Below are 55,526 nucleotides of genomic sequence, written 5' to 3' on the forward strand. Positions count from 1 at the left end.
GAGACAAAAGAAAAAATAGATTTTATCGAAAAGTGGTGCTGGAGTTCTTCTCCAGCACCAACTTTGTCTACAGTCTGACAGAAATACAAATATTAAATTTGTATTTCTGTTTAGAGAATAGAATAGTAAAAGTCAGCAATCAAATAGTTAAGTTGACGGCAAAAGAATTTGATATCCTTGCGCTCCTGATCATGCATCCGAAACGTGTCTTTACCTATGAAATGATCATGGATTTGGTCTGGCATGAAGATTATACATTTTATTCCCGTAAGGCTGTTAACAACCATGTGAGTAATTTGCGGAAAAAATTAAAGATTGCCCCGGATATACCCGATTATATAAAAAGTGTCTATGGTGTCGGTTATAAATTCGAGGTGTGAAGAAGCGCGGCAATATCAGTCCGCGCTTCTTTTGCAAAATACAGCAGAGTTTCAGTGTACTTTGGAAGAATATGGACACTTCGGGAAAAAGAATAGAAGATTTCCACGTATGCTCTCCCCATACAGAAGGAGGTTGACAATAAAACGTCCATAGGTTCTCCTTCGTGGAGGGAGACCATAGTGGATGGAGAGAAAGCCGGAAGTTCGGCCCCGGAAACACCGGGTATATTCTTATAGCGGCCCTGTAATTCAGCTGAGGATTACAGGGCTTTTCCATTCGACAAAAAATGACATAAGTTTTTCGTTTTCTGCAAATTGCAGAAGTGGTCAGTATGAGTGTGCGTCTGTCTGTTGGCAGGCGCCTCTTTTTATATTCAGGGAAGAAGATCCTCTTCCCAGTTGGCGTATACGCTGCCGGTCCCCGCCTTCAATTTTGATTTTCGGTTCAATCAAAAAATCAAGATCGGAGGATTATCATGAGAGAAATCAATCTGCGGGAATTTTACCCGGAAATATATAAAGAAGACTATGTTGTTTCACTGCCGGACGAGATTGTGGAAGTCCTGATGGAATTCAGACGGGGAGATACTGCTTACCGGATCCGTACATACCGGTACAAAGCATATTTTTCTCTGGATTGCGGCGACAACATTGAAAGGGAGATGCGTCACCATGTTCCTTCTGTCCAGGAGATCATAGAGAAGAATATAGAAGAAGAAAAGCTCTATGCCGCGCTTGATCAGCTTACTGAAAAACAGAGGAAGAGAGTGTATGCACATTACATTCTTGGCATAAAGCAGTCAGACATTGCAAAAATGGAGGGGACTTCGGTAAGTACAGTCCATGAAAGTATCAAGAGAGGACTTCGGAGGCTGGAAAAAATTATGAAAAAAAGTTTGTAAAAAACCCGAAAACGAACCCCGTATTTGTACTGAATAATAGGAGGACAGCCTATATGGAAATGCCTGACAGTGGATGGATCGTTCAAAGGAAAATCTTCTGACCATAAGGGTGGTATTCCCGGCTTCCCCGGCGCACCTTGACAACTTCATATACGATACCACAGGTACGTTACCTGTGCTCTGAGCGAAGACAGAGCGTCGCGAAGAAAGACAGTCCACCGGGAGGTGATGGCAGCAGGACTGTCTGAGCGGGCAGCGTGATCTGTCGATCCGGCTGCGGCACGCCGGACGCGGTGACAGGCACAGGGGATAATGATACTTTCTCACGATCCCTCACAGACTGGAAGGGAAGTTCCTGCAGTGTGCGCAAGCTCCGGCAAAGCGGCGGCACAGGTGGGGCTATGATGCGGCGGGCCGGCCGCAGCCTGTGGTATCCCTGCTGTCAGGGGGCGTGGCAAAAGTGACAGAGTTTTTGGAGAAGAATATAAGACAGCTGTGCAGCAGGAAATGGATCACAATAACCAGACAACACTGTGCAGCTGTTTTTTTCTTATATATGGAAGGAGGAGTTAATGGCAGGAGACAATAAGAACGGTGAGATTTCCGGGTTCCAGTTAAGGATCAATGATTCTGCGGTGCTGGTAAGATTCAGCAGAAATGCAGACCAGGATGTCAGGACAAAGGTACGGGATATCCTGACAGAAGCATATGAGGAACGCTTTCAGCAGGGGATCTCCGCTTATGCACAGTCGCTATGAAACTTACAGAATTGCGCTTGCTTTGTTGGAACCGCGCATTGAAGCGGCGTGCTTTTCGCGGTATAATGAATGTGTCGGGAGAGATATATTCCACGGCAGGAACCTTGAAAACCGAAAAGAGATCAGGCAACGCAATTCCGTACAAATGAAGTGATGTACGGAGGAAGCGTTATGAAATTACAACGGGTTATTTGTCTTTACAGAGTATCTACAAAGAAACAGGTAGACAAGAATGAGAATGATATTCCAATGCAGAAAACAGCGTGCTGGGATTTTGCCAGCAGCAAGCCGGACTGGACGATCGTAAAAGAGTATTCGGAGAAAGGTATTTCCGGATATAAGGTGTCAGCTGATGACAGGGATGCAATCCAGGAATTAAAGGAGGCAGCCCTGAAGGACGAGTTTGATATCCTTCTGGTGTTCATGTTTGACCGGATCGGCAGGATCGATGACGAGACGCCTTTCGTGGTGGAGTGGTTCGCTAAGCACGGGATACAGGTCTGGAGCGTCATGGAAGGACAGCAGAGGTTTGACAGCCATGTGGACAAGCTGATGAATTACCTGCGGTTTTGGCAGGCGTCAGGAGAAAGCGAAAAGACTTCCATGAGGATCAAGAGCAAGATGCAGCAGATGATAGAAGATGGATTGTACACAGGTGGTCCTGTAAAGTACGGCTACCATCTCATAGACAGCGGACTGGTGAACCGAAAGGGAATTCCCATCAAAAAATATGCGGTCGATGCTGTGGAGAGCGAAGTCTTACATATGATAGATGATATGACGATCCATAAAGGGTATGGTTCTCACAGACTTTCAAGATATCTTAATGAGAATGGATATAAGACGCATACAGGCGGTAAATTTACGAGCACCATTGTCAACCGCATCTTAAAGGACCGTTTCTACTGCGGATATCTGGATGACGGAACATCCACAGAGGCATTGCAGGCGCTGCGGATCCGCAGTGATGAAACTTATGTACAGATCCTGGAGATCCTGGAACAGCGGAACAACGCGAATGAGGAGAAACGCCACATCGCCTTACAGACGAAAGGGCAAGCAATGCTCTCCGGGAATATTTTCTGCGCACACTGCGGCGGACGTCTGACGACGATCCGGTATCGGGATCATTATACAAGAGTGGACGGCTCTGAGTATTCCGTGGATCAGATTAAATATTCCTGTTACCACAAAAGCCGTAAGCTCTGCAAGTGTGACGGTCAGACTACATATCAGGCGGACCGGGTGGATGAAATCATATGCCAGATCATCCGTCAGATATTCAGCTGTATGAGCGGCGCGCCGGAAGAGGAAACGTTACAGGCTTTACTGAAACGGCAGATAGCAGGAAATAAGGCGAGACAGACACAGCTTGAACATGACCTTGGAAAGAGCCGGGAGCAGCTGACAAAACTGCAGCTCGAGATTGCAAAAACACTGACTGGCGAAAGCGTGTACTCACCGGAAGATCTGACGCAGGTTCTTCGGACAGTGAAAGAGAATATTGCAAATGGTGAGCGGGAGCTTGCAAAGCTTAAAGAGGAAGAGGCGCAGAAGAAACAGGGCATCGATCTGATCACACCTGCATATAATCAGTTTAAGTCATGGGCAGAGGAATTTGACACCGCAACACTGGAGCAGAAGAAGATGATCGCGTGCTACCTGTTCAAGCGGATCGAAGTAGGCAGGGATTACCAGATCTCCGTGGAGCTGAATATGACATATCAGCAGTTCTGCACAGAATGGAATAACGGAGATTTCTGGAAAAACACAGTTGCGGTCTGAAGGGTGGAACTCCAAAGATACTATTAGCCGACATAACCCGGTATGTAATCGTAATAATGTCCCCCACAGGATCATTCGAGGCGAAAAATGCCGGATACATTTTTCGGTATGTAACCGCCTCGCGTGGTAGAGCACTCGGCTGTTAACCGAGTTGTCGTTGGTTCGAGTCCAACAGGGGGAGTTTGAAAAGTCCTGTAAACATCAGCGTTTGCAGGACTTTTTCATACCTTAGATGGGAGAGAAGGATTCTGGAAAGCAATGTGCTGTTAACCGAGAAAGGTAATCCTTGATTGCTCAATGAAATAGTTACATTTGTTAGAAATGGCAGATTTACATTCTAGCCTATATAAAGCAGGAATGGTAACATAGAATATTTATAAAAGAAAAAATATATACGGGATGCACAAAAGCCAAGGTAGAGCCGTAGCTTTCCACTTAAAGAAATCTTGTACTAAATTTATACGGGGTTTCTTTTTTTCATTAATTAATTGAAGATAGGATGAGAATAGACTATAATATAAAAATAATCATATGAGTGAAAGCAGGAAAGAAAAATGTCAGAGCATCAAGGCGTTGAATGGAAGGAAATTTGGAAAGATGAATATTTGAAATGGATATGTGGATATGCCAATGCACAGGGCGGAATACTTATTGTTGATAGTTATCCGTTTCCGGTTAATTATAGAGGGAAATATTACTATCGCAGCGGTAGTACCATGCAGGAAATAAAGGGAATAGAATTATTAAAATTCCTTTACGAAAGGCAAGGGAAAACATGGGATAATGTGCCAATACCAGGAGAAACAGCAGATGCTCTAAGTAAGGAAGCGTTGCAGGAATTCAGAAAAAAATCTGTTTATAAAAAGCGGTTAAGTAAAATTGCAGCAGAGGTCAATGACAAATTATTGTTAGAGAATTTAAAATTATTTGAGGGAGAAAATTTGATACGGGCGGCAATTTTAATGTTTCATCCTGATCCGGAAAAATGGGTAACAGGCGCGTATATAAAAATTGGATATTTTGGAGATTCTGATTCTGATTTAAGGTATCAAGATGAAATTCATGGACCTTTAATTTTACAAGCGGATAAAGCGATGGAGTTAATTTATACCAAGTATATGAAGGCTTTAATTGATTACGAGGGTTTACAGAGAATAGAAACATATCTGTTTCCAATGGAGGGATTTCGTGAGATCTTGCTGAATGCCATTAATCATAAAGATTATAGTACAGGAATTCCCATTCAGATTAGCGTTTATGAAGATAAAATATATGTTTGGAATGATGGAAAATGGCCTGAAAATTTGCCTGTGGATGAAATATATAAGAAGCATTCTTCAATACCGTACAATCCTAAAATGGCAGATGTTTTCTATAAAGCTGGGGAGATTGAATCTTGGGGAAGAGGATTTGATAAGATTATGGAGGTATGTGAAAAGGAAAAGGCTCCTTATCCGGATATTGATGCTAACTCTAGGGGAGTTATGGTATTGTGTAAACCTTGTGAGCAATATAGTAAATTATTAAAAGAAAAATACGGAAAAGAAACGCTGTCTAATATGCCACTAGAAAAGTTGTCACAAGAAGAACAAGTTCGCATGGCTGCGATATTGAAATATCTGGAAGATAATTCTATAATCACCAACGCAATAGGTCGTGATTTATTAGGAAAATCAGTGGCAACGACGAAACGTTATATCAAAAGATTATGTGAAGTGGGAATTTTGGAGCAAAAGGGTGCTGGCAGGAGTTCATATTATGAACGAAAAAGAATCGATTAATGAGCCGATAATGAGCTGATTGATGAGCCGAATAATGAGCGAAAATAAACCGTAGCAATAGTAAATTTGTAGTGCATTTAGAAGAGGAGTGAGGAATGAAGTATGGATATAAAGCCAAGTACAATGACGATAACTCAATTATTATCATCACGATGCCAATTTTCAATTCCAAGATTCCAGAGGGAATACTCATGGGAAAGAAGAAATTATCAAGAATTTTTTGATGATATGCTTGACTGCTTAAATATAGATGCAAATGGCAAAATCTTTGATAGACCGTATTTTTTGGGGACTATGCTTTTTATCGGAAACTTAGAGATGGCTGGTCAGACTTTAGATGTTGTGGATGGTCAACAGAGGTTAACAATTATAACAATATTGTTTTCCGCTATTTCAGATCATTTTCGTGAAATAGGGAATGATAAGTTGAGCAAACGTATTTTTCAATATATTATGACGGAAGATGACAATGGTGACTTAGTTAGAATTTTACAAAGTAAGACACATTATCCTTTTTTCTCATACTATATTCAAGATATAAAAAAGGAGATAAAAGAGGAAGCAAATTCAGAAGAAGAAATTTGTATACAAGAAACTTTTGAATATTTATATCAAAGAACATCTGAAAATAGTTTAAGGAGTAGTCTATGTAAATTACATGGGAAAAGCTATGTAGATAATATTACTTATGAAGATATTTTAAAAGCACTTAGAGATCAAGTACTTAAAAGTCTTGTTGTTATAATTTCAACAGCAGAACGGAAAGACGCAAATTCTATTTTTGAGATATTAAATGCGAAGGGGAAGCGATTGGCGAGTGTTGACTTAATTAAGAATCAGATATTTTCAATAGCAATAACTACGGAGCCAGCAGATTTTGCAGATGTTACTTGGAATAAAATAAAAGATATTTTGTATAGCGGAAACGAGACCGTTGGAATGGCTACATTTTTTAGACATTATTGGGTTTCAAAATATTCGCAAAGTTCAGAAAAAAAGTTATATGAAAAATTTATGAATGAAATTAAACCTGCCAATGATGAGACATATAAAGAGTTTCTAAAAGGCGTAGAAAAGAACGCAAAATATTATATGCAAATTGTTAATTCTTCCAGAGGAGATTATCAAAATAAAAAGCAGTACTTTTGGTTAGTTCAAAGTCTCGATTATTTATCAGATAAATTTAATATTGTACAGATTAGGATTATATTAATGGCTGTTTTTGAGATTAAAGATCGCGGACTTATTTCAATGAATAAATTTAAAAACTTAGTTCAGTATTTAGAAGGATTTCACTTTATTTATAATGCTGTACTTTCAAGAAGAGCTAATGTGGTAGATTCTCCTTATGCAAGCTCTGCTAGAAAATTAAGAAAATGCCAGACAAAAGAGCAGGTGGATAAATGCATAGAAGAATTAAAGAATAAATTAGATAAACAATATCCATCATATAATGATTTTAAAAATAAATTTATCCACTTTAAGTATTCAAAGCAAGATACACCAGATAATATGAAAGTCAAATATATTATTAATAAGATGTATTGTTATTTTTCAAAGGGAAAGGAAGATATTTTTCCAGATAACGGTAGCATTGAACATATACTTCCTGAAAGTTCTGGAGAAAGGGCGTTGAATATTGGAAATTTAATTTTGTTGGAAATTAAATTGAATAATAATGCAAGTCAAGCTAATTATACTGATAAGAAACAAAAATATTATTCTGAATCTAATTATGATTGGGTTAAGTATTTTATTGATGAGCATATATCTTGGACAGAAGAGGATGTTCTTGTGAGGGCGGAAAACATGGCAGATATATATTATCACAAAATTCTTGAAAGGGAGTAGAGAGTGGTTAAAAGAAGAGAATAAATGTTAGAGGAAAAGAAAGACGGTATAGGACTTTGAATTTTACAGAAATAAAAAGTATTCGTTACAAATATTTCGGTGTGCGAGCGCACCCGTCGGTAGAGCACTCGGCTGTTAACCGAGTTGTCGTTGGTTCGAGTCCAACAGGGGGAGTTTGAAGATCTGTAAACATTTTGTTTGCAGGTCTTTTTTTAGGATAGCGCGATAAAGTTTTGTATCTACTTTTGGTGTCTGCTATATAAGCCGCTATATCGAATCATATTAAAATACTTTAGCGATATTGATTTCTTCATAGCAACAGGAATGACGAAAATTCAGGTAGATATTGTAAACAACATTGCAGGGAAGCACTACAGTACACAAATCAGCTTCAGACATAATGGAGGGTTGGTTTTACGGTGGTTTAGAGTATCAATTTAGACAGAAAGAATGCAGAATTGACGTTCACATATACATTAGAGTAATTGGTTGAGATAGATAAAGAGCCGGCTGGAGATATAAGGTCTTGACTATATGGTAAATCTAAAAGACAGGGGCGTTAAAATAGAGTTTCAAAAATATCCATTCAGAAATATCCAAAAAAGGATATGCAAATAAAAGAAAATATAGTATACTTGTAAAGTACAAATAAGGAAACCAGTGAAAATCTGGTACAGGCTTACCCCTACTGTAAGCAGGGACGAAGAACAACAACCATTGTCCGTCAGGATGAGAAGGTGTTCGGAGGCTGAACTGCAAGTCAGGATACTTTAACAATGGAACGATTCTATTTTGGGTGAGAAATAGGATAGGCATCAAAGATAAAGTGAAATGGGGAAGACTCTGTATTAACAGTGTCTTCTTTTTACATTTGTACGATACTGAACATATGAAAAGGAGAAAACAAAGCTATGAAAAACAAAAAAACATTCATTGCAGTCATTGTATTTGTAGTAGTAGTTGCAGCACTCGGAGGGGTGTATTATTTTACAAGACCAGGTACGGAAGAAGGTAAGAAACAAGTGAATATCACTGTTGTCAACAAGGCAGGAGAAGAAACTACTTATGAAGTAAGTACGGAAGCAGAATATCTGTTGGGTGTGATGGAAGACGCAGAGGAACAGGGACTTTCTTTTGAAGGCGATGACGGAGATTTTGGAATGATGATCAATACAGTAAACGGGGAAAAAGCCGTGTATGCAGACGATGGAGCATACTGGGGATTTTCTGTAAACGGCGAGTACTGTGAGTTTGGTGTGTCCGAGCAGCCGGCAGTGGATGGTGATGAATTTGAAATCAAATACACAATTGATAAATAAAAAGACAGAAAGTACATTTACAATCAGAGATATCGTAATCTGCGGAATGTTTTCAGCGCTTTTACTTGTCTTACAGGTGGCGCTTGCTATATTGCCGAATATTGAACTGGTATCATTGTTTGTGATTGTCTATACGCTTGTATTTAAAAGAAAAACACTTGTGATTATTTATACGTTTGCATTGTTGGAAGGATTGATTTACGGGTTTGGTATCTGGTGGTTTATGTACTTATATGTATGGACCATATTATACATAATCGTATGTGCTTTCCGAAAAAATGACAGCTCAGTTTTTTGGGCGGTAACAGGAGGCTTCTTTGGATTGATTTATGGGGCACTCTGCTCTATACCTTATCTCATAGCAGGCGGGATTGGTGCAGGGATCACATGGTGGATTCGTGGAATACCTTATGATATTTTGCATGGGGTGGGAAATTTTATTATTATTTTAATTCTGTTCAGACCAATATATTCAGTACTTTATAAAATGTACTATGGAATGGAAAAACAAATGGAAAAGCACCATATACACCTGTAAAAAACGTTTTGTTGTAAATAAGTTTACCAATCCGTTTTTGTAGATTTGTGTATGGCTGAATAGTTACAAAAATAATTGAAAAATTGATAATTGAAAAATTATGAAAAATGCTTGCCAAATGGAGAAATGTATGATATGATTTAAATCGCTGTTAAGATAATAGCAATTTGAATCATATTTATACGGCTCCATGGTCAAGCGGTTAAGACATCGCCCTTTCACGGCGGTAACACGGGTTCGATTCCCGTTGGAGTCATTAGAGTTTACTGATGTGGATCAATTCGTTAAGATTGACCACGTCAATCGCAGGCAGAGTGGTGATTACAAATCAGAGGCTCTGCAAGGTAGTTTAAATATGCCGATGTGGCTCAATTGGCAGAGCAGCTGATTTGTAATCAGCAGGTTATCGGTTCGAGTCCGATCATCGGCTTTGTTCCTAAAAGGGACAGAGATTATATGGACCTTTAGCTCAGTTGGTTAGAGCAATCGGCTCATAACCGATCGGTCCTGGGTTCGAGTCCCCGAAGGTCCATTTTTCTAAGATATTTCCAAGCGCTTATATTTACGAATTGGAAGCGCATATAAATTTATTTGGCCCAGTGGCTCAGTTGGTTAGAGCGCCGCCCTGTCACGGCGGAGGTCGAGAGTTCGAGTCTCTTCTGGGTCGTTGCATTTTCACTTTATGAGAGTGCATTTTATTATGGGGTCTTAGCTCAGCTGGGAGAGCATCTGCCTTACAAGCAGAGGGTCACAGGTTCGAGCCCTGTAGGCCCCATAACAATTTCATATGCCGCAGTGGCGGAATAGGCAGACGCAAAGGACTTAAAATCCTTCGGGAGCAATCCCGTACCGGTTCAAGTCCGGTCTGCGGCAGTAAGTCAAAGTGCTTCAAATCCTTGAAATAAAGGGCTTGAGGCATTTTTTGCTATTAAAATGGCAGCATTACGAAAAAGGCACAGGGTAAGACTCATGTCAATCCCTATGGGACACCTGGCATGAGTCTGAATGGCGCAGGTGATTATGGAAAATCTGTGTGAAAAAAGTGCCAATAATTACTTGATAGTAACTGCCTTTTCTTTCTTGCTTACATTAAATGTAAAATTGTGAGTATTACTTGAAAGTTTGTAAATGATATACTATAGTTTGAATGGAATTATGTTAACAGTTCAGCGTAGGACTTTGCACTTGCTTGAGTTATTATAAAATGAAGGAGGCATAAAATGGAACAGGAATATTGTTATATAGCCATAGATTTAAAATCTTTCTATGCCTCTGTAGAGTGCCGGGAACGGGGATTAGATCCGATGACAACGAACCTTGTTGTTGCAGATAGAAGCCGGACGGAGAAGACCATATGCCTTGCAATTTCTCCAGCTTTGAAGCAATATCAGATTCCAGGAAGACCAAGGCTGTTTGAGGTTGTGCAAAAAGTACGAATGGCAAATGCGTCCCGTATAAAGTCCGCACCAGGAAGGGAGTTTCTTGGGAAGTCCTGTGACTCTGTTGAATTACAGGAGCATCCGGAGTATGCAGTTGATTTTATCACAGCGCCTCCGCGGATGGCAAAATATATGGAAATCAGTACGCAGATATATCATATTTACCTGAAATATATTGCACCGGAGGATATACATGTCTATTCGATAGATGAGGTTCTGATTGATGCCGGCGCATATTTAAAAACTTATCGGATGACAGCAGAAGAGCTGGCAAAAAAGATGATTCAGGATGTCTATGAGACAACCGGAATCACTGCAACAGCGGGAATTGGAACGAATCTGTATCTGTGTAAGATTGCGATGGACATTGTAGCGAAGCATATGGAGGCAGATGTGAATGGCGCCCGCCTTGCCAGATTAAATGAAATGACATATCGTAAGCTGTTGTGGAATCACAGACCATTGACTGATTTTTGGAGAGTCGGAAAGGGCTATGCAAAGAAGCTGGAAGCGGCTGGACTTTACACAATGGGGGATATTGCAAGGTGCTCCATTGGAAAAGAAGGAGAGTATTACAGCGAAGATCTGCTCTATCAATTATTCGGAATCAATGCAGAGCTTCTTATCGACCATGCCTGGGGATGGGAACCTTGCAGAATGGCTGATATTAAGGCATATAAGCCAAGTACAAACAGCGTTGGCGCAGGGCAGGTGCTGCAGTATCCATATTCTTTTGAAAAAGCCAGAATCGTAGTGCGTGAGATGATGGACAGTCTTTCTCTTGACCTGGTGGATAAAGGGCTTGTGACAGACCAGATTGTGCTGACTGTGGGATATGATATTGAGAATCTGACAGATCCGAACCGGCGGGCTCTGTATCAGGGAGAAATTACAGTGGACCGGTACGGAAGGGGCATTCCAAAACATGCCCGCGGAACGGAAAATCTGGTGACACAGACTTCCTCATCTAGGCTGCTGTTAGAGGCGGTTTCTTGTCTTTATGACAGGATTGTGAATAGGAAACTATTGATACGGAGAATTTCTATATTTGCTAACAGGGTAGTAAGTGAATCAGAAGTTGTCAGGACACCGGAATATGAGCAGATGGATTTATTTACGGACTATGAAGAGGCATCCAGACAGAAGGCTGAAAAAGAGGCGGCTTTAGAACGGGAAAAAAATATCCAGAAGGCATTGCTCAGTATCAAGAAAAAGCATGGGAAAAATGCGATTTTAAAAGGGATGAGTTATCAGGAAGGGGCAACAGCCATGGACCGGAATAAACAGATTGGAGGACACAAGGCATAGAATATGAAGATTCAAGTGACACATCAGTATGACGATATTATTAATCTGCCCTATCATCAATCCAAAACAAGACCCCATATGTCACTATCAGACCGTGCTGCTCAATTTTCACCGTTTGCCGCATTGACCGGATATGATGATGAAGTGAAAGAGGCGGCCAGAGTGACAGATAAGAAGATTGATTTATCAGAAGAAATGAGACGGGAGCTGGATGAGAAGCTGCAGATTCTGCGGGAACATATGGGAGAATATCCACAGGTGTCTTTTACGTATTTTCTTCAGGATACGAAGAAAACCGGAGGGAGTTATGTTACGGTTACGGGAAACGTGAAACGGATCGATGAGTACGGACAGCGGATTGTACTGTTAGATGGTTCACAGATACCAATCAAAGATATTCTAAAGATGACAGGAGAGGTTACTGTTCACAGTCGAAATGCGCATAAACTGCGCATTTACGGCCCAATACAGTGAAGTTTACAAGCATTTGTGCCTCGCCGCAGGCGATTTTATCCTCTGATATGATTGAATTTTCAAGTAATTCAAGGTATAATCAGTTTAGTTGATTTTATAAAAAAGTTAAGGAGAGGGTCAAAAATGATTGAATGGAAGAATTTTGATAGTCTTGCTTCTTATGGAGAACTTGCAGAAGTTGAGCATGTAAATCTTGCAGAGGAGATGTCCGGCGAGGACGGAGCAGCACGTGTCAAAGCGTACAGTGTTCCGATGGCAGCAGGTCTTGTATACAACTATGCTGCAAAACAGGTAGATGAGAAAGTACTCTCAGTGCTTGGGAAACTGGCGGACGAAGCACAACTGCTTGAGAAGTATAAAGCATTGTATAACGGTGAAATGATCAATACAGGTGAAAAGCGCCTTGTACTTCATCAGCTGACACGCGGACAGCTCGGAGATACTGTTATGGCAGACGGTGTGGACAAGCGTGCATTTTATGTAGAACAGCAGGAGAAGATTGCTGCTTTTTCTAAGAAGGTACATACGGGTGAAATTACCAATGCAGCAGGAGAGAAGTTCACAACCGTTGTCCAGATCGGCATCGGCGGAAGCGACCTTGGTCCTCGCGCAATGTATCTGGCTCTTGAGAATTGGGCAAAGAAAAACGATACATTCAAAATGGAAGCCAAGTTCATCAGCAATGTAGATCCAGATGATGCGGCAGCAGTACTTGCGTCTATTGATGTTGCACATTCTATTTTCGTATTGGTATCTAAGTCAGGTACCACACTGGAGACACTCACAAACGAGTCTTTCGTAAAAGATGCTTTAAAGAACGCGGGGCTGGATGCATCTAAGCATATGATCGCAGTAACGAGCGAGACATCTCCTCTGGCTAAGAGTGATGATTACTTAGCGGCATTCTTTATGGATGACTATATCGGAGGACGTTTCTCCTCCACTTCCGCAGTCGGCGGAGCAGTTCTGTCACTGGCATTCGGACCTGAAGTATTTGCACAGTTCCTGGAAGGAGCGGCAGAGGAAGATAAGCTGGCAGCGAATGAAGACCTGCTCCAGAATCCCTCCATGCTGGATGCGCTGATCGGCGTGTATGAGAGAAATGTACTTGGTTATCCGGCAACTGCCGTACTGCCGTATTCGCAGGCATTAAGCCGTTTTCCGGCACATTTGCAGCAGGCAGATATGGAGTCCAACGGAAAGTCTGTCAACCGCTTTGGCGAACCAGTGAATTATGTGACAGGTCCTGTTCTTTTTGGTGAGCCGGGAACAAACGGACAGCACTCCTTCTATCAGCTTTTACATCAGGGAACAGACATCGTGCCGATTCAGTTCGTTGGATTTAAGAACAGCCAGATCGGTACAGATGTTGTCATTGAGGATAGTACAAGTCAGCAGAAGCTCTGTGCAAATGTCGTGGCTCAGATTGTTGCATTTGCATGTGGTAAGGATGATGAGAATCTGAATAAGAAGTTTGAAGGCGGACGTCCGTCCAGCATCATTATCGGTGAGCAGCTAAATCCGAAAGCACTGGGTGCACTTCTGGCACACTTTGAGAATAAGATTATGTTCCAGGGATTTGTATGGAATGTAAACAGCTTTGACCAGGAAGGCGTACAGCTTGGCAAGGTACTTGCAAAACGTGTACTGGCACATGAAACAGACGGAGCGCTGAAAGTATACAGCGATTTGCTGAATATCTAACGATATAAGGCAGCAGTTCAGCATAGAACTTTGCATTTACTGCAAAGTCTGTAAGAATGTGTGATGAATATAAGTATATACAAGCCCTCTGCTCACTGCGTGAGACCGTAGTGGGCAGAGGTTTTTTTATTGCTGGGCATACCCAAAACAGTCCTGCGGACTGTTTTGGGTATGGTTCATATTACTATAGGCGGGAGGAGTGCAATGGGTGTAATCAGTATACAAAATCTGACACGGGACTATGGCTTGGGAAAAGGAATTTTCGATGTATCTTTTGAAGTGGAAAGAGGAGAAATTTTCGGATTCTTGGGACCGAACGGAGCAGGAAAAACAACAACCATCCGTCATCTGATGGGATTTATCAGACCAAGATCTGGAGAATGCCGGATAAACGAGATGGATTGCTGGAAAAAACATGATGAGATTCAGAAGCAGCTGGGCTATATACCGGGGGAGATCAGTTTTTTTGAGGATATGAGCGGCAGAGAATTTTTAAAATTCGCGGCAGACTACCGGAAACTGGACAGAGATAATAGGATGCAGGAAATGCTGGATCGGTTTGAGCTTGATCCGAAAGGGAAAATTAAGAAGATGAGTAAGGGTATGAAACAGAAGTTGGGAATTGCCGCCGCGTTTATGCATGATCCTGATATTCTGATTTTGGACGAGCCTACCAGTGGACTGGATCCATTGATGCAGAATCGCTTTATTGAGCTGATCGCCGAAGAAAAGAAACGGGGCAAGACGGTTCTGCTATCCAGTCATATGTTTGAGGAAGTGGAGCGTACCTGTGACCGGATCGGAATTATCCGTAACGGTAAACTTGTGAACGTTGACTTTGTAGAGAAACTTAGGGAGAGACATATGCATACTTATACGGTAATGCTGGACACAGAGGAGAAAGCAAAGGCATTTGCAAAAGACTTTGAAGGTTCCCGTGACGGGGTAAAGGTTACAGTTTCTGCGAAGCAGAGTCTGGAAACTATTTTTATGGATTACTATGGAGGCGGACAAAATGATTAATCTGGCTTTATATAAACGAGAAATGAAAGGCAGTGTAAAAGTATTGCTGATTTTTGCTGCTATTGTCACCCTCTATGTAACTATTATTATTAGTATGTACGACCCGGAAATGGTGGAGACACTGGACAGCTTTTATGATATCATGCCGGAAGTGATGGCTGCGGTCGGGATGAGCGCCGGTTCTACAAGCTTGATAGGATTTATGATTTCTTACCTTTATGGATTTATTTTGCTTGTATTTCCGATGCTGTTCTGTATTCTTCGGGGAAATGGACTGGTAGCGAAATATGTAGACAGAGGTTCCATGGTGACGCTTCTGGCAGCTCCGGTAAAACGTAGAACGATTGCAATGACACAACTCTCCGTGATGTTGAGCGGCATTGTGCTTCTTGTACTCTACATCACGGGATTGGAAGTGGTTGCCGCCCGAGTCAGCTTTCCCGGCGAACTGGCCGTGCCGGAGTTACTGAAACTGAATACAGCGCTTCTTTGTCTGCATTTGTTTATCGGAAGTATTTGTTTCTTTGCGTCCTGTGCTTTTTCGGATACGAAATATAGCATTGCTGTCGGCGCAGGAATTCCGGCATTGACGTATGTGCTTCAGATGTTGGCAAATACAGGCGAAAAAGCAGAAAAGGTGAAATACTTTACGTTCTTTACACTTTTTGACGCGGCAGGTGTTGTGGAAGGAGAAAGAGCGGCAATCTTTGGAGCAGCGGTATTGTTTATGGGGGCAGTTTTGCTGTTTGGCTCTGCGATTGGCGTTTTTTGTAAAAAAGATATGCATATATAGAATGAGAAATGGAAAAGCGTACGGAGATTATTCCAGTACGCTTTTCATATCTTCCGGCAATGGCGCGGTGAATTCCATTTGCTCCCCGGTGATCGGATGAGCAAATCGCAGCGTATGAGAATGCAGCGCCTGACGGCTGATAAATTCCATGTCGGGATTGTATAGATAGTCACCGATCAGCGGAAAGCCGAGATATTTCATATGAATACGAATCTGATGGGTGCGTCCTGTTTCCAGATAAAGGGAGACAAGGCTGTGCCCGTTTTTTTCTTCTATGACTTTATAATGAGTTACGGCGCATTCCCCACGTTCAAAATCTACGGCACGTTCAATGACTGAACCAGGTCTGCGGGAGAGGGGAGCATCGATCGTCCCGGAGGAAGGGGTGACACTGCCTCTTACGATTGCCAGATATTCCCGGTTAACTGTATGTTTATATGCATAAGAAGACAGGATGTTGGAACTGACCATGTGCTTTGCTATAACGGTTATGCCGGATGTGTCCCGGTCCAGCCGGTTGGTGCAGCGGAAAATAAATGGCTTGTTCTGCTGCTGGTAATAGTATGCGCATGCATTTGCCAGTGAATGATGATAGTTGTTCATAGAAGGATGGATTGGCAGCCCGGCAGGCTTATTGACAACAAGGATGTCTTCATCCTCATAGAGAATGTTTAAAGGAATATCTGTGGGCGGTATCTTTTCCGAAACCTGTTCTTCCTGAATCCGAATGACCAGTTCGTCTCCGGCGGACAATGTCTGGGTGAGATAGTACCAGACACCGTTTACCAGTACGCTTTTGTGCATTTTCTTTAGTTCCGTCAGATTTTGACGAGAATAGCCGCGGCGGCGCAAGTATTGTTCAATGCGTAATCCCTCGTCAATTTTTGTGATTTTATAAGTAAGTGTCCGGTTCATAAACTCTCCAAAATATTTTCATAAAAATAGGACAAGTAAATGTCCTATTACACTTATTGATTAATAATAAATTTTAGTTTCTCCGCTGATGGTTTCCTGAATAGACGAGCCTACAGCTTCTTTTGCCTTTGTAATATCTCTTTGCTTGATGGCATCAAGCAGAAGTGCATTTCTCTTATCCATCGGTTCCAATCCATACAGTTTAAAATATCGTTCCAGCAGCATGACATTTGGAATCTTGAATGAGGAAAATAAAATCGGCAGCAGGATATTTCCTGAAAATACAGTGAGCAGATGATCAAATTCATACATCAGCTCTGCCCATTCCCGGGGGAGTGTCTTTTCTTGAAATGCCATGTAGACAATCTGTAATTCCTGAAGGTTTTCCCCTGTCATAACGGGAACCGCCCGTTCCAGTGCGTAGTCCATGCAGATTCGCCGTATGTCCAGTACAGAGTGAATGTAATCCTCGGTAATACTGCCGTTTTTCATAATTGCAATTAGAATATCAACCGTGCTATGTTTCTTATAGTCTGCAACGTAAGTTCCCTGCCGGGGAATGATATTCAAAAATCCGCGGTTCGCCAGATCCACGATTCCATCATTGACTACAGAGCGGGAAATCTGCATCTGTCTGGCGAGGTCACGCTCAGGCGGGAGCTTTTCACCGATGGAAAGCTCTCCGGAAAGTATCATGGATTCAATTTCTGTAACAAATAACTCCTTTAATGTCGGGGAACTGATTTTCTTAAATTCCATAGGCGGCTCCTTTCGCTGCTTTATGTAAATCATTTTAAGTGAGGGTGAATGAAAATGCAAGTGATATAAAAATTATTAATTATACAAATTAGACAAAAAGGGCATGATGTATTTATGCAAATAGTAAAAAAGTTGAAAATCCAGACACCTGTCGTTAATGTAAAAAACAGAAATCAAGTACAATACGGGAGAAGGGATGATTCCATGGAAATCTTAAATTTATTACCTAGCAAAGAACGAGAATATGTAAAAAAAGTGTTTTCTGGCTGTCCGCAGGAAATCAAAGATATGATGAGGCTGTTGGAAGTTGAAAAGGACTGTAATTTTATCTATGCAGGTACTCCCTGCAGATATGTGTATCTGCTTTTGAAGGGAAAGGCTGCCGGGATTGATATGCAGATTCAGGGCAAGACATACAGATTCAAAGAATTTCACCCAGGAAGATTTTTGGGAGAATTTGAATGTATTGCTGATATACCAAACTATTCTATTCAAAAGTCGGCTATCATGCCTTTGGAAACAAAAAACTCCCGGCAGTAGTCACGGATAAGGTCGGCGTATTGTCCCGGCGGGATTTCCCTTGGGATGGCAAGCACGAACCTCCGGGCAAGCTGGGAGTTCCATTGTTTTTCCTGCGCTTCGGCAGAGTTCCATAAAGTGTTGCGGTCTGCATACTCCGGCGGCGCATGGGGCGGGAGCAGGATTTCTTTGTGGGTGACTTCGTTCTTGTAGGGATAGTATTTCTGTTGCTGGTCGTATTCAGAGAACAGTCTCTCGCCGCTCTGGTAGGCGGCGGCAGAAACAGCGGATTCATTGTTGCTCCGCTTGATGATGGTGATTTTACAGTGCGGGCATGGCAAGTGTACGCCCTCCTTCCTCCCGGATTCCGGGCATAGAAAAAGCAGGATACCTTTTCAGATTTCCTGCTTGGGTGTGCCGCTGGTAAGCGGAAGATATTTAGTTTTTTGATGGCCTGTCAATTCGACAAACCGGAAGTTGTCTATTATCTGATACAGGCTTTGGCAGTATAGGATTCAATGTCAATCTTAACCACATTTACTGCACTTGCCATCTTATCGTTGATCTCATGTTCTTCTCCAGTCTGTACTTTCATAAGAACACTAAGTGCTTTACATTTTTCTTTTATGTCCTCAATCATTATTGCTTTACCTCGACACATAACGCTCTCATACGCTGCTCCATATTTGCAAGGCATATCCGCTGTAATAAGCGATTCACCTCTGTCAATTTCTACAAATACATTCCTGTTTTCTTTGAGGCACTCCAGTTTGTGTCCTTCTTTCGCACAATGCACATAAAATGTCAGCTTCCCCTTTTCCATTTGATAGCCATAATGCAATGGTACAATATAAGGAAATTCACCGTCAAACATTCCCAAATGCATATATCTTGTTGACGCAATAATTTTCTCGATTCTATCAATGTTGGTAATCTCTCTATCTTTTCTTCGCATAGTTTCTTTTCTCCTATCAATCCTGATTTGTCGCTGGCTCTATTATACAGCTTTAACTTGCTAAATGGAATACGCTTTCTGAAAAGATTTCCGGGTGGCAAATCCACAAAGGGGTAGTGATTACAGGGAAACTGCGGAAAAGGCAGCGAAAGCTTTTCATTTCATTGCCGCAAAAGAGGGGGTGATCCACTCCGACAGACAGGCAGAATATGTGCGTGCAATTGCATTTGATCTGTTGAACGAAGAGGAAAAGAAACAGGCTGCAGGAAAACTGAATCAGATGGTTGTGGATAACGATTACTACTTGAATACGGGATTTCTCTCTACTCCGGCATTGTGTAAAGTGCTGACAGAATATGATTATACAGAGACCGCTTATCGTCTCTTGCTGCAGGAAACCATGCCGGGATGGCTTTATGCTGTAAAGAAAGGTGCGACAACCATCTGGGAGAACTGGGACGGCATTAATGAAAAAGGAGAAGTGAAAGCCTCTCTGAATCATTATTCATATGGAGCTGTATGCGGCTGGCTCTTTTCCGATGTCTGTGGTATCCGATTAGTAAACGGACAGGTGCAGATCAATCCTCACCCGCATCCACTGTTGGAACATGTGGAAGCAAGCTACCAGTCTCCGGTGGGTAAGATTGTGAGCGGATGGGTGTATGAGAATGGAATTGTCAGATATCATGTGGAAATTCCTGCAAATGTGCGGGCGGAAGTAGTTCTGCCGGATGGCAGAAGTGAAATTGTCGGAGCTGGAGTGTGGAAATTTTAAAAACAGAAAAAGAAGATGCTGTCACAGGAAACAGATGGCATCTTCTTTTTTACCCTTATGGTTTCTTGAACGTCAATATCTTTTACAAATTCATCTAAAGTCATATCAAAATAATCACTTAACATAACTAACTGTTGAAAAGCGGGATATGATTGACCTGCCGGAAACTCTTACATTATGGATGGTTGGATCTGGTTGAACCAGATATATACAAGCAAAAATATAAAGCTCAGGCAAAAAGAGAAGATTATGTTAAATATTTGGCAAAAAGGAATTGACGAATTTATTAAAAAAGAATAAACTTGAAATATAACAGTTCCGAAAATATCTTGGTTCAACCAAGAAAAGACAAAAGAGAATATGAGAAATTGGAGCTTGCATGAAGAAAAATAAGAGGAAAGGAAGTGGAGAAATGGCAGAAGAAAGAACGTTAATTCTAAAGCTTGGACAGATGATCACAGACCGAATCGGTGTAAAGGTCACCGTCAACGATCCGGAGTATTGGGGACTGGCAGAAGTTCTTACAGATGAGATGGCGGAGGTCTGTCTTGCAATGAAGGTGCGTAAGCCAATGACTCTGGAAGAAATCGCGAAAAAGAGCGGCAAGGATATGAAACGTGTGGAAGAGCTTTTGCAGGAGATGTCCGTCATTGGTATGATCGAGTATAACTGGGAGAATGCAGATCATCATAAACAGTATGTACTGCCGATGTTTGTACCGGGATGTGCAGAATTTATGATGATGAATGAGAAGCAGGTGGAGGAACACCCGATCATTGCAGATTTCTTCGAGAATATGTCCCGTCTGCCTCTGGAAAAGGTGACGCCGATGGTGCCTCTTGGAGGTTCTGGAATCGGCATGCACGTCATTCCGGTAGAGAAGGCTATTCCGGCGCAGCAGCAGTCGGCAAGTGTAGAGCACATTTCACACTGGCTGAAAAAGTATCAGGATAAATACGCAGTAGGCGCATGTTCCTGCCGCCGTCAACAGAGAGTGCGAGGAGAAGGCTGCGGAGAGATTGAAGGAGATCTGTGTATTGGTGTAGGAGATATGGCAGATTATCTGGTGGAGACGAATAAGGGAAGATACATTGACTTTGATGAAGTGATGGAAATCCTGGAACGCTCTGAGGAAAATGGATTCGTACACCAGATTACAAATATTGACGGTGAGGATAAGATTTTTGCAATCTGCAACTGTGCTCCGGGAGTCTGTAATGGTCTGCGTACTTCACAGCTCTTTAATACGCCGAACATGTCCCGTTCTGCATACCGTGCACATGTGGAGAAAGACAAATGTGTTGCCTGCGGACAGTGCGTAGAGGTTTGTCCGGTAGGCGCGGCAAAGCTGGGGCAGAAGCTTTGTACAAAGAACGGTGAGATTCAGTATCCCAAGGCGCTTCTTCCGGACACAGAGAAATGGGGACCGGATAAGTGGGACAGAAATTACCGTGACAGTGCCAAGATTAACTGCTATGATACTGGAACTGCTCCGTGTAAGACGGCATGTCCGGCACATCTTCCGGTACAGGGATATGTGAAGATGGCGGGAGAAGGCAGATACATGGAAGCTCTGAAGCTGATCAAGCATGAGAATCCATTCCCTGCAGTCTGCGGTGCGATCTGCAACAGACGCTGTGAGGACGCATGTACAAGAGGAACCATTGATCAGGCAGTGGCAATAGATGAGATCAAGAAGTTTATTGCTGAACAGGAGTTAAAAGCGGAGAATCGTTACATACCGAAGTGCGAGAATCATGTGGGCGAGATGTTTGAACAGAAGATCGCGGTCATCGGAGCGGGACCGGCAGGAATGTCGGCGGCATACTATTTGAGGACTAAGGGATATCCGGTAACTATTTTTGAGAAAGAATCCAGAGCCGGAGGTATGCTGATGAATGGCATTCCGTCTTATCGTTTGGAAAAGGACATCATCGAAGCAGAGATTGATGTACTTCGTGCAATGGGAATCGAGTTCCGATACAATGTGGAGATTGGCAAAGATATTACGATCCAAAAGCTCCGCGATCAGGGATATAAAGCATTTTATTTGGCGATCGGCGCACAGGGTGGTCGTATGGCGGACATTCCGGGGGAAGATGGCGAAGGTGTTGTGACCGGAGTGGAGTTTCTTAAAAATGTTAATCTGAATGAAGCGGAAGCGAAAGTGGAAGGACGCAGTATTGTCATCGGCGGAGGTAACGTGGCGATCGATGTGGCAAGAACCGCACTTCGTGCGGGCTCCGGCGAGGTATCTATGGTTGTTCTGGAGACGAGAGAAGAGATGCCGGCGGCAAAGGACGAGATTTTAGAGGCGGAAGAGGAAGGCATTCAGATACGGAATAGTTGGGGACCGAAGGAAATCCTGCTGGAGAATAGGAAAGTCAAAGGCATCGTCCTGAAGAAGTGTGTTTCTGTGTTTGATGAGAATCATCGTTTCCGTCCGGTTTATGATGAGAATGACTGTATCACTCTGGAATGTGAAAATGTATTCCTATCTATAGGGCAGAGTATTCAGTGGGGAAATCTTTTGGAAGGTACGGCTGTGGAATTGAACCCTAACCAAACGGTGAAGGCAGATCCTGTGACCTATCAGACCGCAGATCCGGACATCTTCGCAGGAGGAGATATTTATACCGGACCGAAGTTTGCAATTGATGCGATCGCAGCGGGAAAGGAAGGTTGCGTATCAATTCATCGTTTTGTACATGAAGGTCATTCCCTGACACTGGCAAGAGATTTGCGGAAATTTGTTGAATTAAATAAAAACAATTTGGATATCGAAGAATTTGACAATGCAAAACGTCAGATTCCGGGTAAAAAAGCAGGAGTGGCTGCACAGACATTCCGTGATCTGCGCTCAACATTTACAGAAGAACAGATTCGCACCGAGGCGAAAAGATGTCTTGGCTGCGGAGCGACTGTTGTAGATGAGAATAAATGTATCGGCTGTGGACTGTGTACCACACGGTGTGAATTTGATGCGATCCATTTAAGCCGAGACCTGCCGGAGGCAAGCCGGATGCGGCCTGCGGAGGATAAACTGAAAGGTATCCTTCCATATGCTGCAAAACGGGCGATCAAGATTAAGCTAAACAAGAAGAAATAAAAAGCAATTCTGATAAAAAATGAATTGTTATGAAAAGTAACAGTTCAGCGTAGGACTTTGCACTTGCTGTAAAGTCCGTAAAAAAGCGTGATGGAAAAAAGAATCCGCCCTTTCACCGTAGGTGAATTTAAAATAGGGCGGATTCAGTAACAGTGCAGCTGGAAGACTGAACTGTTACTATTAAAGAAAGAAGATCCAACGGAGGATATACAGATGCATGAACTTGGAATCATCGTACATATTAACAAAGCATTGCACGGTATTGCAGAAGAGAACCAGCTGTCCAAGATTGGTTCCGTGACATTGGAAATCGGTGAAGTCAGTACGATTGTTCCAGAGTATCTTATGGACTGCTGGGCGTATTACCGGAAGAAGTTCCCGCTGATCGAAGAGGCAGAACTGAAATACGAAATGCTCTCGGCAGTGACCTATTGTGAAGACTGCAGCCAGACCTATCCCACGGTGCAGTACGGGCGAGAGTGTCCTTACTGCCACAGTGGGAAGACTTATCTGGCAGCAGGTGATGAGTGTAATATTAAAGAGATAGAAGCACAGTAGTTACAAGTTTTTCTAAAGAAATGAGGAGGCATTTTTATGTTATTTCATGTGTATGGCGGAAACGCCTTGTATCAGTGGATTGCAATGCTGGGAGTATTGCTCGGATTGATTTTGTTAAATGAAGCCGCAAGAAGAACGAAACAGGGCGGAATTGTAATGTTTTTTGTAATTCCGGTTGTTCTGACTATCTATTTCATTGCCATTGCGGTATCAGCAGGAGCAGGCAAAGAATGGGCGCTGAACAATCAGACCTATCAGTATATGAACGGCTGGTTTCACTATGCGAAGCTATACGCTTCACTGGCGGGCTGTATCGGATTCATGATGATTAAATACGAATGGGGGATCGGTAAGAAGCACTGGTTCAAAGCATTTCCGTTTGCGATCGTGGCGATCAATATCCTGATTGCAGTTGCCAGTGATTTTGAATCTGCGGTCAATGGCTGGTACAGATGGTGGCTGTCTTCCGAGGACGTATGGCTGTATGGCGGCTGGCACAATGTATTCAATGGTCTTGCGGGAATTATCAATATTTTCTGTATGACAGGCTGGTGGGCAGTTTATTCATCTAAAGATAAGAAAGATATGATCTGGCCGGATATGATCTGGGTATATATCATTGTATATGATGTATGGAACTTCGCTTATACATACAATTGTCTGCCGACCCATTCATGGTTCTGCGGAATCGCGCTTCTGCTGGCTCCGACAATCGCGGCGCTGTTATGGAACAAGGGCGGCTGGATCATGAACCGTGCAAATACACTGTGTATCTGGTGTATGTTCGCGCAGGTATTTCCACTCTTCCAAGAGACATTGTCCGATGGGACACAGATGTTCCCGTGGGCAACACTTCCGGTTCTGTATAAGGACGGAACTTTAAACGGAATTGCGGCAGGCGGTAATGCAAATGCAAATCCGACTATGATGACAGTAGTTAGTGTTCTCGCGCTGATCGTAAATGTAGCAGCATTGATCTACATCATCAGAACGGCAATGAAGACAAAGACAAATCCATATAAGGGAGAAATCTTTACAGAATTCAAGTACTACAAAGATGCAGCAGCAAGAGCTGAGATCAAATAATTAAATGAAGTTGTAAGTTAATTGTTTTTGAATTTGATTCTTGACATTGGAGCTGAAATGGCTGAAAATAGGAGATGGTGTGATTAGTGTGCAAAATTCCATCGCCAAGGGTGATTTTGCATGGATCTTTGCACGTTACTGCGAACAGAGTGAACAGTAAAAATAAATTGGATTGGGTAAAGGAGAATTGGAATATGAGGATCGGAATTGGGAATGACCATTCAGCACTTGAATTAAAAGCAGAGATTATTGAATTGTTAGAGAAACGAGGTCATGAAGTTGTCGATTATGGGACTAAAACTACAGAGAGTTGTGATTACCCAATTTATGGTGAAAAAGTGGGCAGAGCGGTAGTAAGCGGAGAGGTAGAGAAGGGAATCCTTATCTGTGGAACCGGTCTTGGAATTTCTCTCGCAGCCAATAAAGTTCCGGGAGTTCGGGCAGCAGTCTGCAGCGATCCGTTTACGGCAAAGATGTCCAGAGCACACAACGATTGTAATATCCTCGCATTTGGTGCGCGTGTGGTTGGCGCAGAACTTGCGAAGATGATCGTAGAGACTTGGCTGGACACAGAATTTGAAGGCGGACGCCACCAGAGAAGAGTGGATTTGATTATGGGCGTGGAGAAGAGAGAAATTGATAAGTAATTTGTCAGCAAAATAGATCAGACAGAATGACGGAGCTGATAGAATTTTACGGAAGAACTAAAAATATAGTAAAACAGCCCGAAGGGACATCAAAAACTTAGCATTGTTCTGATTGTCTCTTCGAGCTGTTTTTTGCTGTCATGGATAAAATGTTTAGCCGAGTTTGTTCAGTTTTTATAAGGCTGCCAATAGATCCTCTAACACCTCATCTACGGAATCGGTGACGTAAGTTGAATAATAGGAAATACCCGGGGCAGCGTTAGACATGGCATAGCTTGTACCGACAAACTGCAGCATTTCCACGTCATTATACTGGTCGCCGAAAGCCATACATTCTTCTGGCTTGATATTCAGTTTCTGGATCAATTTCTCTAAAGCGGTTCCCTTATTTGTGCCCGGAGCAATAAAATCAATCCAGATATTGCCGGAAGTAACTACCTTGATTTCAGCGCCGAATATATTCTGCAGATGTTTCAGATACTTGTCAATGATATGAGGTCCGTCGTTCATATTACAAATGGCAATTTTCAGAATTGGACCGCCTACAGTACGAATATCATCTACAATCTGTGTTGTGTTTTTCATGACATTTACAATATGATTGACAAAAGCCGGGTCATTATTTTCGATAAAACAGGAATCTTCACGAGAGATGACAATCTCAAAATCAGGATTCTTTTTTATTTCGCTGACAATTCTTTCCGCCAGTTCAGGATCAATGACGGAACGGCTGATAACCTTGCCGTTGTGGACACAGACGGAGCCGTTCTCTGCAATGTAAGAAATCTCATCCTTAATTTGCTCAAAAACACGTATTTCGTTGTCATATTGCCTGCCGCTTGCCGCTACAAAACAGATGCCTTTCTGCACAAGCTGGTGAATCAAATTGATGGAACGGGGGCTTAATTGCTGCGCTCCGTCCTGAAGCAGGGTACCGTCTAAATCACTTGCAATTAATTTAATCATATATAATCACTGCCTTTCTTTGTAAAATATTTAAAAATCGTTTACCTCCGTTGAGGTTCTGTTTATTAATGTATATGTGCATGTTATCTGCATTCTGTTCAAAAGCTTCCTATATATTAGCGTAAAAAAGAATATTTGTATAGTCTGCCTTGAAAATATTTGTGCTACATTATAATAATATTGTTGTTATTTCTAAAAATATTAAATATATTGTTAAATCTATTACAAGATATTAAAAAAACACACTTATTTTTGAGGAGAAAATATTGTATTTGAAAAACAATGAGAATATAATAGGAATGATTTATTTTTAATGTAAAAGACAAAAGGAGATAACAACATGGGAAAATATTTTGGAACAGACGGTTTTCGCGGAGAAGCAAATACAGTGTTGACAGTAGAGCATGCATTCAAAGTGGGACGTTTCCTTGGATGGTATTTCGGACGTGATCACAAGGCGAGAATCGTTATCGGCAAAGATACAAGACGAAGCAGTTATATGTTTGAGGATGCCCTCTCAGCAGGACTTACAGCATCCGGCGCAGATGCATATCTGCTTCATGTTACGACAACTCCGAGTGTATCCTATGTGGTAAGAACAGAAGATTTTGACTGTGGTATTATGATTTCTGCAAGTCATAATCCATATTATGATAATGGTATTAAGGTGATCAACAGCAAAGGACATAAGCTGGAAGCCGAGATTGAAACGCAGATTGAGGCATATATCGACGGTGATGCACCTGAGATTCCGCTGGCAACAAGGGACAATATCGGACGGACTGTTGATTATGCAGCGGGAAGAAATCGTTATATCGGTCATTTAATCTCCCTGGCAACTCGTTCATTCAAAGATATAAGAGTTGGTCTGGACTGTGCAAACGGAAGTTCTTCCAGTGTTGCAAAAAGCGTTTTTGATGCGCTTGGAGCGAAGACCTATGTAATCAGCAATGAGCCGGACGGAACAAATATCAATACGAACTGCGGCTCTACACATATCGGACAGCTGCAGGCTTTTGTCAAAGAGAAGAAGCTGGATGTGGGATTTGCCTATGATGGTGATGCAGACCGCTGTATCGCAGTGGATGAGAATGGCAATGTTGTAGACGGGGACTTAATTCTTTATGTTTGTGGGAAATATCTGATGGAAGAGGGCAAACTTGCCGGAAATACGATAGTTACAACAGTTATGTCTAATCTTGGGCTGTACAAAGCATGTGATAAGATTGGTATGAAGTATGAGCAAACCGCAGTGGGAGACAAATATGTCTATGAAAATATGCTCCAGAACGGATTTATTCTTGGCGGTGAGCAGTCAGGACATATCATTTTCAGCAAGCATGCAAGAACCGGAGACGGTATTCTGACTTCTTTGATGATTATGGAAGTTATCATGGAGAAAAAACAGTCGCTTAGCAAACTTTGTGAAGAAGTGAAGATTTATCCGCAGCTTCTGAAAAATGTCCGTGTGACAGACAAGAAAACAGCACGGGAAAATCCGGCAGTGCAGGCAGCAGTGGAAGAGACGGCTAAGGCACTGGGCGGGGATGGAAGAATTCTGGTTCGCGAGAGTGGAACAGAGCCAGTTATCCGTGTTATGGTGGAAGCCGCCACAGATGAGATGTGCAAGGAATATGTTGACCATGTCATTAAAGTCATTGAAGAGCAGGGACTGACAGCATAAGGTTGGACAGTTTGTCGGATTTATGAGTTGGAATATGATAAAAATGGGCATTGTTACGATTTTTTTAGAATAGTCAGAGAATTTTTTGACCTTTTGATAAATATGCGTTATAATACCTTTTGTAGCAAGAAACGAACATGGAAAAATATCAGGTACGGGGTATTTGGTTGATCTTTTAGGAGGGAATGAGTTCATGGCAACTAAGAGAGTAGCAAAAAAAGCTGCAGCAAAAGTGACAGCAACAAAGAATGTAAAGACAGCAGAAGTTAAGACAGCAGAAATAAAACCGGAAAAGGTTGAAATAAAAAAAGAAGTAAAGGAAACTCCGAAGGCGATTGAAACAAAGAAAGATACAACAAAGGCAATCGAGACAAAGGCAGCAGTTCTTGTAGAAGAAACGGCAGCTAAAAAAGAGGAGAAGACAACAGCGAAGAAGATAGCAGCGAAGAAGCCGGCAGCTAAAAAGACAACAACAAAGAAGGCGGAAGTGAAGACAGAGATGTTCTTACAGTTTGACGGAAAAGAATATACAGAGTCAGAGATTTTCCAGAAGGTAAAAGAAGTCTGGACAAAGGTTCTTAAGAACAAAGTAGGCGATATGAAGACTGTACAGATTTATCTGAAGCCAGAGGAATCAGCTGCTTATTATGTAGTAAATGGTGATACAACAGGTAAGGTTGACTTGTAATTACACATTAGTAAATGAAAAAGTAATCCGGTGCTGCCGGATTCTTTTTTTCGCGAACCATAATATAATGGAACGGAATTATGGTATAATGGGGCTGTAAATAATGAAAGTAGGTGTGAATATGTACGAACGGGAAGTATTACAATTGCAAAAAATGATAGATGAGAGCTGCCGGATTGTATTTTTTGGCGGTGCAGGTGTATCCACAGAAAGTAATATCCCGGATTTTAGGAGCGCTGACGGGCTTTATCACCAGTCCTATAAATATTCTCCGGAACAGGTAGTAAGCCACAGTTTCTTTATGCACCATACAGAAGCATTTTATGAGTTTTATAAGGACAAGATGATGATATTGGACGCGAAGCCGAATCCGGCGCATCTGAAACTGGCAGAGCTGGAACAGTCAGGAAAGCTTACCGCGGTTGTCACTCAAAATATTGATGGACTTCATCAGGCGGCGGGAAGCAGGAACGTTTATGAACTGCATGGAAGCATTATGCGCAATTACTGTATGGACTGTGGGGAATTTTATGACGCAGAATATGTAAAGTATTCCGATGGGATTGCACGCTGTAAGAAATGCGGCGGCATCATTAAGCCTGATGTGGTTCTTTATGAAGAAGGTCTGGACAATGCCACGATTCAAGGTGCAGTACAGGCGATCGGCGAAGCAGATATGCTGATCATCGGCGGGACGTCGCTTGTTGTTTATCCGGCAGCAGGGTTTGTTGACTATTTTCAGGGAAAATATCTGGTGCTGATCAACAAGTCGGAAACCAGCCGAAGAGTCCGCGCCAGCCTTACTATCTCTGCACCGATAGGCAAGGTTTTGGGACAGATAAAAGTAGAATAAATCGTTCCTGTGCACAGCAGTAGGCTGTGCACAGGAACGATAAATATTCAGGATACTTCTTATGGAGTTTAATATTTATCCTAATTAATCCCGATATAATTTTGATCCCATCCACCCTTGAATATGCTGGAACATTTTTTCATCCGGCTCAAATATAATGCAAGTCAGTTTTTGGTCGATCGGCATCATCAGTGAATAGGTTCTTGCATCTGGATTTCCAGAAGAAAAATCATAAGTCTTTTCTGGTTTATAGGAGTTCAGTCTTGATGATCTGGAAGGCGCTATAATTTCAGCCTGCTGGATATCGAAAGAAAGCTGGCGTTTCCTTTTAGACTGGCTGTAAATTGCGTCAACATCCATATCATGGTTAAGAATCACATATTCATATTCTACATTCAGGCGCGGAAAAACAAAGTAAAAAGCAAGTATTCCCAATAAAACTGCAACGAAAACAGCAAGAAATCCGATAAGCGGCATTCCGAAAAAAGCGACTGCTATTATGACAAATATAACAAGAAAACGGATTACCATATCCATCGGTTTTGATTTACGGGTTACCAGTTGTTCATAATATGCATCATTCATAATGTGATGTCCTTTCTGTTTGTAAATAATTTAACACCATGACGGCAATCTTAAATGTCATGGCATCTTCAAAATGCCGCAGATCCAGACCGGTCTGCTTTTCCACCTGTTCTAAGCGGTAGATCAGTGTATTCCGGTGCATATGAAGCTGACGTGCGGTTTCGGCAATGTTGAGATTATTCTGCAGGAAACGGTCAATGATTGTTGTCATTTCCTCATCCAGTGTATCGGGAACTTCGGGACCAAATACTTCAGTCAGGAAATCCTTGCAGATATTGTGCGGGAGACGGTAGATCAGCCGTCCGATCCCCAGCTTATTATATGCAAAGACATTTTCCCCGAAGGTAAACAGTCTTCCGACCTTCAATGCGAGACTGGTCTCCTGGAATGCGCCGGCAAGTTCCTGAAGCTGATAAAAAATCCTGCTGTACGCAACCTGTACCGAGACAAGGGCTTCCATGTTCAGCGTATCCACAATCGCATGGGCTGCCTGCTGTATTTCTTCATCCGTATCATCCGCATGCATTGGCTTGAGAATGACGAGAGTATTTTCCGTGACCGGCACAAGATAGGTTTTGGTCTGGGAGGGGAAGAGATGCTTCAAAATCTCTGTCATCGTTTCATCCATTCCGCCGGGAACGTGCAGCAGGTATAGAACTCTTGGTTCCTCAGCGGAGATGTGAAGACGCCCGGCACGCTCATTGATATCGTATGACGGTGCTGAATCTGTCATCAGACTTAACAAAAACTGGGTTTTATTATATTTTTCTTTATAAGCGGTGATCAGACACCGAATCTGGTTCAGCGCTGCCTCTTCCTCACTGGAGGAACATGCAGAGAGGCAAAGTTCGATTCCGGTAATACGCTTCAGTTCTTTTAGAGCAGCTTTAAGCTGCGGCTGATATTCCATAACAAGTCCTCATTTCCGGTTAAATTGCCGTTTTGTTATGCAGCAAAAGCTATATGCTTTCTTACAGTCAGCGCAATAAATGCGCAGACCTGAGCTTAGTAAACAGTAACTAAAAAGGGACTGCACCTGTGAAAAGTACAGCCCCCGTGCCTCGCATATGCTTAGCTGTTAAGTTTATTTTATATGACTAGTTAGTAATAGTCAACTCTGTTTCTTTATCAAACAGGTGAATTCTGCTCATATCCAGAGCGAATGTAGCGTCATCGCCGGTTCTCAGAGTTGTACGTGGATTAACACGTGCTGTCATCTGAGTTCCTTCAACATCGAAGTACAAGAATACTTCTGCACCGAGCAGCTCGTATACTTTAATCTTGGAAGTGATTACGCTGCTTGCATTTGCTGCGATGAAGTCAGGATCATCATGTACATCCTCCGGACGGATACCAAGAACAACTGTCTTGCCGTTATAATTGCCGTCGATCAGAGCTTGCTTCTTCTCAGCCGGAACTGTCAGAGTATGTTTGCCGATTTTCAGTGTAACATCATTGCCAGCTACATTAACAACTGCATCCATAAAGTTCATCTGCGGAGATCCGATGAATCCTGCTACGAACAGGTTGCAAGGTGTATTGTAAAGGTTCTGAGGTGTATCTACCTGCTGAACAACACCGTCCTTCATAACAACGATTCTTGTTCCGAGTGTCATAGCCTCTGTCTGGTCATGTGTTACATAGATGATTGTAGCACCAAGATTCTCATGCAGCTTGGAAATTTCGATACGCATCTGAACACGCAGCTTAGCATCCAGGTTGGAGAGCGGCTCATCCATTAAGAATACCTTCGGGTTACGAACGATCGCACGTCCCATGGCAACACGCTGTCTCTGTCCGCCGGAAAGAGCCTTCGGCTTACGGTCAAGTAGTTTGTCAAGGTCAAGGATCTTAGCTGCCTCGCGAACCTTCTTGTCGATCTCATCCTTCGGTACTTTACGAAGCTTCAGACCGAATGCCATGTTATCATATACTGTCATATGCGGATACAGAGCGTAGTTCTGGAATACCATTGCGATATCACGGTCCTTCGGCTCTACATCGTTCATCACCTTACCATCGATTTCAAGAGTACCGCCGGAGATGTCTTCCAGACCTGCGATCATACGAAGTGTAGTAGATTTACCACAACCTGACGGTCCTACGAAGATGATAAATTCTTTGTCATCAATTTCCAGGTTAAAATCTTTTACTGCGTGAAATCCGTTAGGATACTTTTTGTCAATACCTCTTAAAGATAAACTTGCCATTTTAAATAGCCTCCTTGTGAAAATATATTTCGTTTGTTTCTGAAACTAAGTATAGCCAAAGATAGAGAAATGAACAATGTCACGAGTAACCAAAAAAATAAAAAATTAGTGTACATTTTAACCAGATTTCTTATAATAGAGAATAAGAGGACGTACAAATGTGATAAGAGAAAGGGAAAACGATGGAGAATGCATATGTACTTCAACTTCTGGAATCTAAGTTTAAAGAATTTCATTTATGCTTCTGCGGATATGCGGAGTGTGAGCCGTTTCACAGCTATGGTCCGGCAAGCAGACCGAATTATATCATACATTATATATTAGAAGGGAAAGGAAGCTATCAGGTAGGAGAGCAGAAATATTATCTGAAAAAGGGACAAGGCTTTTTGATCGAGCCGGAGAGCCTGACATTTTATCAGGCAGACGGACAGGAGCCATGGAAATATCTGTGGATCGGATTCGGGGGAACGGGGGCTGCGAAGCTGATACAGGACATAGGGCTGAACAGTAAACAGTTAGTGTTTCAGTGTGATTCCGGTGAGGAGCTTAAGCAGATTGTATTTTCTATGTTAAAGCATACAAAGTCAAGTACTTCAAATGTGTACTATCTGCAAGGCAGACTTTTTGATATCTTTTCTGTTTTGACAAGGGACAGCATTGTGGATTTGTTTGAAGAGACAAGAAAAAAGAGTGCGTATGTGCAGGAGGCGATTATTTACATACGCAATCATTATTCAGAAGGAATCAGTGTTGCGGATGTTGCAGAAGCATTAAATGTGAACCGAAGTTATCTGTATACTGTATTTAAGGAAAGTCTGGAACTGTCGCCTAAGGAGTTTCTTACAAAATTCCGGATTTCACGTGCGAAGGAACAGTTGTCGCTAACAGAACAGTCGGTGGAATATATCTCCTGTTCTTGCGGGTATAGAAGTGCGCTTGTATTTACAAAGGCTTTTAAGCAGGAAGTTGGGATGACACCGTCGCAGTTCCGGAAAAAGGAACGGTCGGAAGCAAGGGAGAGTCTGACAGCCGCTAAGGAAGAATTGGAATTGATCGGGGATGCGAGAACATGCAAAATGATAGATGGATAATTAAAATCTAACATTTTGCATGTTTTTTATAACAAAATAATCTAACGCAGGAAATGATGATAAGGATATACTATCATTCATAGAGAAGGAATCAATGATAATAATGGAGGCGGGAGTTTATGGCGAAGATTACCTTTCATGAGGAAACAAAAACATTTCATCTTTATAATAGAGACATTAGTTATATTATAAGTATTATGGAAAACGGGCACTTGGAACAACTATATTATGGAAAACGCATACATGACAAGGCGGATTTCTCCTATCTTGCGGAAAGATGCAGCCGTCCGATGACATCATATATCTATGAGGGGGACAGAACCTTTTCTTTGGAGCATATCCGGCAGGAATATCCAGTATATGGCTCGACAGATTACCGGCATCCGGCAGTGGAAGTATTGCAGGAGAACGGAAGCCGGATTATGGACTTTCAATATGAGGGACATGAAATCAGCAGCGGCAAGCCAAGACTCTCCGGTCTTCCTGCCACTTATACAGAGTCAGATGAGGAAGCAGAAACACTTGTGATACAGTTGAGAGATGGAGTGACAGGTGTGCGATTGGAACTGCTTTATACGATATTTTCAGAGGGCGGCGTGATTGCCAGAAGCGCGCGTTTTAGAAATGACGGAGGCAGGGCAGTACATCTTTTGACGGCGATGAGTCTGAGTCTTGACCTTCCGGATAAGGAATATGTATGGATGCAGTTTTCAGGTGCATGGGCGAGAGAACGTCATATTAAAAACCGAGTGTTGGAACAGGGAATTGTAGCAATTGACAGTCTGCGCGGCAATTCATCACACGAACACAATCCGTTCATGGTGCTGAGACGTCCGAATGCAGCAGAGGATGTGGGGGAAGTAATTGGCTTTAGTTTGGTGTACAGCGGTAACTTCCGTATTCAGGCAGAGGTGGATACCCATGACGTGACAAGAGTTACGGTGGGTATCAGTCCGGAAGGCTTTGACTGGAAACTAGATGCAGGCGAAATATTTCAGACGCCGGAAGCTGTCATGGTATATTCTTCGGACGGACTGAACGGTATGAGCCGCACCTTCCACCATCTTTACAGAAAACGTCTTGCAAGGGGATATTGGAGAGACCGTGTAAGGCCGATCTTGAATAATAACTGGGAAGCAACGTATTTTGATTTCACTCAGGACAAGCTGATAGAGATTGCAAAGAAGGCGAAAGAATGTGGTGTGGAGTTGTTTGTGCTGGATGATGGATGGTTTGGGGCAAGAAGCAATGACCATGCAGGACTTGGAGACTGGGCAGCAAATAAGGAGCGGCTCCCTTATGGAATTTCCGGGCTGTCGGAAGCAATTGAAAATCTGGGTATGGGATTTGGTCTGTGGTTCGAGCCGGAAATGGTGAATAAGGATTCAGATTTGTACAGAGCTCACCCTGACTGGATACTCAAGACTCCTGAACGCAGTGTTTCTCATGGAAGGCATCAGTATGTATTAGACTTCTCACGGAAAGAAGTGGTAGACTGTATCTATGGAATGATGTACAAGATTCTGTCGGAATCAAAGATTTCTTATATTAAATGGGATATGAACCGAAGCATTACGGAGTGTTACTCGGCGGCGCTGCCTGCTGACCGGCAGGGAGAAGTGTTCCACCGGTATATACTTGGCGTATATGATTTGTATGAGCGTCTGATAAGTGCATTTCCGAAAATATTATTTGAGTCTTGTGCAAGCGGAGGCGGAAGATTTGATCCCGGAATCCTTTACTATGCGCCGCAAGGCTGGGCGAGTGATGATTCAGACGCGGTAGAGCGTTTGAAGATTCAGTACGGAACTTCCATGTGCTATCCCATCAGCAGTATCGGGAGCCATGTTTCAGTCATACCGAACCATCAGGTATTTCGTAACACTCCGCTGCATACACGGGCAAATGTCGCATATTTCGGAACATTTGGCTATGAACTGGATTTGAATAAGCTGACGGATGAGGAGCTTTTGGAAGTGAAAGACCAGATCGCGTTTATGAAGGAGTACAGAGAGATCCTTCAGTTTGGAGATTTTTATCGCCTGAAAAGTCCATTTGAGGGAAATGAAACAGTATGGATGACAGTCAGTGAGGATAAGAAAACGGCGGTAGTTGGTTGGTACAGGGTGCTTAACGGCGTGAATCTGCCGTACAGCAGAGTCCGGCTGCAGGGTTTAAATCCAGATGTGGTTTATGAGAACTTGCTGGACGGCACAGAGCATTACGGAGATGAACTTATGCATGTTGGCTTGATAACGAGTGACGGCATGGCAGGACAATTGGAAGGTGATGCAGAGAGGATCACAGATTTTGAGTCGCGGATTTATCTGTTGAAGGAAAAAACGGTATGCTGATATGCACTGAATTTTGGTGGGAGAATGTGGAGGAACATTGTTGTGAAGGAACAAAATAATTTGGGAGTCAGGACAGGATTGATGTTGTTGGGGATTCTGTTGATTGGTCTGTGTGTGGCATTTTTTCGTATTGCAGGATTTGGAGTAGATCCGTTCACATGTATGAATCTTGGGATCAGCAGTTTTATCGGCTGGCTGTTTGGGACATGGCAGCTGGCTGCAAATACAATGATTTTGGTTGTTGTATTTTTCACGGTCCGTAATTGTATCGGTTTGGGAACGATCATCAACATGGTTTTTGTAGGGTATATTGCAGATGGTGTCTGCTGGCTGGTGCAGGATGTTCTGAAGGCTGAACCGGGAATACTGCTCCGTATCGTTTCACTGACTGTTGCAATGCTGTTTGCTTCTGTCGGGGTCGCACTGTATATGAAAGCTGATATGGGGATCGCACCGTATGACAGCGTGGCAGTCATGATCGAAAAAGCAACGAAGAAGATTCCATTCCATATCGGAAGAGTGATTTCAGATATAACGGTCATAGTCATCGGAGTAATGTTCTGTTTATTGGCGGGAAAAAGTATATGGACTGTAATTGGCGCGGGTACTGTTTGTAATGCATTGTTTAATGGTCCGCTGATTCAATTTTTTCGTAGTAAGATTGACCAGATGCTATCGCAATTGTGATGGAAGACATTGAAACACAGTGTGCTTATAAGCTGTTATAAGTAATTCTAAAGAGTTCTGTTGTCAGGAAAGTTTGACTTCCCTGTGCGAAAAGCGTAATATATTCATATATAAAAGTACGAAAGCTGTCCACGAATATGATTGTTTCAAAAGTGGACAGCTTTTCAGACTAAGGAGGGAAAGATATGAAAAAGAAAGTATTAGCATTACTCATGAGTACAGCAATGATTGTCAGTCTCCTTGCAGGATGCGGCGCTCCGGCAGCAGCAGATCCGAAAGAGACTGAGGATGAAGGTACAAAGAAAGAAGAGACTGTAGAAGGCATTCCGGCAGATGAGATCAAGATTGGATTTGTTCATGTATCTGACGCAAGCGATATGGGATATACATACAATCATGATCTTGGAACAAAGGAAATGCAGAAAGCACTGAACATTAGTGATGACCAGATTGTGAATAAGTTTAACGTGCCGGAGGGCGCAGAGTGTGATACTGCATTGAGAGAACTGGTAGATGCAGGCTGTAATATCATCTTTGCTACGAGCTTTGGTTTTGAAGATTATGTAAAGGAAGTTGCTGCTGAGTATCCAGAGGTTCAGTTCTGCCATGCTACAGGTTATCAGGCAGTAGATTCTGGTCTGGATAATATGCACAACTATTTTGCTTCTATTTATGAGGCGCGTTACCTTGCAGGAATCGCAGCAGGCATGAAGACAGAGTCCAATAAGCTGGGATATGTTGCTGCGTTCCCATTTGCAGAGGTTATCAGCGGATATACAGCATTCTATCTTGGAGCTAAGAGTGTGAATCCGGATGTGACTATGGATATTATGTACACCAATTCATGGAATGACCCAACTGTTGAGTCACAGGTTGCGAAGGCATTGATCGAGCGCGGATGTGATGTGGTTTCCCAGCACTCCGATTCTACTGCTCCGGCAACAACAGCAGAGGACAATGGTGTATGGCAGGTTGGTTACAACAATGATATGATTGAGGCAGCTCCGAAAGCATCTCTGATCTCCGCAAGAATTGACTGGGGCATTTATGTGACCGAGGCTGTAAAAGCTATGATCGATGGAACAGAGATTCCGGTGGACTGGTGCAAAGGACTTGCAGACGAAGCAGTTTATCTGTCACCATTGAATGCAGATATCGCAGCAGACGGAACACAGGAAGCAATTGATGAAGCAAAAGAAAAACTAATCTCTGGCGATCTTCATGTATTTGCCGGACCGCTTAACGGAAAGAGTCCGGAAGGCGAGGCAATTGAGGTTGCAGAGGGTGAATATTATCACGAGCAGGAAGAGGCTTCTGCTCCGTCATGGTGCTACATTGTTGAAGGATGTAATGTAGTAGAATAACAGTAACAGTTCAGCCTTTCAGCGGGACTGTTACGAATAATATCATATTGAATTTTTATTGAATAGAGAAAGTGCATTGGGAGCGGTCTGAAAAGACGGCTCCCAATTTGTTTATTTCTTGCGAAATATGGGATTCTCTGGTACGATAGATATAAGAAGGAATGATTAAATTTGGCGAAAGAGGGTGAAGACTTGGGCGAGACGGAAAAACTAGCAATTAAAATGAATAAGATTACTAAGACATTCGGCAAGGTGGTTGCGAATAAGGACGTAAATCTTGAGCTGCGCGAAGGAGAAATACTGGCGCTTCTCGGAGAGAACGGAAGTGGAAAGACAACATTGATGAACATGTTGTCGGGAATCTATTTTCCAGATCATGGTGAGATTTATGTACATGGCAAAGAGGTGACGATCCGTTCCCCGAAATATGCGTTTTCTCTCGGCATCGGTATGATTCATCAGCATTTTAAACTGGTGGACGTGCTGACGGCTGCGGAGAACATAATATTGGGATTGGACGGCAAGGTGACGGTCAACCGAAAAGAAGTGAATAAAAAGGTGTCTGAACTGGCGCAGAAGTACGGCTTTGATCTGGATCCGACCAAGAAGATTTATAACATGGCAGTATCCGAGAAGCAGACGGTAGAGATTTTGAAGGTGCTGTACCGAGGCGCGGATATTTTGATCTTGGATGAGCCGACGGCGGTTCTGACTCCCCAGGAGACAGATAAGCTGTTTAATGTGCTCCGGAATATGAAGGAGGACGGCAAATCCATTATCATCATTACACATAAGCTGAATGAGGTTATGGCAATTTCCGACCGGGTTGCGATTTTGAGAAAGGGAGAATACATAGGCGTTGTCAATACGCCGGAGACAGATCAGGCACAGCTTACAGAGATGATGGTCGGAAGACCCATCAGTCTGAAGATCGACCGTCCGGAAGTAGAAGAGAAGGAGGAGCGTCTTCAGGTTATCGGACTGACATGCTTAAACGGAGAGGGCGTGAAAGCGCTGGATAATGTTTCCTTTACTGCTTATGGCGGTGAGATTCTTGGTGTTGCAGGAATCGCAGGAAGCGGGCAGAAGGAACTGTGTGAGGCGATCGCAGGTCTGTATCCATCAATCGGCGGTTCTGTATTGTATTCTGTAGAACATGAGGGAACATATATTAAAGAACGTATTCTGGGACTCAAACCAGATGAGATTTCCAGAAAGGGAATTGCCATGGCATATGTGCCGGAGGACCGTCTTGGAATGGGGCTTGTTGCAGGTATGGATATGACAGATAACGTGATGCTTAGAAGCTATAAGGAGAACAAGGGTATTTTTGTAGACCGTAAGGCTCCGAAGGCATTGTCGGAGAAGCTGATCGAGGAATTGGAAATTGTTACACCGGGAGTGGGAACTCCGGTAGGACGTCTTTCGGGAGGTAATGTACAGAAGGTGCTTCTGGGCAGGGAAATTGCCTGCAGTCCATCCGTCCTGATTGTGGCATATCCGGTTCGCGGGCTGGATATCAATTCTTCTTACAGAATCTATGATCTGTTAAATGAACAGAAGAAAAAAGGTGTTGCCGTTATTTTTATCGGAGAAGACCTGGACGTGTTGATGGAAATTTCAGACCGGCTGATGGTGCTGTGCGGCGGTAAAGTCAGCGGTATCGTGGATCCGAAGGAAGTTACCAAGGAAGAGATCGGTCTGATGATGATTCATGTAGATAATCAGGCGGCAGATGATGTGAGTGGGGAGGTGGACGTATGAGCGTACAGAAAGTAAAAGTGAAAGAACCGCTTTTGCGCATGGCGAAGCGCGATACCATGTCCAATCAAAAGTCATGGACTGTCCGGGGAATTGCATTTTTACTGTCACTTATTACCGGAGGACTTGTGATCCTGGCATTGGGACACAATCCGATAGCGGTATATAAGTCTATGGTTGTGGGTGCGTGGGGATCTCCTACAGTTATTCGTGAAACGGTAAAGATTGCAGTACCGCTGTTAATCACGGCAATCGGTATTTCCTTTGCATTTAAGATGAAGTTCTGGAATATCGGGGGCGAGGGACAGATCATCGTCGGTGCGGTAGCCGCCGGATATTTCGGACTGTTTACGGCGCATATTCTGCCGAAGCTCCCATTAGTGATCCTGATGCTGTTAGCCGGTATGTTGGCGGGAGGACTTTACGGACTGCTTCCGGCGCTCTGTAAAGCAAAATGGGGTACAAATGAGACATTGTTTACATTGATGCTGAACTATATTGCGCTGGCATTTGTCAAATATCTGATGAACGGACCGTGGAAAGCTCCGGGCAGCAGTTTTCCGAAAATTGCGATGCTGGCTCCGGGAGCGCGTCTGACGAAGGTGTTCGGCGTGCACTGGGGATGGATTCTCGCATTGGTGCTGGTTGTTGTTTCCTCTGTATATTTATCAAAGACAAAACAGGGATACGAAATAGCTGTTGTCGGAGAAAGTAATAACACCGCGCGCTATGCCGGAATTAATGTCAGCAAGGTATTCATCCGGACTATGTTTATATCCGGCGCGCTTTGCGGATTGGTTGGTATGCTGCAGTTTTCCGGCGCGGATTATACGATCACAGAAGGAATTGCAGGCGGCGTTGGATTTACTGCTATCACCGTTGCATGGCTGGCAAAGATGAATCCGTATGGAATGTTGGTTGTATCCGTATTTATCGCAATGCTGGAGCGAGGATCTAATGCGATCCAGACACAGTTCAAGATTCCGGCGTCTGCGTCAGAGCTGTTGATAGGAATTATTTTGTTCTTCATGCTGGGATGCGAATTCTTCATTTCTTACCGGCTGATCGTACGGGGAAAGGAGGAAACTCATGCTTAGTACGTTGAATAGTTTGTTTATTGCGGCAGTTCTTGCCGGTACTCCGCTGCTCCTTGGAGCGTTGGGAGAAATCCTGACAGAGAAGTCGGGTAACCTGAACCTTGGTGTAGAAGGTATGATGTTTATGGGCGCCATAACCGGACTTGCAGGTTCTTATTACTATGAGCAGGGAGTGATGGCTTCCGGCGGTTCACCAAATGGAGTTTTGTCCGCCATGATCGCATTGATCTGTTCCTTCCTTGCAGGTACGCTTGGAGCATTGATCTACAGTTTCCTGACGATCACACTCCGGGCAAATCAGAATGTAACCGGTTTGACGCTGACCATTTTTGGTACTGGCTTCGGTAACTTTTTCGGCGAATATATCGGACAGAAGGCAGGCGGTTATGTGGCAGTCGGAGATGCGACAAAGGCGGCGTTTACCAATTTGAAGATTCCGGTATTGTCAGAGATTCCTGTACTGGGCAAATTATTGTTTCAGTATAATTGGCTTGTATATTTTGCAATTATTCTGGCAGTTGCTATGACATGGTTTTTTAACAAATCTCGTGTGGGACTGAATCTGCGTGCGGTTGGCGAAAGTCCGGCGACAGCGGATGCCGCGGGAATTGATATTACCAGATACAAATATATTGCAACGGTTATCGGAGGCGGTATCTGTGGAATCGGCGGAATGTATATGAGTATGGTAACGACCAAGGGTGTGTGGGTACATGGCTGTGTCAGCGGTTATGGCTGGCTGGCAGTTGCGCTTGTTATTTTTGCAACATGGAGCCCGGCGCGCGGAATGCTCGTGGCACTTGTATTCGGTGGTCTGACGATTATGCGTATGTATGTAAATATCCCAGGACTTCCGGCGCAGATATATGATATGCTGCCATATGTGGCAACGATACTTGTACTGATCATTACAAGTATGCGGGAGAGTAAGGAACATGCACAGCCGAAGAGCTGCGGAATTAATTACTTCCGTGAGGAAAGATAGAAACGATTGTTCTTGAATAATTCAATAAGAGATACCCGAGTGACTTTTCAGAATGAGAAATGCCTCGGGTATTTTTTATGATAAATAAAATAAAAGAAGATAAAATAAGTGGGATAAGTATAGCAGACTATACTTGCGGTACAGAAGAAAGGGACATATAATAAGTTTGATGGGGAAACGAAAAAAGGAGACGGGCTTATGGCAGGAAAACGGGTGACGATGAAAGATATTGCAAGAGAAACAGGCGTATCTACAGCTACAGTATCGTATGTTTTAAATTATTCGGAGAAAGAAAAAATCAGCCATGATACCAGAATACGTGTATTCGAGGCGGCGCGTAAATTGAATTATGTTCCTAATATGGCAGCAAGGACTCTGGCGGGAAATAAAAGCTTTCTCGTTGGAATTATTATTAATATGGCGGGAAAAAACAAAAAGAGTAAGGTGTATCAGTATTATGATTTAGCACAAGAGATTCAAAAACTATTATACCCTAAGCGATATGATGTGGTGCTGATTCCAAGCAAGGAAGTTGAAAACGATATTCTCATAGGGGAAAAAAGATTATTGGACACAGTTTTTCTTATGGATATGGAAGAAACAGTATTTTGTGATGTAGCCAGTCACTTTTTTGTACCGGCAATTTTTATTGACGGATATGTAGAGGATTCTTTATTTTTTAAAGTTTTAACTGATTATGAGAAAATAATGGAACAGGCATGTGAGCAATTAGGCAAAGAGTTCTATGTTGTAATGGAAGAGTATTCAAACCAATACGCTTTAGAAATAATTAAAAAGTATGTTCCTGAGAAAGATATTTTTATTAATAACTTTGAAAGCAGTATGAAAGAATTTTTAGATGATCACCAGATGCAGAAAGGTCTGGTAATCGGAGAAATATTAGGAATGCAGGCAGAACATTATGTAGACAATCATAACTTATTGGTGGTAGTTCAGGGAGAAGAGGAGAGTATGCTTCTTCCAGATACAAAAAAAATTATTGTAAGTAATCGCAAAAAGGCAGAGAAGGCAGTCGAGGTAATGGAGAGGCTTTTAAATTTAAGTGATGAAGAGGAAACGGGACATGTAAGTTATATCACTCCCGTAGTTCAATAAGATGATGAGGTTGTGGGAATCGTGATTTTTAACAAAAAATTATGATTCCCTTTTTGATATGAAAGAAAGTAGAAAAGAAAGTGTTAAGTACTTAATAAAATATCGGATTCAAAAAAAATTGTGTAATTAAAGGGAATGGGGAATACAAGAATTACTTAACTTAAAAAAATAAGTAAAAAAGATGAAAAATTGCACAAAAATTGCATTGTAATAAATGCTGAAAATGTATAAGGTGTATAAAATGAAATTGACGCTGAGTTATGAGAATGCTATCATAATTATAGATTAAGCGCTTAAGTAAAATGTGTATGATAAAAAGAAAGGAGAGCAAAGGTGAGAAAGAAGGCAGCAATTCTATCAGCTTTTATATGGGGGAGCGGGCAGTTTTTTATCGGCCGGGAGCGGGCGAGAGGTATTATCTTCTTTTTAACACAAATAGCAGTGACAGCGGTAGAATTCTTTACCGGTTATTGGCCGGAGTGGCTGATGGGGCAGATTGACGAATTTCAGATACGGCTATATGGCGGTTTTTTCACAAAAGGAATCTGGGGATTAATTACACTTGGAAGTAATCCGGGAAAGGACCATTCAATGATACTATTAATCCGGGGATTACTTATCATATTTGTATTAGTTATAATAGGAGGCATTTGGTGCTGGAATATTATAGATGCATGGAAGTCAGCGGAAAAAAGAAAAAACAGTGTGCTGATTTCAGAAAACGGATTTAGGAGAAAGTATGCAAAATTATTTCCATATCTTGTTTTATCTCCAATAACAGTAATTTTTTTAGCAGTTATAGTATTACCAATTATCTGTTGTGTATTGACCGCGTTTACAAATTATAACAGAGATCATTTGCCGCCGGGCAACCTGCTTTCATGGGTAGGATTTGAGAACTTCAGGAAGCTGTTTACAATACCAATATGGTCAGATACCTTTTTGAGGGTAGCAACATGGACTGTTGTGTGGGCTGTAACGGTTACTGTACTGACTTATTTTATTGGGATGTTTCAGGCTATGATATTAAACAGCCAATACGTGCGGGGAAGAAAGATATTCCAGACAATTCTGATTCTTCCATGGGCGATACCGCAGATGATTTCGTTGATGGTATTTCGTAATTTGTTTAATGGACAGTTTGGACCCATTAATCAAATATTGCTGGATATGGGAATCATTTCTGAAAAAATCCCTTTTTTGACAGATCCGCTGAATGCAAGGATTACAGTGATCATCGTAGCTGTCTGGCTTGGAGCTCCTATGTTTATGGTTATGATGCTTGGAACATTTTCAAATATGGATCAGTCATTGTATGAAGCTGCATCATTAGACGGGGCTGGTAGGATTCAGATTTTTCGGTATATCACATTCCCGCTTGTCTTTTTAGCTACGGCGCCGCTGTTGGTCATGAATTTGGCAGGTAATTTTAATGGTTTCGGTTTAATCTATTTTATGACAAAGGGAGGACCTACAAATTCAGAATTACAATTTGCCGGAGATACCGATATATTGATTTCATGGATTTATAAATTGACGTTAGACCAGCGAATGTATAATATGGCGGCGGTAATGAGCATTCTGATTTTTATTTTGATCGGTGCGGTTTCTTTATGGAACTTTAAACGAACAGCGTCATTTAAAGAAATATAGGAGAGAAAAGTATGAAAAAAAAGGGAATGATATTATTCATTCATCTGGAATTAATAGTTGCGTCTATAATAGTTCTCGTTCCGGTATTTTGGATTATAATGTCCTCTTTTCAACAGGAAAGCAGCCTTGTAAGCGCCACATTGATTCCAAAAAGTTTTACATTAGAGAATTATAGACGTCTTTTTGTGGAAACAAATTATATAAACTGGTTTTGGAATACATTAAAAATTGCCGCTGTTAATGCAGTTTTTTCAGTGTTCATAGTGATGATTACAGCATGGATCATGTCCCGGTTTCAATTTCGGGGGAGAAAAACAGGTTTGATCACAATTTTACTATTATCAATGTTTCCGACATTTTTATCTATGACCGCAGTCTACACGTTATTTCTGACTCTTGGAATGGTGGGCAATCCGGTTTCATTAATTATTGTCTATATAGCAGGAGCGATACCGTACAACACCTGGCTGGTAAAGGGATATTTGGACGGGATTCCAAAATCTATTGATGAGGCGGCATATTTGGATGGATGTGGTAGATTCCAGGCATTTTTTAAAGTGCTGTTACCGGTTTCAAAACCAATTATTACATACTGTGCTGTGTCACAGTTTATGCTTCCATGGATGGATTATATTTTGCCTAACATGTTGTTATCATCAAGTGATAAAAACAAAACGCTGGCAGTAGGGCTGTTTTCTATGATTGACGGAAAGGAAAATTCATTCTTTACTACTTTTGCGGCAGGAGCAGTTTTAATAGCGATACCTATTACGCTATTATTTATATTCTTTCAAAAATATTTGGTTCAAGGTGTGGCGGCGGGAGCAGATAAAGGTTGAGAATATTGTTATTCAAACACATTACTATAAATTCATAAGATGATTGATTTGTGCCGCGACTAAAAGGCGGCGGAATGGAGGTTAAGATGAAAAGAAGATTAATTGCCTGCGTTTTAGCAGGAGTTATGGCGGCAGCAACAGCAGCATGCGGCAGAGAGATTCCTGTGGATGAGAGTACAGGGGAAGAAAGTGCGGCAACAGAGCAAAATGATGGGAAATTGGAACCGGAAGATGGAGCAAAACTTATTTTTTGGACAATGGATACAGAGTATGGGGAAGCAGCAGCCCAGAGGTTTGAAGAATTATCGGGAGTAGAGGTGCAGATAGAAGCAATTGGCTTGGATGGTATCGAAAAAATAATGTTAGATGGTCCATCAGGCAACGGGGCAGATTTATTTATGGTAGCTCACGATCAGTTTCAGGTTGGATATACGGCGGGAGTATATAAAGAACTGGATACACAAATTTCAAATAAATTACAGGAAGAGATTAGTGATGTTGCTTTAAAGACAGTTGAAAGAGACGGAAAGCTATATGGAGTGCCTGTTTCAATAGAAACAAATGCATTGTTTTTCAATAAAGATTTAGTAGAAGACCCGGAAAATGAATTTGAACAGATGATGGAAGAGGCATTGGATTATAATAAACCACCGCAAAATAAATTCTGGTTTCTGATGTCGCCAAGCGGAGGATATGCGGTGTATCCATTTTTGACTTCTTTTGGATTTGAATTGTTTGGGGCAACCGGAACAGATGATGAAAATCCGGGCTTTGATACACCAGAGTATCTGGAAGGTTTAAAATTTCTGGCGGAATTGAAAAAGTATATGCCAATTAGTTCAGAAGACTTGAGGGGAGAAGCAGTCGCTTTTGTGGATCAGAATTTTATTGATGGAAATACAGCATATTATCCAAGTGGTCCGTGGACGGTGAAGGCTTTAGAGGATGCTGGTGTGAATTTTGGCGTTTCAAAATTGCCGACGGTTCAAGGGAATGTTATGAAACCTTTCGCCGGCGTTCAAAATCTTCATGTTTCAGCATATAGCGAATATCCAAAAGCAGCTCAGTTGTTTGCTGAATTTTTAGTTTCAGAAGAAGGCGCGTCTCTATTGTATGAAAAGGCTGGAAAGATTACTTCCCGTGCAGATGTTTCGGAAGTAGAAGGTTTATCTGATGATGAAAATATGAAGGTATTTGTGGAGCAATTTCAAGATGCTGTGCCTATGCCGGCCGCAAAGAGGATATCCTACTACTGGACGATAAGTGAGAATGTATTTGGAGCAGTATTTGATGGTAAAATTACACCGGAAGAAGGTGCAAAGAAAGCACAGGAAGACTTTGAAGCTTTGGTAGAAAGTGAATAGGGGAGAGTGTAATGCAAAAACCGCATGAATATATTTGTGAACAATTTAAAAAGTATGATGCAATTTTATTGGGAGAAGAGCACAGAATCAGGGAAAACCTGCTCTTTGTACAAGAGCTGCTGCCATATCTGCTGAAAGCAGGAGTAACAAATGTGGGTATGGAGTTTGGAAGCAGTGAGGTACAAAAAGGACTGGATCAGTTAGTGACAGGGGAGGTGTATGACGAGCAAAGGGCAAGGGATTTCATGTTTCATTATAATGTTACATGGGCAATGAAAGAATATATGGATATATATAAAGCAGCTTTTGAACTGAACAAATCTGTCGGTAAAAATAATAAAAAGATGCGGATATTGAATTTGAGTTATCAGTATGACTGGAGTGAATACCGCGGACTGCGTTATCCTGAGGATTCACAGAAGATTTTTAAGAAGGGAACGATTGAACAGTTCCGGGTGGGGGGTAGTTGAGAAAGAAGTGTTTGCGAAAGGTGAAAAAATTCTTATTCTAACAGGGACGATCCATGCGTTTACGAAGTATCAGTACACCGTATACGATGGTCTGGAGGAACATTTTTATCGTTATATTCAAAAGGATTTTGGACATTTATTGTATAAACGGTATGGAAATAAAGTAGCAACCGTATTGCTTCATCAGAAGTTTCCGAAAAGAATGATGCCAAATTCTGAGAGCCCTTGTAATGGAAAACTTGAGCAATGGTTTTTAGAACAAGGCGGAGTACCTATGGGGATTGATTTAAATGAAAATTCCGTGGGAGAACTGAGTGAGAAAAGTGATTATAGAATCGGATATGAAGATTTGAAACTCCGCAATCTTGCAGATGGATATATTTTCCTGAAACCATTAAAAGAACTTCATGGAGCAACATTGGACAGAGAATTTTTAAAAGGCAGAAATTATGAAGATGTTAAACGGAATTTCCCAGATCCTGACTGGCATCCTATACCAAATACAGAGGAAGAATACTGGGAATATCTGGAGGATTTTGTTAGCCTGAAGGATTATAGAAAGGGGATATAGGCAATGGGAAGAATAGAAACATTCCAGATTTGGATGCCATATTGCAGAGAAGAAAGAACGGTCCATGTTTATCTTCCGGCATGCTACGAGCAAAAACAAAATGAAAGATTTCCGGTCATATATATGCATGACGGACAAAACATATTTGAAGATAAGGGGGCATTTGGAGGCTGTTCATGGGGAATAAAGGAAACCTTGGAATGTATGGAAGAACAAGGGAAAATCGAAGGGATCATTGTTGTCGGAATAGAAAATAACGGAGACAGAAGATTTGAAGATTATTCTCCTTGGAAAAATACTATGGAAAAAACAACATTTCCGGCTGGGAGTCATGGCGGTGATGGTGAGGAATATGCAGCATTTGCAGCAGGAGAATTAAGGGAGAGAATAAATGAAACTTATCGAACTTTGACAGACGCAGAGCATACATATGTGTGCGGCAGCTCAATGGGCGGTTTTATCAGCGCTTATATGATGGTCAGGTATCCTGAAATCTATGGAGGCGCAGGGATCTTTTCTCTGGCATCATGGTTTGCAGAAGAAATCTTTTTATCAGAGATTAAAAGAAGAGGGGTCAATAAAAAACAAAGATACTTTGTACAGGTTGGAACAGAAGAAACCTCCGATACGGAAAATACATGTATGCCGCAGATATATTTAAATAATTCAATACATTATGTAAAAGCATTATGGGAACAAAACCTTTCTGCCGATCATATTTATTTTGGAGTCGGCGTTGGAGATACACACAGCGAGAGGTGCTGGAGAAAATATATGGAAGCCATGTTTTTATTTTTAGTTGAAACGAAGGCGGCTGAAAGGAATATAGGATGAATACAGCAGCAATAATACATGAATCCAAAAGTGCACAGGCATATGCTGTAGATGGAAGAACGTTACATATCAGAGTCAAAACAGCAAAAGGGGAAGTAACAAAATCTACACTTCTGGCAGTAGATCCGTTTAATTGGATACCAAGGGGTGATGGTTCACCGATATATGATTTTGACATACAGTCTATACGTCATATTCCAATGAAAGTAGAACAAAGTACACGGGAATATGACAGCTGGTTTTGCGAGGTTGGAGAGATTGACTGGGGAAGAACTAAATATTGTTTTATACTGGAAAATAAAGAAGAAAAAATATTGTGGGGATGTCATGGGGCAGTCTCCATCCAAAAGGAGATGAAGAAGGAAGAAATTTATAATTTGTCGAATTATTTCAATTATCCATATATTAATGAGGAAGATATTTATCATGCGCCACAGTGGGTTAAGGATATCGTATGGTATCAGATTTTCCCGGAAAGATTTTGCAATGGAACGCCGGATGATGAAAGAGATGTACTTCCGTGGGGGAGTGACGTGGTGGATGGTGCTGAGAAAAAATTCGGCGGTAATCTGGAAGGCGTTATCTCGAAACTGGACTATCTAAAAGAAATGGGAATAGGAGGAATTTATTTAAATCCAATTTTTTCTTCGCCCAGTTCTCATAAATATGACATACAGGATTATTATAAGATAGACTTAGACTTTGGGAATAATGAAATATTTTCCAGATTGGTGAAAGAGGCGCATAAAAGAAATATCAGGATTATGCTGGATGCAGTTTTTAATCATTGCGGATATTTTCATCCTTTTTGGCAGGATGTATTAACGAATGGTAAAAATTCTAAATATTATGAATGCTTTTATATTGTGAATCCAGATAAACCATTAGTATACAGAGAAGAAAATGGAGAAATACCAAATGATTGTCCGAGGGATGTTTTGAATTACAGAACTTTTGCCTATACGCAGAATATGCCAAAGTGGAATACAGGCCATCCATTGGTAAGAGAATATCTGTTGGATGTAGCATGTTACTGGATACGAGAATATGGAATTGATGGTTGGAGATTGGATGTATCCAATGAAGTTTCGCATGACTTTTGGAGAGAGTTTAGAAAGAGAGTAAAAGAAATCAATCCAGATACATATATTTTAGGCGAAAACTGGGACAATTCGTATCCATGGTTAAGGGGCGACCAATTTGACGCTGTTATGAATTATGAATTTGCTGTTCCTGTGTGGAACTTTTTTGGGAAGAATCGAGGTGGAGAGGATTATACAGCAGAGGATTTTCAAAATGCAATTGGTAATTTGCTTATCGAGTATCCGCAAAATGTTACAAATAATCTATTGACACTTATCGAAAGTCATGATACTTCTAGAATGTTAGAACTTGTAGGCGGTAATAAGCAGGTACTGCGTTTGGCATATTTGTTTTTAATGACTTTTCCGGGAAGCCCTTGCATTTATTATGGCAGTGAAGTCGGACTTAGCGGGGGTGAACATAGTAATCGTCAGTGTATGATATGGGAAGAGAATGAACAAGACCGGGAGCTGCTTTCGGATATTACCAAAATGATTACTTTAAGAAAAGAACATGAGGCGTTGCGGGCAGCAGATTTCAGATGGAAATACTGTTCAAAAGAAATGAATACCATTGTATATGAAAAGAAAGCAGGCAGAGAAAGGATTTATGTTATACTAAACAATAGTGAGCGTATCGTACAGATTCCTGTTCTAAAAGAATTGGACGGTAAAAAGACGGAAATACTAATGTCAGATGGTGTAAAAGAGAAAAAGGACATCTGGGAAATAAAAGCGTATGGATTTTCCATGATGCTGTTGCGGGAATAAACTCTTAAAAAACATGAGCCAGATTATGATGACAAAGAAAGGAAAAAATAAACGATGTCAAATGAAAAGAAACAATTAGATTATTTTTCCATAGATGGAGTGATTGGCGGCAATCAGGAGTGGTTTCGTAATCTGGTAATGTACATGGGTGGTTGTGCGGCGGCAACGGCATGTGACTGTTGTATTTACTTTGCACTGAGGAGAGGATTGCAAAACCTTTATCCCTTTGATATTGAAAATCTGAATAAAGAAGATTACATTCAATTTGGAATGAAGATGAAGCCATACATCAAACCAAGAGTAGGCGGCGTGAAGAAACTTTCTATGTTTATCGAGGGATTTGGCGCTTATCTGGAGGATACCGCAGAAGAAGCCGGAGAAAATATTTCAGAGTACCGGATGGAAGGATTTTCCGGAAAGCATACCGCAGAAGAGGCTGCAGAGGCAATTAAAGAGCAAATCGATGCAGGATTTCCGGTTCCTTATCTCATGCTCAGACATAAGAATCCAAAATACAAGGATTTTGTGTGGCACTGGTTTTTGTGCTATGGATATGAAAAGAAAGATGAGGATTTTCTGATCACAGTGGCTACCTATGGAGAATCAACGACATTTTCTTTAAAAGATCTGTGGAACACCGGATATGAGGAGCGGGGAGGACTAATTTTGTACCGGAACCGGGAGTAATGTTCACACCCTGTGGGTGCTCCAGTAACAGAGTAAACTCAGAGCTAGAATTAGATTGATTTAATTGTGGAAAGCGTGATATCCTATTTATATAACTAACTGAATAGAATTATAAAAAGGAGGCTGTGAGTATGAAATGTATGAAAAAGTGTATAGCGACAGTTGTTGTGGCAGCAATGCTGGTGATCTTGACAATACCGGTATGCGCAAAGGATCCCGAAGAGTATATGGATGTGGAGAAAGATAAATGGTATTTTAATTATGTGAAGTATGTTTCAAAACAGGATATTATGACTGGCATGAATGAAACGACATTTGCGCCGACAGGAACGCTGGCAAGAGCCCAATTTGCGACAATTTTATATCGAATGGCAGGAAGTCCGAACGTGGATTACAAGAAGGTGTTCCCGGATGTGGCAGATGAAGAATTTTATTCTGTCCCGGTAACATGGGCACAGCAAACAGATATTATAAAAGGATATGATGAAGGAAACTTTGGTCCCGCAGATTCTCTCACAAGGGAGCAGATGGTAACTATGATGTATCGTTTTGCGAAAGCGAGTGGAAAGGATGTTTCAGCGCAGAAGGATTATATGTGCTTTCCAGATGGCGGACAAGTGGCGGGATTTGCTCAGGATGCGATGAAGTGGGCTGTGGCGGAAGAGATTATTCAGGGAAATGGAGAAGGATTGTTAGTACCGGGAGACACTATAATTCGTGCGGAGTGTGCGGCGGTCATCGCAAGATATGAGGATGCGAAATCAATATATATGCCGTTATTTGGGATGCATTATACGAATTCTACAAATGGAGGATTTCCACATACGGCAGTTCTCCGATTAGAAGAAATTGATGATACTTCTTTTAAATTCTCAATTTGGGAAGATATTGGTGAGAGCGGAGAAGTGACAGAGAAAGAGGTTATTAGTGAACGAACGGCTGTATTTGAAGATGACAGGCCGGGAATCGCAGTCAGTAGAGAAGGGGATCAGGAACTGCTTCTGGATTGCAGGAATTTTACCGCCATTACGATTAGCGGATTGGAAGAGGATCTGCCAATGGGCAATACATTTTGTATATTGGGGATTGGTTGGGTGTTTGACGATTAGGAAATAAAACTTCGATGATTATATTTGAATTATGTATTTGAAGAGAGTGTGACTGTATTGATGTCATGATGTTAGAAATAAAGGTTAATCTGTGTATCAGATAGTCGATTTGTTAGATGCCATGTTGGTTATATCGTGAATATGGTTTATATAGAAAAAATTTACGGGGAAACTATATTTTTGATTACAGGTGATAGAGTATATATTAGTCGACAGAAACGAAAAGAGTTTATGAAAAATATAGTGAGTATTTGGGAACTAAGAATATAGTGAACCAACTTTAATATTACTTTTAGTATATATGAAAATTGATAGATATTCTGCAAAATTCATTGTATTATTATAGGCACAAATATATAAAATGTCAATTTTAAAGGAGTATGTACTTTGAACCGCCATTTCATTGTGAGTATGGAACACATATTGAAGTAGGGGCAGATTTTTATGCAAATGCTTACTGTACTATACTGGATGTGGGCAGAGTCATAATCGGAGATGATGTTTTATTTGGCCCCTGTGTTTCTTTATATACGGCGGGACACCCAATTCACCCGTAAAGCAGGAAATCGGGGTATGAATACGGGATACCGGTTACGATTGGGGATCGTGTATGGATTGGAGGCAATTGTGTCATTATGCCGGGCGTTTCTATTGGTTCAGATACAGTAATCGGTGCAGGAGGTGTTGTCACAAAAGATGTTCCTGCCGGAGTCATCGCTGTCGGAAATCCATGTAGGGTAATACGAGAAATTACAGAGGAAGACAGAAAATATTATTATAAAGACAAGGTATTTGATGATGAAATATGGGAAATTGTCAAAAATACAAAGTAATCAAAATGAGGAGTTTCTTTCTTGCCACAATGACAATTTTCCCACCATGATTTCTGAGTACCGCACAAAACTAATCAGTAAAGAAATCTTACGAAAAAACCTAGATGAATTATATGAAGCGATGGATCAAAGCCAAAACTCTCAACAGTGTTGAGAGAATTTCAAAAATAAAATCTGAAATAGTAGCCATGGAATGTAATCATTCTGTGGCTGCTGCTATTTTACAGAAAGGAGTCGCCACACATGGCAATCTTAAGACTAAAACCCCGCCATGCCAGCGATGAGCAAAATATTGCCGCTGTGCTGACAGAGCGTATTGATTACGGCAAAAACCCGGAGAAAACAGACGACGCCTACTGGTCACTGGCTACCAGTGTTCCCCGGAAACAGTCTGGCAGGAATTTGCCGTTTCTAAACAGATCTACACCGCCACCACCGGGTGCAGGTGTACCCCTGATTAGAACTATCCATTTCCCTACAGTCCCAGCAAAAGGTTATATGAAGTTATCATTATTCCATTTAGTTTTGTTTCTATCTACAAGAAGTTCAATGAAACTCTCAGCTAATTTAACATCTGCTTGATTGCACAGATATAATTTTTCTAAAATATTAAGTGGAACATTACTAGGGTGCATACTTCCCATAAGTAAATAATCAGGTGTAACTTTTAATACATCGCATAAATTGATAAAAATATCCATACTTGGTTTTTGTTTTCCGGTTTCAATAGAAGACATATGATTTGTAGAAATATCTAGTAATTCAGCTAATTCTATCTGCTTTATTTTTAATTCTTTACGGCGAAGTTTAATTCGATATCCCATATCTATATAATGTTGATTCAACATAATCATCTCCTTTTTTATTATGATAATAGGCATTTGACAAATTCCTAAAACCATTGATTTTACTGGATTTTCTTACTTGATTTATATAAATTCATTGGAGATTCACCCTCTTTCTTTCAACTACTTTCAGAACATTTTGAGTTAGAAAATTTTATCCTACCTGTCTAAATGTTCCTTTCTCTTGATATGAAGTATTGTGGAATTACCAGAGAAAAGACCGTACAGGCCGCATCAAGTGGGTCTGTCCCAAAATGCATTGCCATAAAAGCTGAATCTGCGATTGCGATAATCCCTACAATACTGCCAAAAACGGAAAGGCATCTTATACCTATGAGAATATGAATTTATACATGCTTCCTGATATCCAGTGTGATTCCAAAGAATGGAATGATACTTTTATAATAACAATTTTGAAATGAGATACAAAGAATGTATGAAAGAAGAATTCTTTTATAGTTTGATTCTTTATTGAAATAAAAAATTATTTTTCTGTGTGAGATTGAGTCTAAGCATGAAATATATAGAAAAAAACCAAAAAAATAATAAATATATCAATTCATGATGGAAGTATTGATTTAACGAAAAATATGTTTATTATGAAATTAGAAAAATATAACATCTATCAAGGAGGGAGTTAAAATGAAAGAAAATAAACTCTTAAATAATGTAGCTAAAGGTGTAGGTAAGGTGTTAAATAATGTATTGAAAATAGAAGCAAATACAACATCTTGTGTAGTAGTATATCAACCTAAAGCACCAAAAAAACTTGAAGAACTTAGGAAAGAAAAATGATTTTTAGATGTTCTGAAATAATAACGAACTGGTTAATAGATAATGGCGTTATAGATAAAAAGGACTATGATTTATATTTTTATGGTTCGTATACTTTATTAATATCTGTGTCACCACTATTTTTAACATTGATAATTGGAGTATTTATGGGATTGGCAATTAATGGTTTGTTAGTTATCATTCCATTCATATTGGTTAGAAAATATAGTGGGGGATATCATGCTAGCAGCCCTAAAATATGTTTGTTTTCTTCAATTTTATTATTGGTTATGTGTATATGGTTATCAGATAATATAGGATGTAAAGATTTAGCTATATTTTTTCTTTTTTCAAATCTTATTTTAATGATTATTAGTCCTGTTGATTCACAAAATTATAGGTTAGATGAGGAACAAAAAAAACGATACAGAAGAACCGTTTTCCATTTGCTTATAATATTAAACATAGTGATTGTTGGTTTGCATATATTTCAAATGTATACAGCAGTAATTTGTATTTCATTGGGAATTGTTTTATCTGCATTCCTACAAATACCATATCTCGGAGCAAAACTTATAGAGTGTTTGAAGGTAGAGTTGTTGTGAAATAGATACTTCTCCAAATAATGCGGGATCGGCTAATGCCAATTTCTACCCATTTTAAAGAGAAATAGAGATACCCTGGATTGGTTTGTCCACAATGGGAAAAGAATATTAATCAAACGGGTGATTTTTGAGAAATATCTTTTAAGCGCAGAAACTATTTAATCAAGACGGTAAGACAAATGCATGAGTAAATCTTGAGTTTCCGCAAACTGCAACTGAAAAGTGAATATGCCTGCCCAAAGCACCAATCTGCCAAATTTTTGAGAAATA

General features: G+C 41.4%; 50 protein-coding genes, 8 tRNA genes, 2 pseudogenes and 1 riboswitch. Of the genes and pseudogenes, 51 read left to right on the plus strand and 9 right to left on the minus strand.

From position 1 onward, the window contains the following. Positions 1 to 35: 35 nt before the first annotated feature. From NFS18_RS11530 to NFS18_RS11630, 21 genes are all read left to right on the plus strand, one after another. Positions 36 to 380: a helix-turn-helix domain-containing protein gene (locus tag NFS18_RS11530; protein WP_331477673.1), complete on the plus strand. Its 345-nt coding sequence runs from the start codon at positions 36 to 38 to the stop codon at positions 378 to 380. 476 nt (positions 381 to 856) lie between these two features. Continuing rightward, positions 857 to 1,282, plus strand: coding sequence for an RNA polymerase sigma factor (locus NFS18_RS11535; RefSeq protein WP_251390259.1), 426 nt, complete (start codon positions 857 to 859; stop codon positions 1,280 to 1,282). Positions 1,283 to 1,854: 572 nt separating this feature from the next. Then, entirely contained in the window at positions 1,855 to 2,040 is a 186-nt protein-coding gene (locus tag NFS18_RS11540; protein WP_251390261.1) for a hypothetical protein, read from the plus strand. A 171-nt stretch (positions 2,041 to 2,211) separates the two neighbouring features. Beyond that, the gene (locus NFS18_RS11545) at positions 2,212 to 3,825 is read left to right on the plus strand and encodes a recombinase family protein (protein ID WP_251390263.1); all 1,614 of its coding nucleotides are present in this window, start codon (positions 2,212 to 2,214) and stop codon (positions 3,823 to 3,825) included. 114 nt (positions 3,826 to 3,939) lie between these two features. After that, a tRNA-Asn gene (locus NFS18_RS11550) sits at positions 3,940 to 4,005 on the plus strand. A 374-nt stretch (positions 4,006 to 4,379) separates the two neighbouring features. Continuing rightward, entirely contained in the window at positions 4,380 to 5,606 is a 1,227-nt protein-coding gene (locus tag NFS18_RS11555) for an ATP-binding protein (RefSeq protein WP_251390265.1), read from the plus strand. 102 nt (positions 5,607 to 5,708) lie between these two features. Next, the gene (locus NFS18_RS11560) at positions 5,709 to 7,457 is read left to right on the plus strand and encodes a DUF262 domain-containing protein (protein ID WP_251390267.1); all 1,749 of its coding nucleotides are present in this window, start codon (positions 5,709 to 5,711) and stop codon (positions 7,455 to 7,457) included. A 106-nt stretch (positions 7,458 to 7,563) separates the two neighbouring features. Beyond that, positions 7,564 to 7,628, plus strand: a tRNA-Asn gene (locus NFS18_RS11565). Positions 7,629 to 8,076: 448 nt separating this feature from the next. Further along, a riboswitch (cobalamin riboswitch) is annotated at positions 8,077 to 8,249 on the plus strand. Between the two features lie 119 nt (positions 8,250 to 8,368). Next, a complete protein-coding gene (locus tag NFS18_RS11570; protein ID WP_251390269.1) occupies positions 8,369 to 8,776 on the plus strand; it encodes a DUF4430 domain-containing protein in 408 nt (135 codons plus the stop codon). After that, complete coding sequence (locus tag NFS18_RS11575) at positions 8,742 to 9,314, plus strand: hypothetical protein (protein ID WP_331477667.1); 573 nt, start codon at positions 8,742 to 8,744, stop codon at positions 9,312 to 9,314. Before NFS18_RS11570 ends, NFS18_RS11575 begins: the two co-directional genes overlap by 35 nt. 184 nt (positions 9,315 to 9,498) lie before the next feature. Further along, positions 9,499 to 9,570, plus strand: a tRNA-Glu gene (locus NFS18_RS11580). Positions 9,571 to 9,671: 101 nt separating this feature from the next. Further along, positions 9,672 to 9,744: transfer RNA gene (locus NFS18_RS11585), tRNA-Thr, on the plus strand. A 28-nt stretch (positions 9,745 to 9,772) separates the two neighbouring features. Further along, a tRNA-Ile gene (locus NFS18_RS11590) sits at positions 9,773 to 9,846 on the plus strand. A 61-nt stretch (positions 9,847 to 9,907) separates the two neighbouring features. Further along, positions 9,908 to 9,981: transfer RNA gene (locus NFS18_RS11595), tRNA-Asp, on the plus strand. Between the two features lie 35 nt (positions 9,982 to 10,016). After that, positions 10,017 to 10,089, plus strand: a tRNA-Val gene (locus tag NFS18_RS11600). A 14-nt stretch (positions 10,090 to 10,103) separates the two neighbouring features. Continuing rightward, positions 10,104 to 10,187 (plus strand) — tRNA-Leu (locus NFS18_RS11605). 347 nt (positions 10,188 to 10,534) lie between these two features. Continuing rightward, the gene (locus tag NFS18_RS11610) at positions 10,535 to 12,061 is read left to right on the plus strand and encodes a Y-family DNA polymerase (RefSeq protein ID WP_251390272.1); all 1,527 of its coding nucleotides are present in this window, start codon (positions 10,535 to 10,537) and stop codon (positions 12,059 to 12,061) included. A 3-nt stretch (positions 12,062 to 12,064) separates the two neighbouring features. Next, positions 12,065 to 12,535: a YolD-like family protein gene (locus NFS18_RS11615; RefSeq protein ID WP_251390274.1), complete on the plus strand. Its 471-nt coding sequence runs from the start codon at positions 12,065 to 12,067 to the stop codon at positions 12,533 to 12,535. Positions 12,536 to 12,658: 123 nt separating this feature from the next. Continuing rightward, positions 12,659 to 14,239, plus strand: coding sequence for a glucose-6-phosphate isomerase (locus NFS18_RS11620; protein WP_251390276.1), 1,581 nt, complete (start codon positions 12,659 to 12,661; stop codon positions 14,237 to 14,239). A 204-nt stretch (positions 14,240 to 14,443) separates the two neighbouring features. Then, on the plus strand, positions 14,444 to 15,262 hold the full coding sequence (locus NFS18_RS11625) for an ABC transporter ATP-binding protein (protein WP_251390278.1): 819 nt from the start codon (positions 14,444 to 14,446) through the stop codon (positions 15,260 to 15,262). Beyond that, positions 15,255 to 16,055, plus strand: coding sequence for an ABC transporter permease (locus NFS18_RS11630; protein WP_251390280.1), 801 nt, complete (start codon positions 15,255 to 15,257; stop codon positions 16,053 to 16,055). Before NFS18_RS11625 ends, NFS18_RS11630 begins: the two co-directional genes overlap by 8 nt. A 27-nt stretch (positions 16,056 to 16,082) precedes the next feature. Here NFS18_RS11630 and NFS18_RS11635 read toward each other — a convergent pair whose 3' ends face one another. Both NFS18_RS11635 and NFS18_RS11640 read right to left on the minus strand, forming a co-directional pair. Next, entirely contained in the window at positions 16,083 to 16,970 is an 888-nt protein-coding gene (locus NFS18_RS11635; RefSeq protein WP_251390282.1) for an RluA family pseudouridine synthase, read from the minus strand. 60 nt (positions 16,971 to 17,030) lie between these two features. Beyond that, positions 17,031 to 17,729 (minus strand): FadR/GntR family transcriptional regulator, encoded by a 699-nt coding sequence (locus tag NFS18_RS11640; RefSeq protein ID WP_251390284.1) that lies wholly within the window; start codon positions 17,727 to 17,729, stop codon positions 17,031 to 17,033. Between the two features lie 204 nt (positions 17,730 to 17,933). On the opposite strand from NFS18_RS11640, the gene NFS18_RS11645 reads away from it, so the two are divergent. Next, positions 17,934 to 18,269, plus strand: a complete 336-nt coding sequence (locus tag NFS18_RS11645) for a cyclic nucleotide-binding domain-containing protein (protein WP_251390286.1) — start codon at positions 17,934 to 17,936, stop codon at positions 18,267 to 18,269. Here the strand turns inward: NFS18_RS11645 and NFS18_RS11650 are convergent. Together NFS18_RS11650 and NFS18_RS11655 are read right to left on the minus strand one after the other, a co-directional pair. Beyond that, a pseudogene (locus NFS18_RS11650) lies at positions 18,224 to 18,589 on the minus strand (MobA/MobL family protein); the annotation flags it as partial. The gene NFS18_RS11645 and the pseudogene NFS18_RS11650 sit on opposite strands and share 46 nt — an antisense overlap. 143 nt (positions 18,590 to 18,732) lie before the next feature. Next, positions 18,733 to 19,203: a pyridoxamine 5'-phosphate oxidase family protein gene (locus NFS18_RS11655; protein WP_251390288.1), complete on the minus strand. Its 471-nt coding sequence runs from the start codon at positions 19,201 to 19,203 to the stop codon at positions 18,733 to 18,735. Between the two features lie 94 nt (positions 19,204 to 19,297). On the opposite strand from NFS18_RS11655, the gene NFS18_RS11660 reads away from it, so the two are divergent. From NFS18_RS11660 to rpiB, 5 genes are all read left to right on the plus strand, one after another. Then, complete coding sequence (locus NFS18_RS11660; protein ID WP_251390290.1) at positions 19,298 to 19,978, plus strand: alpha-L-rhamnosidase-related protein; 681 nt, start codon at positions 19,298 to 19,300, stop codon at positions 19,976 to 19,978. A gap of 412 nt (positions 19,979 to 20,390) precedes the next feature. Beyond that, positions 20,391 to 23,087, plus strand: a complete 2,697-nt coding sequence (locus tag NFS18_RS11665; RefSeq protein WP_251390292.1) for an FAD-dependent oxidoreductase — start codon at positions 20,391 to 20,393, stop codon at positions 23,085 to 23,087. A gap of 213 nt (positions 23,088 to 23,300) precedes the next feature. Continuing rightward, positions 23,301 to 23,645 (plus strand): hydrogenase maturation nickel metallochaperone HypA, encoded by a 345-nt coding sequence (locus NFS18_RS11670; RefSeq protein WP_251390294.1) that lies wholly within the window; start codon positions 23,301 to 23,303, stop codon positions 23,643 to 23,645. 36 nt (positions 23,646 to 23,681) lie between these two features. Then, entirely contained in the window at positions 23,682 to 24,731 is a 1,050-nt protein-coding gene (locus NFS18_RS11675; RefSeq protein WP_251390296.1) for a DUF5692 family protein, read from the plus strand. A 194-nt stretch (positions 24,732 to 24,925) separates the two neighbouring features. Further along, entirely contained in the window at positions 24,926 to 25,378 is a 453-nt protein-coding gene (gene rpiB / locus NFS18_RS11680; RefSeq protein ID WP_251390298.1) for a ribose 5-phosphate isomerase B, read from the plus strand. A 174-nt stretch (positions 25,379 to 25,552) separates the two neighbouring features. Here the strand turns inward: rpiB and NFS18_RS11685 are convergent, their stop codons facing one another. Further along, a complete protein-coding gene (locus tag NFS18_RS11685) occupies positions 25,553 to 26,344 on the minus strand; it encodes an HAD family hydrolase (RefSeq protein ID WP_251390300.1) in 792 nt (263 codons plus the stop codon). A gap of 340 nt (positions 26,345 to 26,684) precedes the next feature. Between NFS18_RS11685 and glmM the strand changes: the two genes are divergently transcribed. The 3 genes from glmM to NFS18_RS11700 all read left to right on the plus strand — a co-directional run bounded on the left by glmM (position 26,685) and on the right by NFS18_RS11700 (position 29,569). Continuing rightward, positions 26,685 to 28,028 carry a phosphoglucosamine mutase gene (gene glmM / locus NFS18_RS11690; protein WP_251390302.1) on the plus strand — a complete coding sequence of 448 codons (1,344 nt, stop codon included), beginning with the start codon at positions 26,685 to 26,687 and terminating at the stop codon, positions 28,026 to 28,028. A gap of 193 nt (positions 28,029 to 28,221) precedes the next feature. Then, positions 28,222 to 28,716: a DUF6465 family protein gene (locus tag NFS18_RS11695; RefSeq protein ID WP_251390304.1), complete on the plus strand. Its 495-nt coding sequence runs from the start codon at positions 28,222 to 28,224 to the stop codon at positions 28,714 to 28,716. A gap of 121 nt (positions 28,717 to 28,837) precedes the next feature. Further along, a complete protein-coding gene (locus NFS18_RS11700; RefSeq protein WP_251390350.1) occupies positions 28,838 to 29,569 on the plus strand; it encodes an NAD-dependent protein deacylase in 732 nt (243 codons plus the stop codon). 84 nt (positions 29,570 to 29,653) lie between these two features. On the opposite strand, the gene NFS18_RS11705 is transcribed toward NFS18_RS11700, so the two are convergent. The 3 genes from NFS18_RS11705 to NFS18_RS11715 all read right to left on the minus strand — a co-directional run bounded on the left by NFS18_RS11705 (position 29,654) and on the right by NFS18_RS11715 (position 32,364). Then, complete coding sequence (locus tag NFS18_RS11705; RefSeq protein ID WP_251390306.1) at positions 29,654 to 30,154, minus strand: DUF6106 family protein; 501 nt, start codon at positions 30,152 to 30,154, stop codon at positions 29,654 to 29,656. Then, positions 30,147 to 31,064, minus strand: coding sequence for a PucR family transcriptional regulator (locus NFS18_RS11710; protein ID WP_251390308.1), 918 nt, complete (start codon positions 31,062 to 31,064; stop codon positions 30,147 to 30,149). The genes NFS18_RS11705 and NFS18_RS11710 overlap by 8 nt, the downstream gene beginning before the upstream one ends. A gap of 187 nt (positions 31,065 to 31,251) precedes the next feature. Then, positions 31,252 to 32,364 carry an ABC transporter ATP-binding protein gene (locus tag NFS18_RS11715; RefSeq protein WP_251390310.1) on the minus strand — a complete coding sequence of 371 codons (1,113 nt, stop codon included), beginning with the start codon at positions 32,362 to 32,364 and terminating at the stop codon, positions 31,252 to 31,254. A 182-nt stretch (positions 32,365 to 32,546) separates the two neighbouring features. On the opposite strand from NFS18_RS11715, the gene NFS18_RS11720 reads away from it, so the two are divergent. The 19 genes and pseudogenes from NFS18_RS11720 to NFS18_RS19740 all read left to right on the plus strand — a co-directional run. After that, complete coding sequence (locus NFS18_RS11720; protein ID WP_251390312.1) at positions 32,547 to 33,455, plus strand: AraC family transcriptional regulator; 909 nt, start codon at positions 32,547 to 32,549, stop codon at positions 33,453 to 33,455. Between the two features lie 119 nt (positions 33,456 to 33,574). Beyond that, the gene (locus tag NFS18_RS11725) at positions 33,575 to 35,809 is read left to right on the plus strand and encodes an alpha-galactosidase (RefSeq protein WP_251390314.1); all 2,235 of its coding nucleotides are present in this window, start codon (positions 33,575 to 33,577) and stop codon (positions 35,807 to 35,809) included. A 42-nt stretch (positions 35,810 to 35,851) separates the two neighbouring features. Further along, a complete protein-coding gene (locus NFS18_RS11730; protein ID WP_331477671.1) occupies positions 35,852 to 36,496 on the plus strand; it encodes a YczE/YyaS/YitT family protein in 645 nt (214 codons plus the stop codon). 185 nt (positions 36,497 to 36,681) lie between these two features. Next, on the plus strand, positions 36,682 to 37,860 hold the full coding sequence (locus NFS18_RS11735) for a BMP family ABC transporter substrate-binding protein (RefSeq protein WP_251390316.1): 1,179 nt from the start codon (positions 36,682 to 36,684) through the stop codon (positions 37,858 to 37,860). 222 nt (positions 37,861 to 38,082) lie between these two features. After that, positions 38,083 to 39,624, plus strand: a complete 1,542-nt coding sequence (locus NFS18_RS11740; RefSeq protein ID WP_251390354.1) for an ABC transporter ATP-binding protein — start codon at positions 38,083 to 38,085, stop codon at positions 39,622 to 39,624. Further along, entirely contained in the window at positions 39,621 to 40,718 is a 1,098-nt protein-coding gene (locus NFS18_RS11745) for an ABC transporter permease (protein ID WP_251390318.1), read from the plus strand. The genes NFS18_RS11740 and NFS18_RS11745 overlap by 4 nt, the downstream gene beginning before the upstream one ends. Next, the gene (locus NFS18_RS11750) at positions 40,711 to 41,703 is read left to right on the plus strand and encodes an ABC transporter permease (protein ID WP_251390320.1); all 993 of its coding nucleotides are present in this window, start codon (positions 40,711 to 40,713) and stop codon (positions 41,701 to 41,703) included. The genes NFS18_RS11745 and NFS18_RS11750 overlap by 8 nt, the downstream gene beginning before the upstream one ends. A 198-nt stretch (positions 41,704 to 41,901) precedes the next feature. Further along, positions 41,902 to 42,819 carry a LacI family DNA-binding transcriptional regulator gene (locus tag NFS18_RS11755; RefSeq protein ID WP_251390322.1) on the plus strand — a complete coding sequence of 306 codons (918 nt, stop codon included), beginning with the start codon at positions 41,902 to 41,904 and terminating at the stop codon, positions 42,817 to 42,819. Between the two features lie 333 nt (positions 42,820 to 43,152). Beyond that, complete coding sequence (locus NFS18_RS11760) at positions 43,153 to 44,472, plus strand: carbohydrate ABC transporter permease (protein WP_251390324.1); 1,320 nt, start codon at positions 43,153 to 43,155, stop codon at positions 44,470 to 44,472. 11 nt (positions 44,473 to 44,483) lie between these two features. Next, positions 44,484 to 45,311 carry a sugar ABC transporter permease gene (locus tag NFS18_RS11765; RefSeq protein WP_251390326.1) on the plus strand — a complete coding sequence of 276 codons (828 nt, stop codon included), beginning with the start codon at positions 44,484 to 44,486 and terminating at the stop codon, positions 45,309 to 45,311. Between the two features lie 86 nt (positions 45,312 to 45,397). Continuing rightward, complete coding sequence (locus NFS18_RS11770) at positions 45,398 to 46,675, plus strand: sugar ABC transporter substrate-binding protein (RefSeq protein WP_251390327.1); 1,278 nt, start codon at positions 45,398 to 45,400, stop codon at positions 46,673 to 46,675. Positions 46,676 to 46,686: 11 nt separating this feature from the next. Continuing rightward, positions 46,687 to 47,145: a ChaN family lipoprotein gene (locus NFS18_RS11775; protein WP_251390329.1), complete on the plus strand. Its 459-nt coding sequence runs from the start codon at positions 46,687 to 46,689 to the stop codon at positions 47,143 to 47,145. Continuing rightward, positions 47,117 to 47,716 (plus strand): hypothetical protein, encoded by a 600-nt coding sequence (locus tag NFS18_RS11780; protein ID WP_251390331.1) that lies wholly within the window; start codon positions 47,117 to 47,119, stop codon positions 47,714 to 47,716. The genes NFS18_RS11775 and NFS18_RS11780 overlap by 29 nt, the downstream gene beginning before the upstream one ends. A gap of 3 nt (positions 47,717 to 47,719) precedes the next feature. Continuing rightward, positions 47,720 to 48,550, plus strand: coding sequence for an alpha/beta hydrolase (locus NFS18_RS11785; protein WP_251390333.1), 831 nt, complete (start codon positions 47,720 to 47,722; stop codon positions 48,548 to 48,550). Then, positions 48,547 to 50,403: a glycoside hydrolase family 13 protein gene (locus NFS18_RS11790; protein ID WP_251390335.1), complete on the plus strand. Its 1,857-nt coding sequence runs from the start codon at positions 48,547 to 48,549 to the stop codon at positions 50,401 to 50,403. Before NFS18_RS11785 ends, NFS18_RS11790 begins: the two co-directional genes overlap by 4 nt. Before the next feature lie 54 nt (positions 50,404 to 50,457). Continuing rightward, the gene (locus NFS18_RS11795; protein ID WP_251390336.1) at positions 50,458 to 51,090 is read left to right on the plus strand and encodes a hypothetical protein; all 633 of its coding nucleotides are present in this window, start codon (positions 50,458 to 50,460) and stop codon (positions 51,088 to 51,090) included. Positions 51,091 to 51,221: 131 nt separating this feature from the next. After that, positions 51,222 to 52,199 (plus strand): S-layer homology domain-containing protein, encoded by a 978-nt coding sequence (locus NFS18_RS11800; protein ID WP_251390338.1) that lies wholly within the window; start codon positions 51,222 to 51,224, stop codon positions 52,197 to 52,199. 87 nt (positions 52,200 to 52,286) lie between these two features. Beyond that, the gene (locus tag NFS18_RS19945) at positions 52,287 to 52,469 is read left to right on the plus strand and encodes a LytTR family transcriptional regulator DNA-binding domain-containing protein (protein ID WP_408631557.1); all 183 of its coding nucleotides are present in this window, start codon (positions 52,287 to 52,289) and stop codon (positions 52,467 to 52,469) included. Positions 52,470 to 52,582: 113 nt separating this feature from the next. Further along, a pseudogene (locus NFS18_RS19740) lies at positions 52,583 to 53,032 on the plus strand (sugar O-acetyltransferase); the annotation flags it as partial. A gap of 494 nt (positions 53,033 to 53,526) precedes the next feature. Here the strand turns inward: NFS18_RS19740 and NFS18_RS11810 are convergent. Beyond that, positions 53,527 to 53,880: a helix-turn-helix domain-containing protein gene (locus NFS18_RS11810; protein WP_251390340.1), complete on the minus strand. Its 354-nt coding sequence runs from the start codon at positions 53,878 to 53,880 to the stop codon at positions 53,527 to 53,529. A gap of 639 nt (positions 53,881 to 54,519) precedes the next feature. On the opposite strand from NFS18_RS11810, the gene NFS18_RS11815 reads away from it, so the two are divergent. Beyond that, positions 54,520 to 54,672, plus strand: coding sequence for a cyclic lactone autoinducer peptide (locus NFS18_RS11815; protein ID WP_251390342.1), 153 nt, complete (start codon positions 54,520 to 54,522; stop codon positions 54,670 to 54,672). Further along, positions 54,669 to 55,256, plus strand: coding sequence for an accessory gene regulator ArgB-like protein (locus NFS18_RS11820; protein WP_251390344.1), 588 nt, complete (start codon positions 54,669 to 54,671; stop codon positions 55,254 to 55,256). Before NFS18_RS11815 ends, NFS18_RS11820 begins: the two co-directional genes overlap by 4 nt. Positions 55,257 to 55,526: the final 270 nt, after the last annotated feature.

The sequence above is a fragment of the Mediterraneibacter agrestimuris genome (assembly GCF_943193195.1).
GTDB classification, from domain to species: domain Bacteria; phylum Bacillota; class Clostridia; order Lachnospirales; family Lachnospiraceae; genus Schaedlerella; species Schaedlerella agrestimuris.

Excerpts from the sequence above, each read along its gene's own strand:
- NFS18_RS11535 (WP_251390259.1), top strand. The coding sequence starts at position 857 with ATGAGAGAAATCAATCTGCGGGAATTTTACCCGGAAATATATAAAGAA.
- NFS18_RS11540 (WP_251390261.1), top strand. The coding sequence starts at position 1,855 with ATGGCAGGAGACAATAAGAACGGTGAGATTTCCGGGTTCCAGTTAAGG.
- NFS18_RS11545 (WP_251390263.1), top strand. The coding sequence starts at position 2,212 with ATGAAATTACAACGGGTTATTTGTCTTTACAGAGTATCTACAAAGAAA.
- NFS18_RS11555 (WP_251390265.1), top strand. The coding sequence starts at position 4,380 with ATGTCAGAGCATCAAGGCGTTGAATGGAAGGAAATTTGGAAAGATGAA.
- NFS18_RS11560 (WP_251390267.1), top strand. The coding sequence starts at position 5,709 with ATGGATATAAAGCCAAGTACAATGACGATAACTCAATTATTATCATCA.
- NFS18_RS11570 (WP_251390269.1), top strand. The coding sequence starts at position 8,369 with ATGAAAAACAAAAAAACATTCATTGCAGTCATTGTATTTGTAGTAGTA.
- NFS18_RS11575 (WP_331477667.1), top strand. The coding sequence starts at position 8,742 with ATGAATTTGAAATCAAATACACAATTGATAAATAAAAAGACAGAAAGT.
- NFS18_RS11610 (WP_251390272.1), top strand. The coding sequence starts at position 10,535 with ATGGAACAGGAATATTGTTATATAGCCATAGATTTAAAATCTTTCTAT.
- NFS18_RS11615 (WP_251390274.1), top strand. The coding sequence starts at position 12,065 with ATGAAGATTCAAGTGACACATCAGTATGACGATATTATTAATCTGCCC.
- NFS18_RS11620 (WP_251390276.1), top strand. The coding sequence starts at position 12,659 with ATGATTGAATGGAAGAATTTTGATAGTCTTGCTTCTTATGGAGAACTT.
- NFS18_RS11625 (WP_251390278.1), top strand. The coding sequence starts at position 14,444 with ATGGGTGTAATCAGTATACAAAATCTGACACGGGACTATGGCTTGGGA.
- NFS18_RS11630 (WP_251390280.1), top strand. The coding sequence starts at position 15,255 with ATGATTAATCTGGCTTTATATAAACGAGAAATGAAAGGCAGTGTAAAA.
- NFS18_RS11635 (WP_251390282.1), bottom strand. The coding sequence starts at position 16,970 with ATGAACCGGACACTTACTTATAAAATCACAAAAATTGACGAGGGATTA.
- NFS18_RS11640 (WP_251390284.1), bottom strand. The coding sequence starts at position 17,729 with ATGGAATTTAAGAAAATCAGTTCCCCGACATTAAAGGAGTTATTTGTT.
- NFS18_RS11645 (WP_251390286.1), top strand. The coding sequence starts at position 17,934 with ATGGAAATCTTAAATTTATTACCTAGCAAAGAACGAGAATATGTAAAA.
- NFS18_RS11655 (WP_251390288.1), bottom strand. The coding sequence starts at position 19,203 with ATGCGAAGAAAAGATAGAGAGATTACCAACATTGATAGAATCGAGAAA.
- NFS18_RS11665 (WP_251390292.1), top strand. The coding sequence starts at position 20,391 with ATGGCAGAAGAAAGAACGTTAATTCTAAAGCTTGGACAGATGATCACA.
- NFS18_RS11670 (WP_251390294.1), top strand. The coding sequence starts at position 23,301 with ATGCATGAACTTGGAATCATCGTACATATTAACAAAGCATTGCACGGT.
- NFS18_RS11675 (WP_251390296.1), top strand. The coding sequence starts at position 23,682 with ATGTTATTTCATGTGTATGGCGGAAACGCCTTGTATCAGTGGATTGCA.
- rpiB (WP_251390298.1), top strand. The coding sequence starts at position 24,926 with ATGAGGATCGGAATTGGGAATGACCATTCAGCACTTGAATTAAAAGCA.
- NFS18_RS11685 (WP_251390300.1), bottom strand. The coding sequence starts at position 26,344 with ATGATTAAATTAATTGCAAGTGATTTAGACGGTACCCTGCTTCAGGAC.
- glmM (WP_251390302.1), top strand. The coding sequence starts at position 26,685 with ATGGGAAAATATTTTGGAACAGACGGTTTTCGCGGAGAAGCAAATACA.
- NFS18_RS11695 (WP_251390304.1), top strand. The coding sequence starts at position 28,222 with ATGGCAACTAAGAGAGTAGCAAAAAAAGCTGCAGCAAAAGTGACAGCA.
- NFS18_RS11700 (WP_251390350.1), top strand. The coding sequence starts at position 28,838 with ATGTACGAACGGGAAGTATTACAATTGCAAAAAATGATAGATGAGAGC.
- NFS18_RS11705 (WP_251390306.1), bottom strand. The coding sequence starts at position 30,154 with ATGAATGATGCATATTATGAACAACTGGTAACCCGTAAATCAAAACCG.
- NFS18_RS11710 (WP_251390308.1), bottom strand. The coding sequence starts at position 31,064 with ATGGAATATCAGCCGCAGCTTAAAGCTGCTCTAAAAGAACTGAAGCGT.
- NFS18_RS11715 (WP_251390310.1), bottom strand. The coding sequence starts at position 32,364 with ATGGCAAGTTTATCTTTAAGAGGTATTGACAAAAAGTATCCTAACGGA.
- NFS18_RS11720 (WP_251390312.1), top strand. The coding sequence starts at position 32,547 with ATGGAGAATGCATATGTACTTCAACTTCTGGAATCTAAGTTTAAAGAA.
- NFS18_RS11725 (WP_251390314.1), top strand. The coding sequence starts at position 33,575 with ATGGCGAAGATTACCTTTCATGAGGAAACAAAAACATTTCATCTTTAT.
- NFS18_RS11735 (WP_251390316.1), top strand. The coding sequence starts at position 36,682 with ATGAAAAAGAAAGTATTAGCATTACTCATGAGTACAGCAATGATTGTC.
- NFS18_RS11740 (WP_251390354.1), top strand. The coding sequence starts at position 38,083 with ATGAATAAGATTACTAAGACATTCGGCAAGGTGGTTGCGAATAAGGAC.
- NFS18_RS11745 (WP_251390318.1), top strand. The coding sequence starts at position 39,621 with ATGAGCGTACAGAAAGTAAAAGTGAAAGAACCGCTTTTGCGCATGGCG.
- NFS18_RS11750 (WP_251390320.1), top strand. The coding sequence starts at position 40,711 with ATGCTTAGTACGTTGAATAGTTTGTTTATTGCGGCAGTTCTTGCCGGT.
- NFS18_RS11755 (WP_251390322.1), top strand. The coding sequence starts at position 41,902 with ATGGCAGGAAAACGGGTGACGATGAAAGATATTGCAAGAGAAACAGGC.
- NFS18_RS11765 (WP_251390326.1), top strand. The coding sequence starts at position 44,484 with ATGAAAAAAAAGGGAATGATATTATTCATTCATCTGGAATTAATAGTT.
- NFS18_RS11770 (WP_251390327.1), top strand. The coding sequence starts at position 45,398 with ATGAAAAGAAGATTAATTGCCTGCGTTTTAGCAGGAGTTATGGCGGCA.
- NFS18_RS11775 (WP_251390329.1), top strand. The coding sequence starts at position 46,687 with ATGCAAAAACCGCATGAATATATTTGTGAACAATTTAAAAAGTATGAT.
- NFS18_RS11785 (WP_251390333.1), top strand. The coding sequence starts at position 47,720 with ATGGGAAGAATAGAAACATTCCAGATTTGGATGCCATATTGCAGAGAA.
- NFS18_RS11790 (WP_251390335.1), top strand. The coding sequence starts at position 48,547 with ATGAATACAGCAGCAATAATACATGAATCCAAAAGTGCACAGGCATAT.
- NFS18_RS11795 (WP_251390336.1), top strand. The coding sequence starts at position 50,458 with ATGTCAAATGAAAAGAAACAATTAGATTATTTTTCCATAGATGGAGTG.
- NFS18_RS11800 (WP_251390338.1), top strand. The coding sequence starts at position 51,222 with ATGAAATGTATGAAAAAGTGTATAGCGACAGTTGTTGTGGCAGCAATG.
- NFS18_RS11810 (WP_251390340.1), bottom strand. The coding sequence starts at position 53,880 with ATGTTGAATCAACATTATATAGATATGGGATATCGAATTAAACTTCGC.
- NFS18_RS11815 (WP_251390342.1), top strand. The coding sequence starts at position 54,520 with ATGAAAGAAAATAAACTCTTAAATAATGTAGCTAAAGGTGTAGGTAAG.
- NFS18_RS11820 (WP_251390344.1), top strand. The coding sequence starts at position 54,669 with ATGATTTTTAGATGTTCTGAAATAATAACGAACTGGTTAATAGATAAT.